This is a genomic window from Bacillus sp. AFS029533, from assembly GCF_002585125.1.
GTDB classification, from domain to species: domain Bacteria; phylum Bacillota; class Bacilli; order Bacillales; family Bacillaceae_G; genus Gottfriedia; species Gottfriedia luciferensis_B.
Map to the genome: position 1 here is coordinate 1 of NZ_NUQC01000008.1, position 57,671 is coordinate 57,671.

Annotated in this window: 51 protein-coding genes and 4 pseudogenes (1 of these 55 running past the window's edge); 43 read left to right on the top strand and 12 right to left on the bottom strand. The window is 33.6% G+C overall.

Going from position 1 to position 57,671, the window contains the following annotated elements; all coding sequences use genetic code 11:
- The first annotated feature begins 297 nt into the window (after positions 1-297).
- Positions 298-1,170 (top strand): patatin-like phospholipase family protein, encoded by an 873-nt coding sequence (locus tag COE53_RS04285; protein WP_069032868.1) that lies wholly within the window; start codon positions 298-300, stop codon positions 1,168-1,170.
- A gap of 172 nt (positions 1,171-1,342) precedes the next feature.
- On the opposite strand, the gene COE53_RS23700 is transcribed toward COE53_RS04285, so the two are convergent.
- Positions 1,343-1,636, bottom strand: a complete 294-nt coding sequence (locus tag COE53_RS23700; RefSeq protein WP_139116344.1) for a hypothetical protein — start codon at positions 1,634-1,636, stop codon at positions 1,343-1,345.
- 136 nt (positions 1,637-1,772) lie between these two features.
- Positions 1,773-3,074: an NCS2 family permease gene (locus tag COE53_RS04290; protein WP_069032869.1), complete on the bottom strand. Its 1,302-nt coding sequence runs from the start codon at positions 3,072-3,074 to the stop codon at positions 1,773-1,775.
- A gap of 187 nt (positions 3,075-3,261) precedes the next feature.
- Between COE53_RS04290 and COE53_RS04295 the strand changes: the two genes are divergently transcribed.
- Positions 3,262-4,128 (top strand): SDR family oxidoreductase, encoded by an 867-nt coding sequence (locus tag COE53_RS04295; RefSeq protein WP_069032870.1) that lies wholly within the window; start codon positions 3,262-3,264, stop codon positions 4,126-4,128.
- A 47-nt stretch (positions 4,129-4,175) separates the two neighbouring features.
- Here COE53_RS04295 and COE53_RS04300 read toward each other — a convergent pair whose 3' ends face one another.
- The gene (locus COE53_RS04300) at positions 4,176-4,388 is read right to left on the bottom strand and encodes a DUF1540 domain-containing protein (RefSeq protein ID WP_056471273.1); all 213 of its coding nucleotides are present in this window, start codon (positions 4,386-4,388) and stop codon (positions 4,176-4,178) included.
- A 172-nt stretch (positions 4,389-4,560) separates the two neighbouring features.
- Between COE53_RS04300 and COE53_RS04305 the strand changes: the two genes are divergently transcribed.
- Positions 4,561-6,285 (top strand): phospho-sugar mutase, encoded by a 1,725-nt coding sequence (locus COE53_RS04305; RefSeq protein ID WP_069032871.1) that lies wholly within the window; start codon positions 4,561-4,563, stop codon positions 6,283-6,285.
- 42 nt (positions 6,286-6,327) lie between these two features.
- Here the strand turns inward: COE53_RS04305 and COE53_RS04310 are convergent, their stop codons facing one another.
- The gene (locus COE53_RS04310; protein ID WP_069032872.1) at positions 6,328-6,585 is read right to left on the bottom strand and encodes a YhdB family protein; all 258 of its coding nucleotides are present in this window, start codon (positions 6,583-6,585) and stop codon (positions 6,328-6,330) included.
- A gap of 752 nt (positions 6,586-7,337) precedes the next feature.
- On the opposite strand from COE53_RS04310, the gene COE53_RS04315 reads away from it, so the two are divergent.
- From COE53_RS04315 to COE53_RS04505, 38 genes and pseudogenes are all read left to right on the top strand, one after another.
- Positions 7,338-8,759, top strand: coding sequence for a SpoVR family protein (locus COE53_RS04315; RefSeq protein WP_069032873.1), 1,422 nt, complete (start codon positions 7,338-7,340; stop codon positions 8,757-8,759).
- 144 nt (positions 8,760-8,903) lie between these two features.
- Positions 8,904-9,989 carry a DUF4236 domain-containing protein gene (locus COE53_RS04320; RefSeq protein WP_091024871.1) on the top strand — a complete coding sequence of 362 codons (1,086 nt, stop codon included), beginning with the start codon at positions 8,904-8,906 and terminating at the stop codon, positions 9,987-9,989.
- Between the two features lie 584 nt (positions 9,990-10,573).
- Complete coding sequence (locus COE53_RS04325) at positions 10,574-11,512, top strand: hypothetical protein (protein WP_142350393.1); 939 nt, start codon at positions 10,574-10,576, stop codon at positions 11,510-11,512.
- Between the two features lie 15 nt (positions 11,513-11,527).
- Positions 11,528-12,160, top strand: a pseudogene (locus COE53_RS04330) (SpoVR family protein); the annotation flags it as partial.
- A 257-nt stretch (positions 12,161-12,417) separates the two neighbouring features.
- A complete protein-coding gene (locus COE53_RS04335; protein ID WP_098947499.1) occupies positions 12,418-15,471 on the top strand; it encodes an Ig-like domain-containing protein in 3,054 nt (1,017 codons plus the stop codon).
- A 191-nt stretch (positions 15,472-15,662) separates the two neighbouring features.
- Positions 15,663-16,295 (top strand): annotated as a pseudogene (locus tag COE53_RS04340) (SpoVR family protein); the annotation flags it as partial.
- A 212-nt stretch (positions 16,296-16,507) separates the two neighbouring features.
- The gene (locus tag COE53_RS04345; protein WP_098947500.1) at positions 16,508-16,978 is read left to right on the top strand and encodes a hypothetical protein; all 471 of its coding nucleotides are present in this window, start codon (positions 16,508-16,510) and stop codon (positions 16,976-16,978) included.
- Positions 16,979-17,071: 93 nt separating this feature from the next.
- Positions 17,072-17,335: a hypothetical protein gene (locus COE53_RS04350; RefSeq protein WP_098947501.1), complete on the top strand. Its 264-nt coding sequence runs from the start codon at positions 17,072-17,074 to the stop codon at positions 17,333-17,335.
- Positions 17,336-17,537: 202 nt separating this feature from the next.
- Positions 17,538-17,879, top strand: coding sequence for a GNAT family N-acetyltransferase (locus COE53_RS04355; protein WP_098947513.1), 342 nt, complete (start codon positions 17,538-17,540; stop codon positions 17,877-17,879).
- A 466-nt stretch (positions 17,880-18,345) separates the two neighbouring features.
- Positions 18,346-18,564 carry a hypothetical protein gene (locus COE53_RS04365; protein ID WP_098947503.1) on the top strand — a complete coding sequence of 73 codons (219 nt, stop codon included), beginning with the start codon at positions 18,346-18,348 and terminating at the stop codon, positions 18,562-18,564.
- A 231-nt stretch (positions 18,565-18,795) separates the two neighbouring features.
- On the top strand, positions 18,796-19,362 hold the full coding sequence (locus tag COE53_RS04370) for a sigma-70 family RNA polymerase sigma factor (protein ID WP_098947504.1): 567 nt from the start codon (positions 18,796-18,798) through the stop codon (positions 19,360-19,362).
- Positions 19,359-20,210: a LolA family protein gene (locus tag COE53_RS04375; protein WP_098947505.1), complete on the top strand. Its 852-nt coding sequence runs from the start codon at positions 19,359-19,361 to the stop codon at positions 20,208-20,210. The genes COE53_RS04370 and COE53_RS04375 overlap by 4 nt, the downstream gene beginning before the upstream one ends.
- Before the next feature lie 292 nt (positions 20,211-20,502).
- The gene (locus COE53_RS04380; RefSeq protein ID WP_098947506.1) at positions 20,503-20,721 is read left to right on the top strand and encodes a hypothetical protein; all 219 of its coding nucleotides are present in this window, start codon (positions 20,503-20,505) and stop codon (positions 20,719-20,721) included.
- A 231-nt stretch (positions 20,722-20,952) separates the two neighbouring features.
- Positions 20,953-21,687, top strand: a complete 735-nt coding sequence (locus COE53_RS04385; RefSeq protein ID WP_098947507.1) for a hypothetical protein — start codon at positions 20,953-20,955, stop codon at positions 21,685-21,687.
- 222 nt (positions 21,688-21,909) lie between these two features.
- Positions 21,910-22,140, top strand: coding sequence for a hypothetical protein (locus COE53_RS04390; RefSeq protein ID WP_098234312.1), 231 nt, complete (start codon positions 21,910-21,912; stop codon positions 22,138-22,140).
- Positions 22,141-22,850: 710 nt separating this feature from the next.
- Entirely contained in the window at positions 22,851-23,132 is a 282-nt protein-coding gene (locus tag COE53_RS04395) for a reverse transcriptase family protein (protein WP_175403457.1), read from the top strand.
- A gap of 433 nt (positions 23,133-23,565) precedes the next feature.
- Complete coding sequence (locus tag COE53_RS04400; protein WP_286143888.1) at positions 23,566-24,558, top strand: LacI family DNA-binding transcriptional regulator; 993 nt, start codon at positions 23,566-23,568, stop codon at positions 24,556-24,558.
- 129 nt (positions 24,559-24,687) lie between these two features.
- Positions 24,688-26,145, top strand: a complete 1,458-nt coding sequence (locus COE53_RS04405; RefSeq protein ID WP_091024859.1) for a sucrose-specific PTS transporter subunit IIBC — start codon at positions 24,688-24,690, stop codon at positions 26,143-26,145.
- A 63-nt stretch (positions 26,146-26,208) separates the two neighbouring features.
- Positions 26,209-27,684: a glycoside hydrolase family 32 protein gene (locus tag COE53_RS04410; protein ID WP_091024857.1), complete on the top strand. Its 1,476-nt coding sequence runs from the start codon at positions 26,209-26,211 to the stop codon at positions 27,682-27,684.
- A 71-nt stretch (positions 27,685-27,755) separates the two neighbouring features.
- Positions 27,756-28,724: a carbohydrate kinase family protein gene (locus tag COE53_RS04415; protein WP_091024855.1), complete on the top strand. Its 969-nt coding sequence runs from the start codon at positions 27,756-27,758 to the stop codon at positions 28,722-28,724.
- Between the two features lie 182 nt (positions 28,725-28,906).
- Positions 28,907-29,182 (top strand): annotated as a pseudogene (locus tag COE53_RS04420) (stage V sporulation protein R); the annotation flags it as partial.
- Between the two features lie 249 nt (positions 29,183-29,431).
- Positions 29,432-29,854 carry a universal stress protein gene (locus tag COE53_RS04425; protein WP_069032882.1) on the top strand — a complete coding sequence of 141 codons (423 nt, stop codon included), beginning with the start codon at positions 29,432-29,434 and terminating at the stop codon, positions 29,852-29,854.
- Positions 29,855-30,163: 309 nt separating this feature from the next.
- Complete coding sequence (locus COE53_RS04430) at positions 30,164-30,601, top strand: universal stress protein (RefSeq protein ID WP_069032883.1); 438 nt, start codon at positions 30,164-30,166, stop codon at positions 30,599-30,601.
- A gap of 88 nt (positions 30,602-30,689) precedes the next feature.
- Entirely contained in the window at positions 30,690-31,283 is a 594-nt protein-coding gene (locus COE53_RS04435; protein ID WP_069032884.1) for a DoxX family membrane protein, read from the top strand.
- Between the two features lie 590 nt (positions 31,284-31,873).
- Positions 31,874-36,097 carry a S8 family serine peptidase gene (locus COE53_RS04440; RefSeq protein ID WP_098947508.1) on the top strand — a complete coding sequence of 1,408 codons (4,224 nt, stop codon included), beginning with the start codon at positions 31,874-31,876 and terminating at the stop codon, positions 36,095-36,097.
- A 300-nt stretch (positions 36,098-36,397) separates the two neighbouring features.
- Entirely contained in the window at positions 36,398-37,300 is a 903-nt protein-coding gene (locus COE53_RS04445) for a LysR family transcriptional regulator (protein ID WP_069032885.1), read from the top strand.
- Positions 37,301-37,382: 82 nt separating this feature from the next.
- Positions 37,383-37,556, top strand: a pseudogene (locus COE53_RS04450) (stage V sporulation protein R); the annotation flags it as partial.
- Positions 37,557-37,573: 17 nt separating this feature from the next.
- Positions 37,574-37,960, top strand: coding sequence for a hypothetical protein (locus COE53_RS04455; RefSeq protein WP_069032887.1), 387 nt, complete (start codon positions 37,574-37,576; stop codon positions 37,958-37,960).
- A gap of 584 nt (positions 37,961-38,544) precedes the next feature.
- The gene (locus tag COE53_RS04460) at positions 38,545-39,777 is read left to right on the top strand and encodes an efflux RND transporter periplasmic adaptor subunit (RefSeq protein WP_069032888.1); all 1,233 of its coding nucleotides are present in this window, start codon (positions 38,545-38,547) and stop codon (positions 39,775-39,777) included.
- Complete coding sequence (locus tag COE53_RS04465) at positions 39,777-40,496, top strand: ABC transporter ATP-binding protein (RefSeq protein WP_069032889.1); 720 nt, start codon at positions 39,777-39,779, stop codon at positions 40,494-40,496. The genes COE53_RS04460 and COE53_RS04465 overlap by 1 nt, the downstream gene beginning before the upstream one ends.
- Positions 40,471-41,625 (top strand): ABC transporter permease, encoded by a 1,155-nt coding sequence (locus tag COE53_RS04470; protein WP_483295421.1) that lies wholly within the window; start codon positions 40,471-40,473, stop codon positions 41,623-41,625. Before COE53_RS04465 ends, COE53_RS04470 begins: the two co-directional genes overlap by 26 nt.
- Before the next feature lie 247 nt (positions 41,626-41,872).
- Positions 41,873-43,174 carry an amidohydrolase gene (locus tag COE53_RS04475; RefSeq protein WP_084006795.1) on the top strand — a complete coding sequence of 434 codons (1,302 nt, stop codon included), beginning with the start codon at positions 41,873-41,875 and terminating at the stop codon, positions 43,172-43,174.
- 25 nt (positions 43,175-43,199) lie between these two features.
- Positions 43,200-44,033 (top strand): DMT family transporter, encoded by an 834-nt coding sequence (locus COE53_RS04480; RefSeq protein WP_069032891.1) that lies wholly within the window; start codon positions 43,200-43,202, stop codon positions 44,031-44,033.
- An 11-nt stretch (positions 44,034-44,044) separates the two neighbouring features.
- A complete protein-coding gene (locus COE53_RS04485) occupies positions 44,045-45,349 on the top strand; it encodes a helix-turn-helix domain-containing protein (protein ID WP_069032892.1) in 1,305 nt (434 codons plus the stop codon).
- Positions 45,350-45,492: 143 nt separating this feature from the next.
- The gene (locus COE53_RS04490) at positions 45,493-46,722 is read left to right on the top strand and encodes a Zn-dependent hydrolase (RefSeq protein ID WP_069032893.1); all 1,230 of its coding nucleotides are present in this window, start codon (positions 45,493-45,495) and stop codon (positions 46,720-46,722) included.
- Positions 46,723-46,736: 14 nt separating this feature from the next.
- A complete protein-coding gene (locus COE53_RS04495) occupies positions 46,737-47,912 on the top strand; it encodes a M20 family metallopeptidase (protein ID WP_069032894.1) in 1,176 nt (391 codons plus the stop codon).
- A gap of 113 nt (positions 47,913-48,025) precedes the next feature.
- The gene (locus COE53_RS04500; protein WP_069032895.1) at positions 48,026-48,220 is read left to right on the top strand and encodes a DUF3311 domain-containing protein; all 195 of its coding nucleotides are present in this window, start codon (positions 48,026-48,028) and stop codon (positions 48,218-48,220) included.
- Position 48,221: 1 nt separating this feature from the next.
- A complete protein-coding gene (locus tag COE53_RS04505) occupies positions 48,222-49,694 on the top strand; it encodes a sodium:solute symporter family protein (protein WP_069032896.1) in 1,473 nt (490 codons plus the stop codon).
- Between the two features lie 92 nt (positions 49,695-49,786).
- On the opposite strand, the gene COE53_RS04510 is transcribed toward COE53_RS04505, so the two are convergent.
- The 3 genes from COE53_RS04510 to COE53_RS23835 all read right to left on the bottom strand — a co-directional run bounded on the left by COE53_RS04510 (position 49,787) and on the right by COE53_RS23835 (position 51,671).
- The gene (locus COE53_RS04510) at positions 49,787-50,254 is read right to left on the bottom strand and encodes a VanZ family protein (protein WP_254664560.1); all 468 of its coding nucleotides are present in this window, start codon (positions 50,252-50,254) and stop codon (positions 49,787-49,789) included.
- A gap of 455 nt (positions 50,255-50,709) precedes the next feature.
- Positions 50,710-51,525 carry an SPFH domain-containing protein gene (locus COE53_RS04515; RefSeq protein ID WP_069032898.1) on the bottom strand — a complete coding sequence of 272 codons (816 nt, stop codon included), beginning with the start codon at positions 51,523-51,525 and terminating at the stop codon, positions 50,710-50,712.
- The gene (locus COE53_RS23835; RefSeq protein ID WP_175403458.1) at positions 51,522-51,671 is read right to left on the bottom strand and encodes a hypothetical protein; all 150 of its coding nucleotides are present in this window, start codon (positions 51,669-51,671) and stop codon (positions 51,522-51,524) included. The genes COE53_RS04515 and COE53_RS23835 overlap by 4 nt, the downstream gene beginning before the upstream one ends.
- Positions 51,672-52,265: 594 nt before the next feature.
- Here COE53_RS23835 and COE53_RS04520 point away from each other — a divergent pair.
- The gene (locus COE53_RS04520; protein ID WP_069032899.1) at positions 52,266-52,571 is read left to right on the top strand and encodes a LysR family transcriptional regulator; all 306 of its coding nucleotides are present in this window, start codon (positions 52,266-52,268) and stop codon (positions 52,569-52,571) included.
- A gap of 120 nt (positions 52,572-52,691) precedes the next feature.
- Here the strand turns inward: COE53_RS04520 and COE53_RS04525 are convergent, their stop codons facing one another.
- Positions 52,692-53,627 carry a substrate-binding domain-containing protein gene (locus COE53_RS04525; protein ID WP_069032900.1) on the bottom strand — a complete coding sequence of 312 codons (936 nt, stop codon included), beginning with the start codon at positions 53,625-53,627 and terminating at the stop codon, positions 52,692-52,694.
- A 157-nt stretch (positions 53,628-53,784) separates the two neighbouring features.
- Here COE53_RS04525 and modA point away from each other — a divergent pair, with 157 nt between their 5' ends.
- Complete coding sequence (modA, locus tag COE53_RS04530) at positions 53,785-54,594, top strand: molybdate ABC transporter substrate-binding protein (protein WP_069032901.1); 810 nt, start codon at positions 53,785-53,787, stop codon at positions 54,592-54,594.
- 283 nt (positions 54,595-54,877) lie between these two features.
- Here the strand turns inward: modA and COE53_RS04535 are convergent, their stop codons facing one another.
- The 4 genes from COE53_RS04535 to COE53_RS04550 form a co-directional block, all read right to left on the bottom strand.
- Positions 54,878-55,342 (bottom strand): hypothetical protein, encoded by a 465-nt coding sequence (locus COE53_RS04535; RefSeq protein WP_069032902.1) that lies wholly within the window; start codon positions 55,340-55,342, stop codon positions 54,878-54,880.
- Between the two features lie 276 nt (positions 55,343-55,618).
- On the bottom strand, positions 55,619-56,050 hold the full coding sequence (locus COE53_RS04540; RefSeq protein WP_139116345.1) for a hypothetical protein: 432 nt from the start codon (positions 56,048-56,050) through the stop codon (positions 55,619-55,621).
- Positions 56,016-57,212 (bottom strand): MFS transporter, encoded by a 1,197-nt coding sequence (locus COE53_RS04545; protein ID WP_069032904.1) that lies wholly within the window; start codon positions 57,210-57,212, stop codon positions 56,016-56,018. The genes COE53_RS04540 and COE53_RS04545 overlap by 35 nt, the downstream gene beginning before the upstream one ends.
- Positions 57,212-57,671, bottom strand: the 3' portion of a protein-coding gene (locus COE53_RS04550) for a dienelactone hydrolase family protein (RefSeq protein WP_069032905.1). It continues 167 nt past the right edge of the window; only the last 460 of its 627 coding nucleotides appear in the window; its start codon lies beyond the right edge, outside the window; it ends in the stop codon at positions 57,212-57,214. Before COE53_RS04550 ends, COE53_RS04545 begins: the two co-directional genes overlap by 1 nt.

The following is a 57,671-nucleotide window of genomic DNA, read 5'->3' on the forward strand; positions in this document are numbered from 1 at the left end:
TGGAATTTAATTGCGATACCGGAAATTTAATTGCGATACCCAAAATTTAATTGCGATACTCAGAATTTAATTGCGATACCCGGAATTTAATTGCGATACCCAGAATTTAATTGAGATACCCAGAATTTAATTGTATTACCCGAAAGCAGCTTCGAGGAATTTCTCACCTTAAAAGTTAAATCAAAATTGTACACCTTGTCTCGTACTCAACTCTAATTTCTTCCCTTTCGACACCTCATATAATAAAATATTTAAATAGATTGTCCTAAACTAATTGAATAAAGGGGGGCTGTGAAAATGAATGGAATGGGGTTAGTTCTCGAAGGTGGAGGAATGAGGGGGATTTATACTGCCGGTGTTCTTGATTATTTTCTTGAACAAAATATAGAAATTCCTTATGTGATAGGTGTTTCTGCGGGTGCTTGTATGGGTACTTCTTATCTATCAAAACAACATGGTCGTAATAAACGAGTAAATACGGAATTTTTACAGCATCCAGATTATATTTCTTTTAAAAATTTAATTCGTAATAAGCAGCTTTTTGGTATGGACTTATTATTTGATATTATTCCTAATGAGTTAGATCCATTTGATTTTAATTCGTTTTATAATGCTGAGCAAAAATTTGTAGTTGGTACGACTGATTGTGTTACAGGAGAACCTGTCTATTTTGATAAAGATCAAATTGTAGAATCAACAGATATGTTAAATATAATTCGGGCATCAAGTTCTTTACCGTTAATGGCTCCAATCATTAAGTTTAATGATCATTTCTTGATGGATGGTGGCATTGCAGATCCGATTCCAATCGGTAAATCTGAAGCAGATGGCAACCGTAAAAATATAGTTGTTTTGACTAGAAATGCTGGTTATCGTAAAAAACCATCAAAAGGAACTTGGTATTTGCAAAGAAAGTATAAGGATTATCCAGGGCTTGTTCAAGCAGTACTAAATAGGTATGAAGTTTATAATAAGCAACTTGAATATATTGAGGAGCAAGAAAAAGCTGGAAATATATTAGTCATTCGTCCTATACAAAAGTTAAAGGTTAGCCGAATCGAACGGAAAAAAGAACGTTTATTAGAGCTTTATAAAGAAGGATATGAAGATGCTAATCGGCTTCGTGAACAAATTTTAGGTTTTATATCGTATGAAAAAACGACCTGTTAATCAGGTCGTTTTAATATGTTGAAAATTAAACTATTTAGACTGATTGAAAACGCTTGTCTTTCAAAGTACGAAGCATATTATAAAAGCGAAACACTAAGAAATCGAGCGTTTGCATCAGTTTGATCAACCTGTTAAATTCAGGTTGTTTTTTTTTGGGGAGGGAGAAGATAGATTAATCCTTATTATTATTATTATTTTTGTTGTTATTATTGTTCATCATGTTTTTCATCATCATTTCAAACATTACCATATCGACACCTAAACACGGATTCATACAGCCACAGTTACTTTTTCTTCTAGTACAACAGCATCGGCATCTGCAGTGACAATCATGGTTATGGCAATCACAACGATCTCGATGGCAATCATCACAGTCGCAACGTCTTCTTCTGCAATCGTCACAATCACAGTCATTACGTCTACATCTACTTGAGTTCATGTTGACTTGATCTTGGTTGTTCCACATCGTAGAACACCTCCTTGAATAATCTACATAAACAAAATATGCATAGATGTCCCATCAAGGAAAGGCTAGTACCTAAAAAAAAAATAAAAAAGCACATTAATCTTTTTAAAGATCATGTGCCTTGAAATATTTAATATTAATGTGGGAAAAAAACCATTTGGATTAAGAATAAAATACCAAATATATAAATAACTGGTTTAACATTTTTTGCTTTCCCTTTAACGACTTTTAATAATGGATAGGTAATAAACCCAAGAGCAATACCTGTAGCAATACTTGATGTAAGTGGCATTGTGATAATAACTAGAAATGCAGGGAATGCTTCTTCAAAGTTATCCCACTCAATATGACGAACGCTACCCATCATTAAGCAACCTACTACGATTAATGACGGTGATGTAATTGCTGCTACATCAGAAATTGAATTAACAAGTGGGCTAAAGAATGCTGCAAAAACGAATAGTAATGCAACAACAAGTGCCGTTAAACCAGTTCTACCTCCAGCTGCAACACCAGCAGTAGACTCGATATAAGCAGTTGTAGGTGAAGTACCAAACATAGCTCCAATTGTTGTACCAAGTGAATCAGAAAGCATCGCACGACCAGTACGTTTTTCATCTTTCTTATTTAATAAACCAGCTTGTGAAGCTACACCCAAAAATGTACCTGTCGTATCAAAAATTGTAACTAATAAAAATGAAAAGACAACTGAATATAATCCATAATGAACGACATCTGAAAATGCAGTTATTGGATTAGCAACAATAATATGCTCAGGTAATTTAGGTAAAGAGAAAATACTTCCTTTAATGTGTAATTTTCCAGCAAAGCCCGCAATGATTGCTGTTGAAACCATTCCGAAGAATAAAGCTCCGTTTACATTTAAGGCAAATAAGATCACTGTAATGGCGATTCCGACTAAAGTAAGAACTACTCCAGGCGAATGAAGATCACCTAATCCTACAAGATTATCTTTGTTAGCAACGATTATACCTGAAAGACGTAAACCTATAAAAGCGATAAATAATCCAATTCCAACACTAATTGCATGTTTTAATGTATTTGGAATTGCTTCTATTAAATGAGTTCTAAATTTAGTTAAAGATAGAATTACGAATAAAATACCTGTAACGAATACAGCTGAGAAAGCCAATTGATATGAAATACCATGTGCTTTTGAAACAACTGAATAAGCAAAATATGCATTCATTCCCATTCCGGGAGCAATTGCAATTGGATAGTTTCCGAACAATGCCATAAATAATGTTCCGACTAAAGTTGCAATGATTGTTGCAGTAAATGCTTGGTCAAATGGGACGCCAGCAGCAGATAAAATTATAGGATTAACAATTATTATATAAGCCATTGTTAAAAAAGTGGTAAAACCAGCTATTACTTCTGTTTTAACTGAAGTGTTAGCTTCTTTTAATTTAAACATAATAGTTCTCCTTGCTAAAAAATACGAATGATATACTCAACAGTTATTAATATTATTCGTTTTATTGTGAAAGTGCAATAGTTTTTGTGAATTTTACAGCTTTTAACAAATTCAACTATGTTTAGTATTCCTAAAAGTACGATTTGGGTATGCTAAATCTGAATTATTTTAAAGGAGGATGTAGTAAATGAATCAGAAACAGTTTCCGACTAAATTTAATCCGCAACATCAAAATAAGCAACCAGGTATCGAAAAGGAAATGACGCCAATACCTATATCAGATGATCCAAACTACACGCCAAGTGGTAAATTAAAGGAAAAAGTAGCCATTATTACTGGGGGAGATAGTGGGATTGGAAGAGCAGTTGCAATACTTTTTGCAAAAGAAGGGGCATCAGTTTTTATTCCGTATTTCGATGAGGATGTTGATGCAGAAGATACAAAAAAATTTATAAATGATTTTGGTGGAAATTGTGAAATAATGAGATGTGACATTCGAACAGAGGAAGTTTGTAAACAAATCGTTCAAAATGCAATTCAAACCTTTGGGAAAATTAACATTTTAGTGAACAATGCTGCTGTTCAATATCCACAAAAGAATTTAGAAGACATTACTGAAGAGCAATTGAAAAGAACATTTGAAACGAATATTTTTTCAATGTTCTTTTTATCAAAAGCTTGCCTTCCACATATGAAGCAAGGAGACTCTATTATAAATACTGCGTCAATAACTGCTTATAAAGGACATGATCAATTATTGGATTACTCTGCGACGAAAGGAGCGATTGTTACATTTACTCGTTCACTTTCTACAAATCTTGCTCAAAAGGGAATTCGTGTTAATGGTGTAGCTCCTGGGCCAATTTGGACACCATTGATCCCAGCAAGTTTTGACGAACAAGAAGTAGCAAAGTTTGGTAGCACAACTCCTATGAAAAGAGCTGGACAACCAGTAGAGCTCGCACCGGCATATCTTTATTTAGCCAGCAATGAATCTTCCTTTATTACAGGACAAATCATTCATGTTAATGGTGGAGTAATTGTGAACGGATAAACTAATAAAATGGTGCCATATACGAAAATGTAAATGGCACCATTTTATTAATATTTAGGTCGAAACGTATGACAGCAAGTTTCACCACTATGTACAGCAGAAGTAGTTATCTCACCGTCTAAGACTGCATTTTGAATCGTTAAATCAAAGTCATTTGAGTATTCGTATGCTTCGGTTTGAACAAGAATTGAGTCTGCTTGGCAAAAGTTTCCCTGCCCCCAAAAATTACAATTTGCAACACTACATCTAATTTCTGGCATGAACTCACCCTCCTTTAGTTTTTATTTTCTACATACTTTTCAATCTCATTCAGATTAAAATAGTGCATTTATAGAAATTTTAGTGAGAATATTGTAAACTTTTGTTATATAGAAGGAGTTCGTAAGACTTTTATCGAATCAAAACTCTGATTAAGTATAGGAGGAGAACAATATGAATTGGGAAACAACTTATGAGAAATGGATTCAATCACCGACATTAGATCAAGAACTAAAAGAACAATTAATTAATCTTGAGAATAATCACCTTATACTTAAGGAAAGCTTTTATCAAAATTTAGAATTTGGAACTGGTGGAATGCGCGGGGAAATCGGGCCTGGAACGAATCGTATGAACATTTATACTATCCGTAAAGCATCTGCTGGTTTTGCAAAATATATTGAAAGCTTTGGAGAAGAAGCAAAAAACCGTGGAGTTGCAATTGCTTTCGATTCTCGTCATAAAAGTCCTGAGTTTGCAATGGAAGCAGCAAAAACACTTGCGACCCATGGTATTAAGGCGTATGTCTTCAATGAATTACGTCCTACACCAGAATTATCATTTGCAGTACGTGAGTTAAACTGCTTCGGTGGAATTGTCATTACGGCTAGTCATAATCCACCTGAATATAACGGATTTAAAGTTTATGGTGATGACGGTGGACAATTACCTCCAGCTGCTGCTGATCAAGTAATTGAATATGTTAATTCATTTGAAAATGAGTTAGAAATTGAAGTATCTTCTGAAAAAGAATTAGTTGATAAAGGCTTAATACATAGATTAGATGCAGAAATGGACAAATTATATGTAGAGCAACTAAAGACTGTTGTTGTTAATAACGAATTAGTTCAAGAACATGGTAAGGATTTAAAAATTGTCTTTACTCCATTACATGGCACAGCATTACTACCTGCAACAATGTCATTAAAAGCAGTTGGCTTTGAAAATGTAACAATTGTTGAAGAACAAGCAAAAGCAGATCCAAATTTTACAACTGTAAAATCACCAAACCCTGAAGAACACGCAGCATTTGAATATGCAATTCGTTACGGTAAAGAGATTGATGCAGATGTATTAATTGCAACTGACCCTGATGCTGACCGTTTAGGAATCGCTACGAAAAATGAAAAAGGCGAATATGTAGTCCTAACTGGAAATCAAACAGGAGCATTAATGCTTCATTATTTATTAAGCCAACAAGATGTACCTTCAAATGCTCTATTACTTAAAACAATCGTTACATCTGAATTTGGTCAAGTAATCGCATCAAAATTTGGTGTTAAAACAATCGATACACTTACTGGATTTAAGTTTATTGGTGAAAAAATTAAAGAATATGAGCAAACGAACGAATACTCATTCTTATTCGGTTATGAAGAAAGCTATGGCTACTTAATTAAACCATTTGTTCGTGATAAAGACGCAATCCAAGCAACAGTACTTGCTGCAGAAATTGCTACTTATTACAAAACAAAAGGTATGACTTTATATGAAGGCCTAAATAGCCTATATGAGCAATATGGCTATTACCTAGAAGGACTAAAATCATTAACATTAAAAGGGATTGAAGGTACAGAAAAAATCCAATCGATTTTAACAAATTACCGTCAAAATCCTCCGGTTGATATAAATGGTCTAAAAGTTGTTACAGTTGAAGACTATAAACTTCAAGAGAAAACGACTTTAGATTCAGGACAAAAAGAGCAAATACTTCTACCTAAATCAAACGTATTAAAGTATCAACTTGAAGACGGTTCATGGGTATGCTTACGCCCATCTGGAACTGAACCAAAAATCAAGTTCTATTTTGGAATTGTTGGACAATCTCGTCAAGATAGCATCCAAAAATTGGATAGTTTACAACAAGCATTTATGGAAAAAATTGAAGTATTAGTCTAAAAAAAGAGCGACTATTTAGTCGCTCTTTTCATTTATTTTTAGTTAAAGCTCTAATGATGAGATAAAAGATTGTTCCTCTGCGCTTTCTTCTCTAGTGGCATGCTCAATATGCTGGAACATACCTTTTAGTTTTTCATCAATGATCGCTAAATCCCTCTCGTATTTAAAGGCATGTAGAAAATGTTCGATACGCTTTGAAAAAAGTTCGTCTTTCGTATTTACCATTAACACGAGAAGCTTATCCCATTGACAACAATAAGTGTAATACAATGCTAAATCATAATCGGATTGTACTTGCATTGTGAACCTCCTTTTTAGAGGGTACACATAGTTTATGGCGAAAAAAATTAATTAGCCATGAGAGAATTTAACAAAAGGTTACGGTAGAGGTTAGGTAAAAAAAGGATGGTTAAGTGCAAGAATGAAAGGGGAAACAGGAAGTAAACAGGAAGTAAAGTGTTATGATTTTTCGTATTTTAGCAATACTTTATTGGTTTTGATCAATTTAAGTTAAATGGAACTCAAAATAGATGAAATTTGCCCAAAATATATTGATTACTGTTATTTTTTGTATTTAGGTTGGAGTTTTAATTGCTATTCCTGGAGTTTATTGCGATTCGAAGAAATTAATTGCGATTTCACGGAATTTAATTGCGATTCGCGGAAATTAATTGCGGTACCCGGAATATAAAAGCTCCTATTGATTTAATCTGAATTCTCCCCTACAGATAAAATCTTTTCCAACACTTAAGTATACTTTTATTTGAAACAGGGATAATAAGATTAAAATAATAAGCAATCTGGAGAAACTATGTACTCCAAACTAATTAGATTTTCTTAATCAAAAAAAAATTCAAAAATGAAGTTATATCAATCACATTGCACAAATAAAATGAACTACCGTATGAATTTTTTTCATACGTTTTTTGTGTTTATGTTTTTTTGAAAAATTTCGAATTAGATAAATGAATATAGTTTGGATATGACTATTTTTACATTAATTCAATTTTTAGTTCATAGAATAATATAAGAAGAGACAGGAGGAGAGTGTGATGAAGGCGAGTGATTATAGAGCGTTGGAATATGCTATTGACGAAATTACAGAGATTGCGAGAGGATTTGGGCTAGACTTTTACCCAATGCGCTATGAAATCTGTCCTGCAGATATCATTTATACATTTGGCGCTTACGGTATGCCTACAAGATTCTCCCACTGGAGCTTTGGAAAACAGTTTTATAAAATGAAGCTTCATTACGATTTGGGACTAAGCAAAATTTATGAATTGGTAATCAACTCTGATCCATGTTATGCGTTTTTATTAGATACAAACTCTCTCGTTCAAAATAAATTAATCGTTGCACACGTTTTAGCACACTGTGACTTCTTTAAAAATAATATTCGTTTCTCAAATACGAAGAGAGATATGGTTGAAAGTATGGCAGCTACTGCTGAACGAATTAAACACTATGAACATATATACGGAAAACAAGAAGTAGAAAATTTCCTAGATGCAGTACTCTCAATTCAAGAGCATATTGATCCTTCATTGATGCGACCAAAACTAGCTTATGATTTAGAAAGTGATTTCCCAATGAAAGAGAAAAAAAGAGTTACACCATATGACGATTTATGGAATATGGATCAAAGTAAAGAAAAGAAAAATGATTCAAACTTGATCCCGATTAAACGTAAACAATTCCCACCACAACCCGAAAAAGATATCTTATTATTTATCGAAGAATATTCTAGAGAACTAGAAGAATGGCAACGTGACATCCTTACTATGTTACGAGAAGAAATGCTTTATTTCTGGCCACAGCTTGAAACGAAAATTATGAATGAAGGCTGGGCAAGTTATTGGCACATCCGCATCATGCGTGAACTAAACCTTGATTCAAACGAAGCAATCGAATACGCAAAACTAAATGCTGGAGTAGTTCAACCGTCAAAAACAAGTATTAATCCATACTACTTAGGACTAAGAATGTTTGAAGATATTGAAGAGCGATATAATAATCCAAGCAAAGAAATGAGAGAGTTAGGTGTAAAACCTGGCAGCGGAAGAGAAAAAATGTTTGAAGTACGAGAATTAGAGTCCGATAGTTCATTTATACGAAACTATTTAACTAAAGATCTTGTCATGCGTGAAGATATGTATCTATTCCAAAGACAAGGTAAGGAGTATAAAGTTACTGATAAGGCATGGGAAAATGTACGAGATCAACTTGTAGTTAGTCGGGTAAATGGAGGATTCCCATATATCGTTGTTCAAGAGGGCGATTACTTAAAAAATGGGGAGCTTTATTTGAAGCATTCCTATGAACATATGGAACTTGATGTGAAGTATGTTGAGAAGGTAATGCCTTATATTCATCAGTTGTGGGGTAGAGGGGTTCATTTGGAGACGAATATTGAGAATAAGTCTGTGTTGTTTAGTTATGATGGGAAAAATATTCATCGGAAGTATATTTAAGACCACCTTTTATGGGTGGTTTTTCTTTTTAAGAGTTAAGGAAAATAATATATTAATTGATTGAGTATTTTTTTTATTCAGACTGAAATAAGTCTTCTTCCTTAAAGTATAATAAAATAAAATCTAAAAATAGGAGTGAAATGCATGGGTTTCGGATTTCGAAAGAGTATCAAAATCGCTCCAGGAGTTCGTTTAAATGTTGGAAGTAAAAGCATTGGGATGAGCGCTGGAGTAAAGGGATTTCGTTATAGTGTGAACAGTCGTACGGGAAGACGGGTTACTGCAAGCATTCCAGGAACAGGGTTATCCTATACTTCCTCATCAAAGGGAAGTAGCCGATCAAGTGCATATCAAAAGCGAAACGAGATTCTTAGAAGACAAAAGGAGCTTGAAAAAGTACAGGAAATTGAGCGAGCAAAGTGGGAAGTAGAAGCATATCAAAATACCATTGATCGTATCCACTCTATTCATATTGAAGCAGACGATGTGATAGATTGGCATGGTATTGCAGACCAAATGGTTCCAGTTGGAATCGGTCAAAATGAAAAAAAGGCAATGGAAAACCGACAAATGTTTAAAGCATCATTCTTTGAAAAACTGTTTAAAAAAGTTGAGAGGAAAGAAGCGGAACTTGATCGATTAATCGAGATTGCTAGACAAGAGGATGAAAAGAGCCGTCAACGAATAATATCCATGAAGCAAACCGCAAAATACATCCTAGCTGGTGATGAAGATGTGTACATACAAGTTTTTGAAGAAATGCAACCATTTGATGATTTGTTAGAATTCGGTAGTCAATTTGAAATAGTAATTGTAAGTCCAACAGTAATCGAAGTCGAATTTGAGGTAAATGGTAAAGAGGTTGTTCCAAAAGAAGAAAAAATGCTGACAAAAACTGGGAAACTAAGTATTAAACCATTAACAAAAACAAAGTACTATGATATTTTACAAGACTATGTATGTAGCACCGCCATACGTGTAGCAAGAGATAGTTTGGCACTGTTACCGATACAAGAAGTATATGTCCATGCTTATGATACGGTATCTAATTCAGTTACAGGGCATACTGAACGTATCTGTATTCTTTCGGTATGCTTTGATCAAGTAACTCTCGATTCATTAAATATGGATGCGATTGATTGTTCAGATAGCATGAACAATTTTGCTCACAAAATGGATTTTAAGAAAACAAAAGGATTTGTGGCAGTAGAACCTTTAATAATAAAGTAGTTCTTGTAATAGTGTTAGAAATGAAAATATGTTAATACATTATTCTTTGAATTGGAAGAAATAAACCCCCACCCGTTAAAGGTGGGATTTTATTTTGTTGTTATGAAAAAATTTAATATTTAAAATATTATGTAATTTGTTATAATTTATCTATTGTAGGAATAAATTCCAGATTTGTTAATTTAAACTAGTTAAATTTTGCTGAAGGCAATTTTAGCTAAGTGATAATTAAAATAAAAATTTTGTGTAAAGTAGGGAAAGTAATGTTAGGTCAGATGATTGAAAAATGTAGTAGAAATATACATAATACAGTACGCCAATTTGATTTCAAATTGATATCAGAAGTAATAAAAAACCTTTTATTCAAGATGTACATATATACAAGCATTTTAATATATTTGTTGTTTGTTAATTTATTAAACTTTAGAAAATGGAATTCGTTTGAATCTCTTGGAATAATAATAGGGTACGTGGTTGTTATACATTTATTTTTGAAATATTTATTTAAGAATGAGAATTTAAATTTCCATTTAAACAACATATTCTTTCACTTAAAATGGTTAATTAAATGGGCTACTTCCCATTTGATAATGGTTTCGGTATATATTTCTTTTACACTTTTTCATATTAGTTCTGCGTCCATCTTTATTATTGCAACTTTTCTAATTTTAATGATTGTACATTTTATAATAAAATATTTACAGGATATGAAGGTAGTAGATAATGATAATCCTTTTTTTGTATTATGGATTGGATTAATTAGTACATTTATAGGGTTTACGCTGTCAACATATACACAGGAGGCTTTTAATGAAAAAGATCAAAATAATAATTTAATAGGCGCATTAGATTTAGCAATAGTCCAAGCAGACAATATTAATGATACTTACAATGATCAAATTAGAAATATTCTACTAAAACTAAAAGAAAAAGATAAAATAACTTTAGAAGATATTACTATAGATTCACTTCCTTCAAATGACGCTTTAGAAGAAATAATTAAAAATGGAGAGCTATACAATAACTTATCTCCAATAGCAATTAATGATATGGGCTTTTTAGATATGGATTTACAAGTGAAGAAATTAAATAATGCATTTGGAGATTCAGATAGTGAGCAACAAAAAGGATTTACAGAGGCGTTCGAACAAGTTAAGAATAAACAAAGTGAAAACGACTTCAAAGATTTCATAAAATTTTATATAGATATATTGTATTACGTTCAGATAAATCAAAAAGAATTAATTTACATAATGGAAAATGAGAAAGCATTTTTATCGAAAACTATAAATCAGCAAGAATATTTGGAGCGTGTAGACGAAGGGAGAGAAGAATTCCAACAATATTCAGAACGCTTAGAAAAAACTACTCTTACAAGTTATTTAGAAAGTATACAAAAGCATGAATATGGAGTTACATACTCGGATCCTGTTTTTGTACATTTCGGTGAAGGAAAAATGTCTACTAAGTTTGATCAACTAATGTTTAAAGTACAATTCTTTTTTAGAAAGTGGGGAAATTAAAATCTTTAGAAGACGGAAGGCTGGGCAAGTTATTGGCATATCCGCATCATGCGTGAACTAAACCTTGATTCAAACGAAGCAATCGAATACGCAAAACTAAATGCTGGAGTAGTTCAACCATCAAAAACAAGTATTAATCCATACTACTTAGGACTAAGAATGTTTGAAGATATTGAAGAGCGATATAATAATCCAAGCAAAGAAATGAGAGAGTTAGGCGTTAAACCTGGCAGCGGAAGAGAAAAAATGTTTGAAGTAAGAGAATTAGAGTCTGATAGTTCATTTATACGAAACTACTTAACGAAAGATCTTGTCATGCGTGAAGATATGTACCTATTCCAACGACAAGGCAAGGAGTATAAAGTTACTGATAAGGCATGGGAAAATGTACGAGATCAACTTGTAGTTAGTCGAGTAAATGGAGGATTCCCTTATATTGTTGTTCAAGAGGGCGATTATTTAAAAAATGGGGAGCTTTATCTGAAGCATTCCTATGAACATATGGAACTTGACGTGAAGTATGTGGAGAAGGTAATGCCTTATATTCATCAATTGTGGGGTAGAGGGGTTCATTTGGAGACAAATATTGAGAATAAGTCTGTTTTGTTTAGTTATGATGGGAAGAATATTCATCGGAAGTATATTTGAGCCACCTTTTATAGGTGGTTTTTTTTATGTTTAGAAGTATAGAATTCTTTTTCGGTAAGATGCCAGCTTGAATACTGATTATATTTTTTTGTTAGGTATTTAAAATTTTAAACTCTCGGTATTTGAGCTACGGCAGTGAAATAGTCGACCAACGCTAGTTTTTGTATATATTCTGGAATTTTAAGTGAATTTATCTTGCAAAAGAACAGGATAGCAATAAAAATTAAGATATAATTAAAAAATTAAGGAGCGAATCAATGAAAAAATACTTCCAACTTTTGATAGTTTTACTTTTGCTTTTTTCTCTTTTTCCAGCCAAAAAATTCGCTGAAACGACAACCGGAACCGAAATTTATGGTGTCATTAGCGAGAACAGAACATTAACAAAAGAGGGATCCCCTTATATTCAAACAGGTATAATTGATATCTATCCGGGAGTCACGCTTACCATAGAACCTGGTGTACAGTTGATTGGAAAAAATGGGTTATGGATCTCTGTTAAAGGTAAATTACAGGCTGTTGGTACGGAACAAGACCGCATTTTATTACAAGATGTTTATGTAAAGGGTACTGATTTTAATAACAGCACGATTCAAATTGAGTATGCCGACCATTTTCATCAAACTACATACAATGGTGGTTTCCTCGTAACCACAATGAAAAAAAATGTTACGCTACGACATAACCAATATCGAAACGGTTCCATTTTTCTTTCGTCCTCTAATTTGGACTCTGTGATCGAGCATAATTTTTTTAGTCAAAAAGCAACGCTAGATGTTAATAATGGAAGTGGTAAAGTGATGATAAAAAATAACACCTTTATCAATCCAATTGATCATTATGCTCCAGATATTAACTTGAATAGTAGAGAACCTGACGGTGGAAATCCAAATATTTTTATTAACGAAAACAATTTCTTCGGTTACCCTCGAATAAAGGTGAAAATCTCTGGATATAATGGGATAATCTTTGATGGGAAAAATAATTATTGGGGTGTGACAGATTCCAGTCAGATTAACCAAGGAATTGTCGATTATCGAGATAAGTTAGACATCTCTTCGAATACATATAAACCATTTGAAAATAGCTACCCAAAAGGAGAATTGGGCGTATTCGTCACAAGCGTGAGCGATCATGACCAATCTATTAATGGCATGACTGATGCGGACAGCCTTGTGGAAATTTACCATAATGATGTGAAGATCGGTGAGGGAAATTCACTGCCGGATGGAAGTTTTCAGGTTCCAATCGAACTCCAACGAGGCGGAACCGTCTTATCGATAATAGTAAGAGATAGTTTCAACAGAACAGGTCCAATGACGAAAGTGACAGTGATGGATAATACGCCACCAGAAGTCCCTAGCGTAAATGAAGTGACTGATACTGAACTAGCAATCACAGGTACAGCCGAGCCATTATCCACCGTAGTGGCGATGGTTGGTAGCGAATTAGTCGGTAAGGATGTAACAGATGAAAATGGTTATTTTTCGATTGCAATTAAAACATTAATGGCTGATTCACAGGTACGTGTAATTGCTATAGACGAGTCCGGAAATAGGAGTGAAGCTAAGACTGTTACGGTGATCCACCGAGCACTCCCAGTCGCACCACAGCTTATAACTACTGAAATGACTGATCAATCGACTAGTATTAGTGGATATGCAGACAAAAACTTGATAATTAAAGTGTTTGCTGGTGAAACACTCATTGGTTCGTCCTATGCTTTAGATGGTATGTTTTCAATACATTTCCAACCACAAGTAGCCGGCACGATAATGAAAGTTTTTGCAGAAGATCAAGATCAAAATAGGAGTGACATCATTCAATTAACAGTGAAGGATGTGACAGCACCTTCGTTAAAACTTTCCTTTGATTTTCCACTAACTGACGCATCAAAGGAAGTCATCGGCAACTCGGAAGCAGGGGCAAAGATCACGATCAGAAATGGGGAAGAAATTGTCTCTGATGGCTATGCAAAGAATGATGGTAGTTTTGCAATACCAATAGCAATGCAAAAAGCAGGTACAGTTCTATACGTGACTGCAAGTGACGCTGCAAATAATGTAAGTCCAAGTGTAACTACCACGGTGATTGATAAAACTTCACCGCCAGAACCAATCGTTAATCCTGTTACCAATAAAGATGGAAAAATCTCAGGAAAAACGGAAGTAGGAGCAACTGTTAAAGCTGTTATAGGTAATAAAACTTACAACGCCATTGCTGATGTAAATGGTATTTTTAACATTATGATCCCGATTCAAAATAGTGGAACAGCGATTTCTGTTACTTCAACCGATCTTGCACAGAACCAAAGTCAGTCCAAAAATGTGGTGGTTACAAGAATTTCTCCAAATATTCCAGTGGTTAATACGATAACAAATAAATCTACCACAGTAACAGGGGTAAGCGAAAAAGGAGCCACGGTTACCGTGAAAGTGGGGACATTATCCTATAGCGGCATTGCTGATTCTTATGGGAAGTTCACAGTCAAGATATCTACTCAAAACAGTGGTGTAAAATTGAGCATTACTGCAAAAGATGCAGCAGGTAATATAAGCTTACCAAAGGAAATGCAGATTACTAGAGTTGCTCCAAATATTCCAGTGGTTAGTACGGTAACAAACAAATCTACTACAGTAACAGGGGTAAGTGAAAAAGGAGCCACGGTTACCGTGAAAGTGGGGACATTATCATATAGTAGCATTTCTGACTCTTACGGGAAGTTCACAGTCCAGATATCTACTCAAAACAGTGGTGTAAAATTGAGCATTACTGCAAAAGATGCAGCAGGTAATATAAGCTTACCAAAAGAAATGCAGGTTACTAGAGTTGCTCCGAATGTCCCGGTGGTTAACACACTCAACAATAAAGCGGCAACTGTTACTGGAAAAACCGAAAAATATGCGGTAGTAACAGTTAAGATTGGTACAAATTCATACACTTCTAAGGCTGATAGTGTAGGGAATTTCAAAGTGTCGATACCGATTCAAAACAGTGGGGTATCATTTAATGTAACTGCAACTGTAGCTGGAAAAGTTAGTAATGCTAACATCTTAAAAGTTACTCGTGTCGCACCGAATATACCGGTGGTGAGTTCAGTTAGGTATTATTCAACAACAGTTACTGGGAAGACGGAAAAGTATGCAATTGCTTCAGTAAAAATCAGTACAAAAGTTTATACTTCGAAAGCAAATAGCTATGGGGAATTTAAGGTGAATATACCAAAGCAAAAGGCCGGTACATATTTATATGTAACCGTAAAGGATGCAAAAGGATTAATTAGTGCAACAAGAACTGTAAAGGTCTATTAAAATCTGCATGAAATATGAAAAGCAGTGGAAACTCAATTCCACTGCTTTTTTGTTCAACCCTAAATATAAAACATCTACTGACAAATTAAGGAAAATCATTTTTTCTGGATTTCAGATTGGTTAAAATCTTTGTTTGCTGGACTAATACTAATAAATTTTTTTGTTGGAAAAAAGAAGATCTTTGAGAGAAACAAGGCTGGGCGAGTTATTGGCACATCCGTATTATGCGCGAACTGAACCTCGACTCAAACGAAGCAATCGAATACGCAAAACTAAACGCAGGTGTTGTACAGCCATCGAAAACAAGCATTAATCCATATTACTTAGGATTACGTATGTTTGAAGACATTGAAGAACGATACAATCATCCAACAAAAGAAATGCGTGAGTTAGGTGTTAAACCTGGCAGCGGAAGAGAAAAAATGTTTGAAGTGCGAGAGTTAGAGTCTGATAGCTCATTCATACGAAACTACTTAACTAAAGAACTAGTAATGCGAGAAGATATGTATTTATTCCAGCGCCAAGGTAAGGAGTATAAGGTTACCGATAAAGCTTGGGAGAATGTAAGAGATCAACTTGTTGTTAGTAGGGTAAATGGCGGATTTCCTTATATTGTTGTTCAAGAGGGCGATTATTTAAAAAATGGTGAGCTTTATTTGAAGCATTCCTATGAAAATATGGAACTTGATGTGAAGTATGTTGAGAAGGTTATGCCGTATATTCATCAGTTGTGGGGTAGAGGGGTTCATTTGGAGACGAATATTGAGAATAAGTCTGTGTTGTTTAGTTATGATGGAAAGAATATTCATCGGAAGTATATTTAGAGCCACCTTTTTTAGGTGGTTTTCTTAATGGATTAGAAAGTATAAAATTCTTTTTTGGTAAGTTAACCTTATTCAACTAAATGGCAGTTTAGTGGAATAAGAATAATTTGAAATTCTATGGAAAAAGGTAAAATTAACCCAAATTACAACTTAAGATTGTATAGTATAATTTAAAGAAAATAATTGGAATTTTTTAGGGGAGTATTGTCTAGATGAATAAAAAATTGAAATGGATCGGCATTATTATTACTATCTTTTTGGCTTATTACATTTTTATTTTTTCTCCAAAGCCACCAGAAGCTAGCATAAAAGTAGAGAAGCAAACTTATGTATTAAAAGCAAAAGATTTTGACTATCCATCCTATGGGAAAAACAGTGTTAAAACTTTGAAGTATCACAACGTAAGAGAACTATATGATTTGCTGGATGACCAACCTGAGGTTACGGTTAAAGTGGGTCAGCATATTATCTATAAAAATGATGCACCTCATACTTATACGCAAGTTTTTTATGACAGTGTCGATCAAAACAAATCGTTGAACCGCATAGAAACTGACATAGAAACTAATAAAGTTTTTCAGATGATAACAACACCTGGTCATTATATTTTGACATACAGTACGGACTTTGGCGGGGAAGGGACATTAGCCAACTATTTTGTAAAAGTTCATATAGTTAAATGATAAATAATTTTTTATTCAAATTCCTTATTGAACTAACTAATGCGTTAGTTCAACATCACGATTAGAGTAAGTGAGAAAAATGAGGTTTATATCATGTATCAATTTACAAACGAAAAAAGAAAAGAAAAAATTTATAAGTTATATTTAATACTATTTATTGTTTCAGCATTAATAAATGAAATTCTAATTTTTGCAGACGGAAATATGATCAGAGGAATAGCAAGTCTTTTATTCTATTTCATTGTCATGTTTTTCGGTTTACAAAGGAAAGCATGGTCTGTAATAATTATAAAATTTATGGTTTGGATACACATTATTATTCTGTTATTAATGATTCTATCGATAACAATTAAGTGACAAAGTTATGCAACTAACGCAGTGCTTTACTTCTATAAAGAAGTAGAGCTTTTTTATTGAATAAAGTGGCAGATTAGTTACATAAGACAGTATGGTATTTTTTATGTAAAATAATGAGAGCGAAACTATATAGAACGGAGAAGATAACTTGAACGTGGATTATTTGAATTACAATGAAAAACAAATTAAAGCAATTGACCTTATGCATCTTTATAAAAATGCAGGTTGGTGGGCAGAAAGAAATGAGGAAGATATTGAACAGATGTTAGAATCAGTAATTTCAATAGGTGCTTGGAAAGATGGTAAACTTATAGGGTTTGCCAGAGCCATTTCTGACGGTCAATTTAGAGCATACATAGAAGATGTTGTTATTCATACATCATTTCAAAATTCAGGCATTGGGAGGATTCTAGTTTCCAAATTATTAGATGAGCTTTCTAATATTGATGTAATTAGCTTATTTTGCGAAGAATATTTAATCCCATTTTACGCAAAAAATCATTTTAAATTCAGTAAATCACAATTTGTAATGCATAGAAAATGAAATTACCTTATGCAACTAACTAATGCTTTAGTTGTACAATGTGTTCGGCTGTAAAGTCGGTCTTTCTTATTCAACAAAATAGCAGGTTAGTTGTATAAGAACGATTAAACTTTCGTAAAAAAAAGCGAAATTCCCCCAAATTACAGTTGTGGATATATCTAGTATAATTATCATTAATGTTATATTAAAAAATTTAATAAAAAAGTTGCTAAAGGGAGAATTTTCTAGATGGACTCAACTATATTTTTTCGTTTATTGACTTATGCCATTAGAGATTTTTTTAAAGTTAGTATATTAGTAGTTATATTTTTTTTCTTTTTACTGAAAATCATTGAGAACCCCATAGTAAAAATGATTTTTAAAGTTATACTTGCTGTTATTTTACTTTATTTTTTGCTTTTTTATATAAATGACTATTTTTGAACAAACGCAGTGTGAGGATAAACAATAAAAAGGGGTCAAGCGAATGGAAAATTTAGCAAATGAAACAATTAAACAAGCACAGAAATTTGGGATGTTAGACTTGCAATTTACAATACTTAAATTAGTAAGTGCAGGTTTTATCATTACACTGTTTGCAATTGTAATAATGTCTATTTATTTTTTTCTTAAAACAAAACACAAGAAACAAGTTATGGAATATGAACACGAATTAAAGGAAAACACTTCAAACATCCTGAAATAGCTTGAATAATTAATATGTAACTAGCATAGCATTCCTCATATTTCTTATTCAACTAACGCAGTGCGTTAGTTCAACAAAAAAGGTCTTTTTAAAGTAAAAATAGAATTAAACATGCATTACTTCGATAACCAAGAAGTAATGCTTTTTTATTTTAAAATTGTGAGAAAAAATTGTTTTTAATACGTTTTATAATATGTAAAATCTTTTACCAAAAAATAAGGGAATGATTAAATGAAGTCTAATGATAAAAATTTTATTCAGCGATTACAGCGACAAAAAGAAGACGCATTAGAATTTATAGTTGATCAATACTTGCCATTAATAAAAGGAGTGGCTTATCAAGTTCTCGCCCCTCTTAAAAATGATGGAATTATAGAAGAATGTATAAATGATATTTTTCTTTCAATATGGAACCATTCGAAAAAGTTCGATGGAAATTCATGTGATTTCAAGAAATGGATTTGTGCGATTGCAAAGTTTAAGTCGATTGATTATTACAGGAGAATGAGTAAAGAAAAAGAGTTCCCTTCAAATTATATGGATTTGAATGCTGAAGAATCAGTTGAAGATGAATTAATTAAATTGGAAGATAAATCTGAGCTAATTAAATTAATCAATCAATTAGATCCACTTGATCGAGATATTTTTATTATGAAGTTCTTACTAGGATTAAAAACGGAGCAGATCTCTACAAAACTCGGTTTGACTAAAGCTTCCATTGATAATCGGATTTATAGAGGAAAAAAGAAACTTTCTAAAAAAGCTACAAATCTTAATCTAGGAGGTAGTATTGTATGAAAGATATTTATGCATTATTAAATGAGATTGACATAGATGTAAATGAATATGAGGAAATGGAAGTAAGTGAATTTGAAAAAGCTAAATTAAAAAGAGCTTTAAAACAAACAATTAATAAGAAAAAATCAATGAAGAGTTGGAAAAAACTAGTTGCAGCTTGTTGTGTAATCATTGTATTGGGTTTCAGTTCAATGACTATTCCACCCGTCAAAGCATCAATTGAAACGGCATTAAATTTGTTACTTAAAGACAAGGTTGAGAAAATGGATAATCTCCCATCTAAGACTAAATTTATGGCAGTTGAAAAGTATATGAATGGTGATACTCTAACTACTTATATTTCTGGAAAAAAGGAAAGAGATGAGTGGCAAAATGGGAACTATTCAATTTCAGATGGAAAAATCATTGCTTCATACGATAAGGAATCAAATATTTTCCTAATCGAAAAAAACGATGGTGAAGGATACTTAGAGGCAAAAAAAATGTTCTTAGAATTAGATTCTTCACAAATAAAAGATCTCGGAACAGACACCTTTTTTAATCGTACAGTTAATAAATATTTAGTTCAACCATCAGATACAGAAAAAATAGAATTATGGTTTGATAAAAAAACAGATTTTTTGGTAAGAGAAATTGAAATCAATCCTGATCATACTCGAATTGAAAGTTCTAAAATAACTAAACTAGATTTTAATGCCGATATTTCTCAAAGTATTTTTGATATCAAAGCACCTAAAGGAGCACATGTTATTGATGCTAGAAATCCTAGAGAAATGACGAAAGACCAGAAAAGAGAATATGAAATATATATGGAAAAATCAGAGCGTAATCCGAAATTTGAGGATTAATAAGTTTCGGTTTTTCAATCAATTCGTTATTCAACTACTATGGGAGAACGATTTAATTTGCCATTCACTGTTGTGAATCTCTGATTCATGGATGGCTAACGCATGCTTTAGTTCAATAACTACTGGGAGCCGATATTCGGCTTCTATTTTATTTTGTTTAGAGGTTCAAAGAATAGGATAACTGTAAAATGGATAATTATGGTAAAATTAAAATAAACTGAGTCGTTGACCGTTTGTTATAATTAAAATATCTGAATTCAACTATGAATTATTAACAAAGGAGTTAGAGCTTTTGAAAAAAATTCTAATTTTATTATTATGTGTTACCAATCTTTTATTAGTGTCTGCTTGTCAAAATGAATACAAAGGTAAATATGTTAGATGGGGTGACACAATAAAAAGTGTCAACGTAAAGAAGCTTAAAGAAAATAATATTCCTTATAAAGTTAAAAATAATAAAGTCTACATTCCAGAGGATGCAGCAAGTGATGCTGTGCTGTGTTGCTCATAAGGTATCCCGCATTACTTAACATTAAAAACAGAGTCTCCTCATAGAAGATTCTGTTTTTTTCTTATTCAACTAACGCATGCATTAGTTGCTTAATATTTATAGCGATAATTGAATATAATTTAGCAGTAAAACTCGGTCGATTCTAACCGAGTTTTTTTATAGTAATTCACCGTCCTTTCGTGCCAAATGTTATAATTAGTAAAATTTAATAAAAGTAAGGAGTACATATTCATGAGTAAGAAATGGGTAGCAATTTTATTTTTAATTTTTTTCTTTCCAGTCGGATTATATCTAATGTGGAGGCACAAACACTTTTCAGTGATTGCTAGATTTATTGTGTCAGGTTTTTTTGGGATTTTTATACTCCTTTCTATTTTTTCAGATGACCCATCTACCGATCAAGTGAAAGATAAAGCTCCAAAGGAAAAGGCTGCTTCGGTTGTAGCAAAGGAAAAAGAAACGGAAAAGAAAGAAAACAAGTCAGTTAAAAAGGAAACATCAAAATCAGAACCAGTTAAAAATTCAAAGACTCAAGAAACGCCTGTTTCACCGCAAATAGGACTAGGAGATACAGTTTCATTATTTAAGACCCATCATGGTAAAAATAAAGGTGATAATGAAATGGGAAGCTTTGAAAATGATTACATACTTCCTATGTTTCTAGACGACAAAGCGTGGAATATTACACTTCAATTTGAAAGCACATCGTCAAAACGAAGAGATTTTAAAGAAGCCGTTACAATATCAAAAGGTTTTATTCCTTCAGATGCAATAAAGGTAAAAGAGTACACTTTAGATGATATGAGAACAGTTATAGAATATAAAAGTAATAAATTAAAAACTGTCTTCCCAACTTTCCCTTCATCGCCTGAAGAAGTAGGAAAATTAATTACGATCATCAAATATGATTCTGGAAATAAAAATAGTGTATTTTCAGTTGTAATAGGTGTTGGGACAAATCCATAAAAGTAAAAAAAAAGACTAGTCAAGGCTAGTCTTTTTCTATTTCTTTATTCAACTAAATCATGCGTTAGTTGAAATTCAAAAGCAGCCAATGGCTGCTTATTTATTTTAGTATAAGTTTGTGAAGTATGGTTATTACAAATGAATCCGAATGGTAATAAAAGGAAAAAAGTAAAACGTTAACGAATATCATTAGTAAAATAATTTTTGTGAGGTCAAGTAAGTATGTATCTAATTTTATTAATGGTTTTATTTACAATAATTGGATATTTCCTATTTTGGTTACCACCAGCTATTGGAGGAGCCATTGCATTTGGAATATTTTTTGGCATTTTGAGTAGAGGCGTATATTTTTTATTCAATATAAACAAGAGAATTACTAAAGCATATCCAACCCACAAAGAATTAGAGCTTGAAGATGTTAAGAAAGAATTAAAAGAAATAAAGAAATTTTAGATTCATCTTATAGAACTAAAGCATGCAATAGTTGAAGATCACAAGCTGCTAATATGCGGCTTTTTGTGCGACGGGCAGTCGCATAGGGTGCTGACTTAGTCAGCGCCCTTCATTTGCTTATCTAGACAGAGACGACACCTCGGTGTGACGACTGAATGAAGGATAAATTAATGACTTCCAGATGGTGAAAATCCATCCTCGAGGAGACTGACCTAGCTCGAGAAGTCTAATCTAGGGCATTATCGTGAGGTATTGTCTGAAGGAGATGCGGTAAATCGAGAGACCCGTAGACGAAAAGATAGACCCTAATGCAAGAAGTGTGAAGCACGGGGGCGGAGTAAGTTAGCGACTTTTCGAAGAGTGAGGAAGCCCACTAAAATGGCATTTTCTTTAGAAGTCAGAACGAGGAAAGGTGGCTTATAACTTGATGGTGCAGGGTATGTCTTGAAGGAAAATGCGATGACCCCGTGAGGTCTCTACCTTACCGAACAGGCAGGGTTCTAATCTATAAGGGAAATCCGAAGTGATGATGAACTGGTAGAGAAGTCAGACATTCTCATAGTACAGAAGTAGTTTGATGACCATAACATCGAATGAACGGAAGGGGAACGACCTATGACTCCAAGTCATGGACAAGATGGAATGTTAACAATCAAGTTACCGAGGTAAAACCGTTTGGATGAACATCAAGGAAAGGCATGGAATACGTAATGAATCAAGAGTGGAAATTTAAATTACACAGTGTTTATGGTCAATTATTATTCGACCGCAAATTAACTCAAAGCTTTGAACAAGTTAAGGCGAATAAAGGAACAGGTGGTATTGATGGTGAATCAATAGAAAGCTATGAATCAAACCTGCATGAAAATATCATGTCTTTACTTGAAAAGTTGAAAGCAAAGACTTACCAAGCACAACCAGTTAAAAGAGTATACATACCAAAGAAGAATGGAAAGAAACGTCCTTTGGGAATCCCGACAATATTACTGTAGAATCTATGAAAATACAAAATACAAATCTAAAATAATATATAAACAGCCATCCAAGATTTGTTTTAATCTAATTAATTGGGCAAAATAACGTTGGTAAGTAAGCTTATTGGTAAAGAATAATGGGGAAGTATGTGTTTTTGGGAATAGCAATAATTAATATTTAACAAGTTAAAACAATTGTAGCACGACAGATTTTTCAATTTTTGCTACTGCTGTATAAATTGTGATAATAGACAAGTTTGTCATATCTCCTAAATTTTCACTTATAATTGGATTGGCTAACGATACTTGATTTTAATTTGTGAGTATTAATTAAGCTTTAAAAAAAGTAGATTATATAATACAATTTTTTTAGCACATACGTTTGTTCTGTATTTACTAATGGTAGGTTAAATGCTTGTGAGAAAAAATTCAACTAATGGGAGTGAAGGAAATGACAATTTCTGATATTGCCAAACTAGCTGGGGTTGCTAAGAGCACTGTATCACGTTATCTTAACGGAGGATCAGTTAGTGAAGAAACAAAAAGAAAGATTGAAAATGTTATTATAAACACTGGGTATATTCCAAATACTTTCGCACAAAGTCTCAAAGCAAAGAGAACAAATATTATAGGCACAGTTATTCCTCGTCTAGATTCATATGCGGCTGCTAAAACATTAATTGGAATTGATGAGGAATTAAGGGCTTTAAATTGTCAAATGCTTATATCAAATACTAGTCAGGATTTAGACCGAGAGCTTGAAAGCATTTATGGCTTTGCAAGACAAAAAGTAGCTGGAATAATCTTGATGGCTACACAGATAACAGATGCGCATTTAGAGGCGTTTAAAAAAATACAAATACCTGTCATCTTAGTTGGTCAACTCCATCACGAAATATATAGTTTAATTCATCAAGATTACGAATCTGGTTACGAGATGGGTAAATATGTTTTGTCAAAGGGACATCGTAACATTGCATTCCTAGGTGTTACAGAAAAAGATATTGCTGTAGGTGTTAGACGTAAAGAAGGATTTAAAAAAGCTTTAGAGGAAGTAGTAGATTGCAATGTAAGATTCCATGAAACAAGTTTTAGCATGATGGAAGCTTTAAAACAGGCCACATTGATAATTGAAAAATATAAACCTTCAATTATAGTGTGCGCAACAGATAATATAGCACTTGGAGTTTTAAAAGCTGCATCTTTAAAAGGGTTAAGGATTCCCGAAGACTTATCAATTACAGGATTTGGTGGATACGATGTTACAGAGGTGATTCATCCAGGATTAACCACTATTAAGTATTTTTATAAAGATGCAGGTCAAGTGGCCGCTAGGAATATAGTTAAATTAGTTAATGGGGAAGATGTCAATAAAGTTACACATTCGAAATTTAAATTAATCGAAAGAGAAAGCGTTGACAATCGAATTGTTAATATTTTATAATCAAGTTGAAACCGGTTCCAAAAAATATGATTTATTTTGAAACCGGTTCCTTTTGAGTATCAAACCAGGTGTTTTGTTTTTTTAATGTATTTCGGAACCGGTTCCAATGAAAAAAAGGAGGTATTTATTATGGATTTTAAAAAGATTGCAGAAGAGACATTCGAAGCAATAGGTGGAAAAGAGAACATAACTGCCGCGGCTCATTGTTCAACACGTCTAAGACTAGTATTAAAAGATGAAGAAATTATTGATCAAAAAAAATTAGATGAACTAGAAGAAGTGAAAGGGACGTTTTCTACGGGTGGACAGTATCAAATAATATTTGGTGCGGGTATAGTAAATGAAGTATATAAAGAGCTTGCAAAGTTAGCTGGCATTTCAGAAATGTCAACTAAAGATGTAAAAGATGCTGGTACAAAGAAAATGAATATACTTCAACGTTTTGTGAAAATGCTTTCAGATATTTTTGTTCCAATTATCCCAGCCATTGTCGCTGGAGGCTTACTAATGGGGATTAACAATGTGTTGACGGCACAGAATTTAATTATTGAGGGTAAGTCATTGGTGGAAGCTAATCCTGCACTTGCAGATTTAGCTTCACTTATTAATACGTTCGCTAATGCAGCATTCGTATTCCTTCCAATATTAATTGGTTTTTCAGCAACGCAACGTTTTGGAGGAAATCCCTATCTAGGTGCGGTACTTGGGATGTTAATGGTTCATCCGGACTTACTAAATGGATACGGTTATGGTGCGGCATTAATAAAAAATGATATTCCGGTATGGAAGATTTTTGGTTTCGAGATTGAAAAGGTAGGGTATCAAGGTAGTATATTACCAGTTCTCGTTTCATCTTTTATTCTTGCTAAAATAGAAATAAACTTGCGAAGAGTAATTCCTTCAGCAATAGACAATCTATTAACTCCATTACTTACTATTTTTATTACAGGTATTATAACTTTCACGGTAGTTGGACCATTTACACGCACAGCAGGTAACTTATTAACGGATGGTTTAATATGGTTATACGATACAACTGGATTTATTGGTGGAGCCATAGTTGGCCTTATCTATGCACCAATAGTTATAACTGGAATGCATCACAGTTTTATTGCAGTAGAAACACAATTATTAGCTGATATTGGTAAAACAGGAGGATCATTCATATTTCCAATTGCAGCAATGTCTAATGTAGCACAGGGTGCAGCAACAATTGCCATTTTTCTTACCACAAGAGATAAAAAAGTTAAAAGTACTGCCTCGGCTAGTGGTATCTCAGCACTTTTAGGAATTACTGAGCCTGCAATGTTTGGAATTAATTTAAAATTAAGGTATCCATTTATAGGTGCAATAATTGGATCGTCTGCTGGTTCTTCATTTGTAACGTTATATAAAGTAAAAGCAGTTGCGCTCGGAGCAGCTGGTATCCCTGGTATTATTTCGATAAAACCTACAAGCATTATTCCGTATATTGTTGGAATGGTGATATCTTTTTCGATAGCATTTATTGTAACACTGGTACTAGCAAAAAGAGATGAAAGAATAACTGCTACTAAAATGTCATCCGAAAAAGCAATTTATTCGTAAGTGCTTCGAAAGAAGAGGGGGAATTTAAATTTTCCCCTCTATTAATTTAAAGGAGTGAAAAAAATGGAGTGGACAAAAGAACTACTTTACCGCCAGTTAGAAGAAGTTAGTAATGAAGAATTGGCTGTACTAAAATCTAAAGTAGATAATTGTCCATGGAGGCAATCTTTTCATATTCAACCAAACACAGGGCTTTTAAATGATCCGAATGGATTCTCGTATTTTAATGAGGAATACCATTTGTTTTATCAGTGGTTTCCACTTGGTGCTGTGCATGGATTAAAATATTGGTATCATGTTAAATCAAAGGACCTTGTACATTGGGAAAACGTTGGAATTGGAGTAAAGCCGAATAACTACTACGATAGTCATGGAGCATACTCAGGGTCTGCAATAGAACATAAGAATAATTTGTATTTATTATATACAGGAAATACACGTGATGAACATTGGGTAAGACATCCTTATCAATGCATTGCTATAATGGGTAAAAAGGGGGGGATTACAAAACTAGATACCCCTGTAATCTCTGACGTACCACATGGATACACAGATCATTTTCGTGATCCAAAAGTATGGAAGGTAGGAGAATTGTTTTATGCAATTATTGGAGCACAAAGAAGTAATAAAACTGGCTGTGTAGTTTTATATAGTTCACCAGATTTGTTTAAATGGACATTTGAAGGGGAAATTAGGACAAAAATGGATTCATTTGGATACATGTGGGAGTGCCCTGATTACTTCGAATTACAAAATCAAGGAGTACTCATTTTTTCACCTCAAGGTATAGAACCAGAAGGAGACAAGTATCAGAATATTTATCAGTCTGGATATGTGCTAGGTAAAAAATTAGATCTACTGCAAAAAGTTATGGAACATGGAGAATTTATAGAGCTTGATCGTGGCTTTGATTTTTATGCACCTCAAACTACAATTGATTCATCTGGACGTCGTATTTTAGTAGGTTGGATGGGTTTACCTGAAATTGTGTATCCTACAGATCAAAATGGATGGGCGCATTGTTTAACAATTCCACGAGAATTGTCAATTCAAAACGGGAAGTTAATTCAACGGCCAGTGAGAGAGCTTGAATCACTTCGTAAACAGGAAGCTAAAACAGTAAACATTATTAATAGCGAATCAAAGACGTTTAACAGCTTCGATGGAACATCATATGAGATGATTTGTGAATTTAAAAATATAGATGCATCTGAATTTGGGATTGAATTTAGGACAAGTAAAAAAGAAAAAACAATTTTGACCTATGATGTTATAGAGAAAAAGGTTATACTCGATCGTACTTTTTCTGGACAAACAATTGATTCTCCTTTTGGAACGATTAGGAAATGTAGTCAGGAATTAAAACAAGATAAAATTAAGATTCATATGTTTGTCGATGTTTCTTCAGTTGAGATTTTCATAAATGATGGTGAAGAAGTAATCACGAGCAGGATTTTCCCTAAAGAAGAAAGCACTGGAATTCGTTTCTTTGCATCACGTGGAAGTGTTAAACTTCAAGCAGTGAAATGGGATTATTAACTTTTTAAAATTTTAACATGTTAAATTTGATGCTGATAAAGTAGAGACTTTAAAAATGATGAGGTGGAAAAGTGGGACAATTATATTCAATCGGTGAAGTATTAATTGATTTTATTCCTTTACAGAAAGGTAGACCTTTAAAGGATGTTACTTCTTTTGAGCGTGCACCTGGTGGCGCACCTGCAAATGTCGCTGCAGCAGTAGCTAAGTACGGTGGCAGCGCGTCCATGATTACAAAAATAGGAGAAGATGCTTTTGGTGACTTTATATGTGATCAATTATCGGCCGTTGGCGTCAAGACAGATAAAGTTTTAAGAACAACTGATGCTAATACTGGCTTAGCTTTTGTTTCCCTTCAGGAAAACGGTGATCGTGACTTTTCATTTTACAGAAATCCTTCTGCCGATCTATTACTAACTGAGGAAGAAGTTAAAGATGAATGGTTTACAAAAAACGATATTCTTCATTTCTGTTCCGTTGATTTAGTTGAAAGTCCGATGAAGCAAGCTCATATAAAAGCAATAAAATCAATTATTTCAAAAGGTGGAATTGTTAGCTTCGATCCAAATGTACGTCTTCCTCTTTGGAAAAACCCCGAGGCATGTAAAAATACTATTTTAGATTTTATTCCTCTGAGTCATATTGTAAAGATTTCTGATGAAGAACTCGAATTCATAACTGATATTACAGATGTAGAAGAAGCAATTTCTACTTTATTTAGGGGTGAGGTAAAGGCTATTATTTATACAAAAGGTTCAAAGGGTGCGGAGCTTTACTTAAATGATAAAAACTTTGAATCAAAAGGATTCAAAGTTGAAGTACAAGATACAACTGGTGCAGGTGATGCTTTTATTGGGGGGATTTTATTCAAATTGCTTGAGAAGAAAGCAACTCAGGTTAATTTAGTGGAATTATTTGAGAAAAACTATCAAGAATTCCTTACATTTGCAAATGCCAGTGGAGCTCTTACAACAACAAGTAAAGGTGCAATTTCTTCCCTTCCAGATCGTGAAACAATTATTCAGTTAATAAATGGATAAAAAATTGTTTAATTAATGCAATTGCTGGTCTATTATTATGCTTATTAACTTTAATATTCACGGAATAATTTAGTTGTATATATGAAATTATTTCTTTTAATATTATAATTGTAATGTTTCAAATCAAATAAATTAAAAAGTCGATTTTCAAATTTATGAAAATCGACTTTTATTTTCCTATAGTTACGGATAAGGCATGGGAAAATGTAAGAAATCAACTTGTTGTTAGTAGGGTTAATAGCGGATTCCCATACATCGTTGTTCAAGAAGGTGATTATTTAAAAAATGGGGAGCTTTATTTGAAGCATTCCTATGAAAATATGGAATTAGATGTTGAGAAGGTAATGCCGTATATTCATCAGTTGTGGGGTAGAGGGGTACATTTGGAGAAGAACATTGAGAATAAGTCTGTGTTGTTTAGTTATGATGGGAAGAATATTCATCGGAAGTATATTTGATTCTTTAATACAAAAAAGGATATATAAGTGCGCTAAATGAATAAAAATCTTTAAGTCTCACTAATAAGATTAATCAAAAGACATCATTCGATTAGAATGGTGTTTTTTATTTTTTTGCTATATTAAAATCTTCAAACAATCTAATGAAATTTTCACTTAATAAAATTATGAAATTCATTCAAATTTATAATTACAAAGTGATATTAAATTCAAAGCAAGAATAAGATTTATTGGAAAGAGGTGAACTATATGTTATCTGTATGCTCGAAAATGATAGTTGCATATGATCATTCTGAATTAGGTAAAAAGGCACTAGAAACGGCAATGAGTATAGCAAAACAGGATAAAAGGATCGAATTGGTTGTTATTATGGTTATTGATATACCATATACCGTTTCTTACTATCGTGTGATGCGTAAGGCAGAACTCTTAGCAGCCAATGAAATACTTATTGAAATTGAGAAAAAGTTAAATTCACTGCCAAACAAGTCAAAAACATATGTATTGGAAGGAAACCCTGCTGAAACGATTGTGGATTTTGTTAAGCAAGAAGGCGGTGATCTTGTTGTGATGGGAAGTCGTGGTTTAAATACATTAAAGGAAATTTTTCTAGGCAGTGTCAGTCATTATGTATTGCAAAAAGCTACTTGCCCAGTATTAATTGTTAGATAATAGAGTGCTATTTTATTTATGTATGTATTTACAAAGATTTTGAAATTACTAGAAAGATCATTCTAATTGAAGCTGATAATTTTTACATATTAGGATTTTTAAACATTTTTGTACTAACTTTTCCCTCAAAAATTATTTCTATATAGGTCAATTTAATACCTATTAAAACTGTTCTTTAGAATTTAAGTATATTAAGAATCGAACTACTTTTACAAATCTAATGTAGTTTTAGTGAATACATCTAAATTATATGATCCTATTGGGACTATATCGAAGTGTTTAGATAATATATTTAGGAGGAAGAAAAGGATGTTAAATGTATGTTCAAGAATAGTAGTTCCATATGATAATTCTGAATTAAGCAAAAAAGCATTGGACAGGGCTATCACATTAGCAAAACAAAATAAAAGTATCGAATTGAATGTCATCACAGTATTTCATGTACCTGTTGATGTTACTAATTACGGTACGTTGAATATAGACGAGATACGCCAAACAGAATATGAGATAGCGAAAATAGCACTTAATGAAGTAAATAAAAAGCTGGAAGAACTTCCTAATCGTACAGAAACATTCGTTTTGGAAGGTATTCCTTCTTGTACGATTGTGGATTTTATTAATAGTAATAATGCTGACCTTGTTGTGATGGGTAGTCGTGGTCTAAGTAATTTAAAAGAGTTGTTTTTAGGCAGTGTCAGTCATTATGTAGTACAAAAGGTGAATTGCCCAGTATTTATCATTAAATAATAATCTTTTTAAATTTGATTAAACTTGATGTGCTTTTTTTCTATGTCTAAATTATAAAATAAGAAAACGCTCAGGAGGGCGAGAAGCAATGAAAAATAAAAATGTTGGAAGCTATGAAGTTGTTGTTTCTGATAATCCTGTTTCTAATTTTTTATTTAACAGTAGTAAATCTGCTTGGATTTGGTTAGTTATACGTATTTACTTAGGGTACGAATGGTTTTCAGCTGGATGGGATAAAATAAATTCAGATGTTTGGACTGGAGCAAAAGCTGGAGCTGTAGTAAAAGGCTTTACTCAAGGTGCTTTAGCTAAAGCTAATTCTAATGTTCCTCATCCAGATGTAACGGGTTGGTATGCAAGTTTTTTAAAGCACACAGTATTACCAAATGCAAAATTCTTTTCATATTTAATAGCTTATGGTGAGGTTCTTGTAGGTTTAGGACTAATTTTAGGTTTACTAACAGGAATTGCTGCTTTTTTTGGTAGTTTAATGAGTGTAAGCTATTTATTTGCTGGAACGCTTAGTACTAACCCCCTTTTGTTTATTCTAGCTACTTGGTTAGTATTAGGATGGAAAGTTGCGGGATGGTATGGATTAGATAGATGGACACTACCGTTTTTAGGAACACCATGGGAAAAAATGGATATAAAAGAAACAAAACAAGTTATTAATAAAGTGTAATTAATGAGATAACAGAAAAGGACTAAAACCACCTGTAATGAACTGCACCCTGATTGTTAGCTGTGTCTAACAATCGGGGTGCAGTTCATTTTTAGGTGGTTTTTATTTTTCCAATTTTAGGAATTTAAAGTGAAACAACGCCTATGTATTCACCAATCGGCGAGTTTTCTGTATAAATAAATAAGTTTTTCATCTGAAATATAAGAAAATCTTATAATTTACCGTTATTATCAAAATTTCTAATTATATTCGAAAATTCTGATAATGTATACTGATAATAGTAAATGGGGAAGGAGCTCGAATGAGGTCGAAATTTGATAGATTATCAGTTCAGTAAATTTCAGCTAGAACACATCTGAACCTGATCAAATTCTATCAAAATATTATATTTTGTTTTCTGGAGGACTGGATAAATGGGAATCGAAAAAGCAATTTTTAATATGGATGTCATTAACCTATCCAGGTATTTATGAAAGATATATCGTTTATACGAACCAAGCTAATCCATCGGAAAGTGTTGGTTCGTAACGAAAGAGTTATAGCAATTAGTCTTCTTACAAAAAAATTAAATAAATGGGGAGAACTGGGGAATGAAGAGAAAGCAAACTAAATTACTAGTTGGCGCGCTAACTACTAGTATCGTATTTTCACAATCACAAATGGTTAACGTATTTGCACAAAGCCCAACAAAATTAGATGAAGCTGTAGCAAAACTTAACACAACCACTAATAGTGACGCTAACACTAACGAAGAAAGCAAATTGAATCTAACTGCAGAACAACGTCAAGCTCTTGAGAATATTGATAAGTTCAATGCACAAGGACTTCAGTTATCTGACGACGTGAATTTAGATAGTTCAAAACCTGTGTCAGTTATCGTAGAGTTCAAAAGCAAACCGAAGAAAGTTGCTTTACTTGAAGCAGCAGCAAACGGACAATCTCTATCTTCTACAACAGCACAAAGTGATGTAGATTCAGATCATGCAACATTTGAAACTGATTTAGACAATGCATTCCAAACAAAGTCAGATGGAACGTACAGAGTCAATCGTACATTCAAAACTGGATTCAATGGTGTATCACTACAAGTTCCTGCAAACAAACTAAAAGAGTTAGTAAAATCAGGAGCAGTTAAAGCAATCTATAGTAACCAAACTATTCAATTAAATGATCCTAAAGTGCCTGATTCACAAATCGCTTCTGGAGCAGATACAAAAACCGCTTCTACTGGAGTAGATACACATGGAATGGCAGCAGAACGTTCTTATCTTAAAATTGACCAATTACACAAAGAAGGTTTCACTGGTGCAGGAATTAAAGTAGGTATTCTTGATACAGGGATTGACTATAACCACCCAGACTTAAAAGACGCTTACAAAGGCGGTTATGATTTCGTTAACAATGATAATGACCCAATGGAAACAACTTATGCTGATTGGGTAAAAGCTGGCAAACCAAGTATCAATGGTGGTGGTGCTGAATCTTACTACACTGAACATGGTACCCACGTAGCTGGTACAATCGGAGGTCGTGGAAAAGCTGACAGTAACTATTCAACGACAGGTGTTGCTCCCGACGCGAGTATTTATTCATATCGTGTACTTGGTCCAGGTGGTTCAGGAACAACGGATGATATCATTGCTGGTATCGATAGAGCTATTACAGATGGAATGGATGTTATCAATCTATCATTAGGTGCACCTTACAATGATCCATTAAGCCCTGAAAGTATCGCACTTAACTATGCAGTACTAAGCGGTGTAACATCTATTGTTGCTGCAGGTAACTCTGGAGATGCAATGTACACTGTAGGAAATCCTGGGAATGCTGCTTTAGCATTATCAGTTGGTGCAAGTGATGTGCCAACAACGATCCCAACAATGAAAGGTAACGACGATACTGCGAGCTATGGAATGCAGTTATTAGCAAAAGGATTTGACGATGATTTAAATAGCTTAAAATCTAAATCATTCCCAATAGTAAACGTGAATTTAGGCCAATCTTGGGATTACTGGGGTGCAAATACTCGAGTAGATGGAAAAGTGGTATTAGTTCAACGTGGTTCAAATACAATTAATGATAAAATTTTACAAGCAAAACTACGTGGCGCTGCTGCAATACTTGTGTACAACAACGTTGATGGTGTAATGCCTTTCTATTTAGCAGAAGGTCAAGACTTCATCCCTTCATTTAACTTAACAATGGCAGATGGCACTGCATTAAAACAACAAATCGCAAGTGGTAAAACAACATTCACTTTTAGCGATTTAAGTTCAATTACAACAAAAGGTGATGAGTTAGCATCATTCAGTTCACGTGGACCATCTCGAGTAACTTATGATATTAAACCAGAAGTCACTGCACCAGGTGTAAGTGTGTTATCAACTGTTCCTGGATATGTTCATAGTCCAACTAATCCGACTGATTATACCCATGCATATGATCATATGTCAGGAACATCAATGGCAACTCCGTTTGTAGCAGGTGTCGCTGCATTATTAAAACAAGAGAACCACAATCTACAACCAGAAGATATCAAAGCTTTACTAATGAATACAGCTGATCCATTAAGTAACACTTACTCTGTTTACGAAGTTGGTGCAGGACGAGTTGACCCGTACCGAGCTTTACATTCTTCTGTAGAAATCAAAGTAAAAGATAAAACTCCAATCGTGATTAACGGAGAAACACAAGATATCAAAGAAACAACAAGTGCATTAAGTTTCGGTAATGTAGCATACACTGGCAAAGATTTAGTGAACACTCGTGCAATGACAATCGAGAACAATAGCCTTACACCAAAAACGTTTGATGTGAAAGTTACGTATCAAACAGATGTAAGAGGTTCAAAAGACGCAGTGAAAAACGGTGTATCAGTTTCCTTAGATCCTTCATTCAAAGTACCTGCATATGGCAAAGTGACTAAGAATGCAATTTTAACAATTCCGAAAGCTGCTGAAAAGGGTATCTATGAAGGTTATGTAACTTACACAAACCATAACGACTCAACTGAAACATATCGTGTTCCATTCGGAGTTCATTTCGTTGAAGAAGGAATTAAAGACTTTACTCTTTCTCGTAACTCACTCACGAATGACCGAAATCAATTAACGAGTCCGATTATGAGTCCATCTTTATCTGCAACAATGACACTGAATTCTCACATGAGATATGTAAAAGTAGTTCTTTCAGATGCAAAAACAGGTGAAGATTTAGGTATTGCAAATACGTTTGATGGAATGGGTTACCAAGAAGGTAAAACATATTTCTTCGTTCCGTTCTCAGGGTTTATCTATCCGTTTGCTGATAAAGAACACAAAACGATCAACAAAGTTGCAACATTACCAAGAGAAGGTCATTACAAACTAAAACTTGTTGGTGTAAATGATGATGGTCAAGAATTTGTGAATGCCCAAGATCTGTTCATTGATAATACTGCTCCTGATAAGTTTGAAATGAAAGTACAAGGGGAAAAAGAAGGAAGTCCTTTCGTTGAATACAAGAAAGGTACAACATCAATTCCTGTTACAGCTTCTATCCATGATCAAATGGTTGATCAAATGAGAGCAGCTGGTATCAACATTAATCAAGGTACAGTAGGTATCCCTTATGCTTGGAACAGCAATTCAATCAATGGAAAACTAACATTAGATGAAAACGGAAACGGGTCAGACAGCGTTGCAGTTCAGACAAACTCACCGATTACACAGGTGCTATTCGTTGGAGGCGACCAAGGAACGAATGCAAATGCTCAAGAAATGTACTACCTTGTTGAAGATACGTATTCATATGTATATGGTATGCCACAAGGTCCTACTAGACATAAACAAATGATTACACATGTTGGAGATACAAGATCAACTACACTAACTGCTTATAATGTAACAAAAGTAAAATCAGCTGTTTATACTTTTTCTGCTAATTCGGTTGATACAAGCATTGAAAGCGTTAAATTAAATCCTGCAGCTGAGGCTTTAGGTGGAGTTTTAACAACAACAAATACTACTGCTAATACTGTTAATGGTCCAGTAGTTACAGTAAAAGCAACAGTTACGTTTGATGGTTCTAAAGAAGTAACAGGTGACATCCCAATGGTTGATGTAGCAGTTAAAATTCAAGATATTCAAAAACCTACTCTAGGTTCAAGTTTACTTCTTAATTCTACAAAAATCACAGACGTTAATGGTGGTGTAACTCAACCTTGGGGAACATTCCCTAGAATCGTGATTTTACCGAAGTTCGCTGCTTTAGGTGGTTATGTATATGCTCAAGGATTATTTAAGAATGGTCAGTTCGATAGTACTACAACTAAAGATTATACAACAGCAGGAATAAAAGCGTACGTTCAAGATAAAGATGGAAAAACGTATAATGGCACAATCGCTAAGAATGGTCAGTTCTATGTAAATGGTTTACCAATTACTCATGATGATATGTCAATTGTGTTTGATGTCCCTGGACACTTTACAACATACACTGATTTCCATGGAATGTACGGAAATTTAGATGGTGAAGAGTATGGTGTATCTGGTTACATTGGTTCAGATGTTTATACAGCTACAGCAGGAGACGTTAATAAAGATAATGTAATCGACATAATGGACGCACTGGCGATCCAAACGTATTGGGGAACAAATAAACGTAGTGCAGATATTAACGGCGACGGAACAGTTGACGTTAATGACTTTGCTTATGTGTACTACAACTACGGACTTGGTAACCCAACAAATCCAAATCCAAATCCAAAAGCTAAGAAAACGTACAAAGGTCAAACGTTAGAAAGCATTATTAAACAATTAGGTCTAGATAATTAATTTAATTGGTAACCTGGATAGCTTCTGCTGTTCAGGTTACTCCATTTTTTAATATTCAGGTTGTAGCACTATCTATAGCAGTTAAAAAGTATAAAGGTGTTAATTTAGAATCAGTTAAAAGTCAATTGAGATTACAAATTAGAAAGCTCTGGAAAAAAATTCAGAATTTGTCTTCACACTGTAAGTCTGTTCTCAATACTTGAGAACAGGCTTTTCATTATATTTAAAATAATTGTAAAAAAAATAATAAAGAAAATATAGTTTGTAGTATACTAATAACGTTGTTAGAAGGAGAAGATTATGAACATCGAAAAATTGGAATATCTAGTCGAAGTCGCCAAAACGGGATCCTTCTCGATTGCTTCACAAAATCTCTTTGTGAGTCAATCCGCTATTAGTCAATCGATTGATAGTATCGAAAAGAAATTAAATGTCAAATTGTTCGAGCGTTCCAGAGGTAGAGGCCATAGTGCCATACTTACGCATGATGGAGAAGAGCTTGTTTCGATTGCGATAGAGGTATTTAGTAAATATCAAGAACTAATTGAAAAAGCACAGTTAATTAATAATAAAGTAAACGATAAATTGAAAATATCTACGACTCCAGGTTTTTTTGCCGTACTTTTAAACCCAATATCAACTATTAGAGATGATTATCCTAAAATTACTATCGAGATTTTTCAAAAGCCTGGTCAAGATATTATTGAAGATATTTTAGAAGATCGAAGTGATATCGGTGTTTTGCCATTTATTAAGCATTTATTAGAAGATGATGATCGCCTAGTTTACCATAATTTATTTGAAGCAAAAATGAAATTAATGGTAAATAAAAACTCTCCATTAGCGGAAAAATCATTTGTTACACCACAACAAATTATAAACGAAACACTAATTACTTATGATGGAGAATTCATTCATTGGTTTAAAAAACTTTTCTATAGGGAGTTTGGCAAAATGAATGAGTTATTTACCACTACGAATACTGATACATTAAAAAAAGCGATCGAAGAAAACTTAGGCGTATCATTTGTTCCAGCCTTCAACGGGGTAAATTACAATTTGAATGATGACATTATAATGTTGGATATTGTAGATTATGATGCTGTAAATCTTCAATATGTATGGATTATGTCTAGTAATAGGGATTGTTCAAGAATGATAAAAGACTATATATCGAGATTGAAGGAAGAACTAAATTCATAATGTAAAGTGGGTGATATGATTCATCCGCTTTTTTGGCATGAGACAAGGACGCCTGTGTCGGTAAGGGATAATGTATTTATTATTTATACGAAACTACTTTACTAAAGAACTCGTAATGCATGAAGAAATGTATCTATTCCAGCGACAAAGTAAGGAATTTAAAGTGACTGATAGGGTATGGAAAAATGTACGAGATCAACTTGTGGTTTCTTATACTTTAGTTCAAGAAGGAGATTATTTAGAGATTAACAGTTTAGAAGGAGAAAAATAAGAATGAATGAATTAATCGTTTTTAGTGAACTTCATAAATATTTAAACGGTTTAGGTCCAATGAAATGTACAATGGCGGCAAAGAGTCTGTCGTTAGGGTATAAACCTATTACCTTTAGTGGCGCGTCTACTAAATTTGCGACTCTAGATGGAGAAAAAAAATACCATTGCTTAATTCTGCATGTAGATCCAGGAAATCCAGAATCTAGTAGAGGGAAGTCTATTCAAAAAGAAGTACAACAAATTTTAAATTTTGAAATTAAAGAAATGAGAAATTTCCTCCTTAAAAAGCATGAAATATATGTTCCATTTGAAGTCATAGATTCAAAAGAGAAGATGGAGCTATTAAAAGCTATTATAAAGAATGTATTTAAAATTTTTTTTAGATAGAAATTAAAATAACATGCTAATTGTTAAAGGATGATAGTATGTGAAAAAGGCGTTGCTCAAGAGCAATGCCTTTTTTGTATATTCTCTTTTTAAAAATTAATCTTTTAAATAAGTAATTAAATTAAAATTATTTTTATTATATTAATATACTTTCTAACCCTCGGTCTAAATCATAAAATAGAGAACTAAAGACAGAATGTGTTCTCTTTCAAAAACATAGAAGGTGGTTATTTATTTATGCGTAAATTAACAGTTTTCATTGCTTTCAATACGACTTATATCCTCTCCCCATTAAAAAGCATTGATTTTTGTTAAGGGAAATTTAAGGTACACAATCCAAAATGAGCTTATCAAAAGAAATTAGGAGGAGTAAAAAAATAGATAAAACAAGCTCTAATGCAAACGACCAATAGTAGAGTAAGTTTGGTGTATAAACGAAAGAAAAGTCCTGATTTTCTTAAAATGGTTACAAGATAGTAGAGGTTCTTAAGGATATGTGAAATTCCGAAAACGTATGTACCTCAATGAAGAATAATCGGGTATATATTCAGATCAATCTCAATGTTGGAGAGGAGAAAAGAAAATTGAAAAAGTGGGTTATTATTTCAGTTATTGTTGTTGCTGTTGGAGGAGGAAGTGGTTGGTTTATATATAGTAAGAGTCAAGCAAATCAAGCCCAAAACGTGATGGCTACAGCACAAACAATTACGGCACAAAAAGGAAAGTTAGAAGTAGCTGTTACTGGATCGGGTTCGGTAACTGCAAATACTGACGAAGATGTTACTGCGGCAAATACAATTCTTGTTGTGGATAGTGTTAGTGTTTCATCTGGAGAATCAGTGGGTAAAGGTGATACACTTGTGACTTTTAAAAATGGTGATGTGGTTACGGCTCCAAAAGATGGAGAAATTACAAAGGTTTATGTAAGTAGCGGTAGCGGAGCATCGCAAGGAAAAGTACTAATTCGTATGGAAGATGAAGATGGAGTTACATTACCAATTACAAGAGAAGATAGTGGCAGTTCCTCAAATAATTCTAGTACGGGAAATACTGGAGGTAGTAGTTTAATAGCGGATACTGTAAATGTGAAGGAAGGTTCAGTTGTAAAAGCAGGTGCAACACTTGTGAAATTTACAGATGGTAGTATTTTACAAGCACCAGTTGCTGGTACGATTACTAGTCTTGCTGTTAATAGTGGAGATTCTGTACAAAGTTCTACGACAGTGGCGCATATAACAAATTACAGTTCTTTGGAAACAACAATCAGTGTTGATGAATTAGATATCACTAAGGTAAAAGTTGGACAATCAGTAAAAATAACAGCAAGTGCTTTTGAAGGTGAAACATTCGATGGGATTGTAACGAAAGTAGCAAATGAAGGTACATCGACAAATGGCGTTTCGACATTTGATGTAACTGTAAAAATTAAAAATCCAAAAGGTTTGAAAATTGGTATGTCAACGGAAGCAAGTATTTTAATACAAAGTAAAGCAGACGCGCTATATGTTCCAGTAGAAGCAGTGTATAAAAATGGAAATGAAAAATATGTACTAGTACCTTCATCTACAGATGATTCTGGACAATCTACAAAGAAAGTTACAGTAAAAACTGGTATTTCAAATGATACGAATGTAGAAATTACAAGTGGATTAAGTGAAGGAGAGTCTATTGAAATTCCGAGCGTTCAATCTAGAAGTAATTCTGGTGGATTTATGATGCAAGGTGGAGGATTCCAAGGTGGTGGCTTCTCTGGCGGTGGTTTCGGAGGAAGAAATTTTGAAAGAAATCAAAATGGTGGCGGACAAGGAGGTAAATGATGACTAACTTTGAGCCGATTATTCAAATTAAAAACATGACGAAAATGTATGAACTTGGCGGAGAAACGGTAATGGCTCTTCAGAGTGTATCTCTTGATATCCAAAAGGGTGATTTTATTTCAGTGATCGGTCCATCAGGTTCGGGGAAGTCAACATTTATGAACATGATCGGATGCTTAGACCGTCCAGATTCTGGGAGATATTTGATTGATAATGAAGATGTAGGGCAAATGAAGAGCTCACAACTAGCGACTATACGGAATGAAAAAATTGGATTTATTTTTCAAAATTTTAATCTTATACCAAAGTTAACTGCAGTAGAAAATGTAGAACTTCCTCTTATTTATAGAGGGATGAAGACGGCTGAAAGAAGAGAAATTGCTCTTTCGGCGTTAAAAAAAGTAGGATTAGTCGATCGAGCGAATCATTTACCTACACAATTATCAGGGGGGCAGCAGCAGCGTGTCGCAATCGCGCGTGCCCTTGCTGGAAGCCCTCCTATTTTACTAGCAGATGAACCGACTGGTGCTCTTGATAGTAAAACAAGTAAGGAAATTTTGGAGATTATGAATTTGTTAAATGAGCAAGGACATACGATTATTCTAATTACACATGATTTAGATGTTGCAAAACAGGCAAATCGTGTTGTTCGAATACATGATGGCCAGCTATACGAGAATGGTGGTGAATGGTTTGCAGACACTGAGAATGGCGCTTAAGAGCATTAAAGGAAATAAAGTAAGAGCGTTCCTAACGATGCTAGGTATTATTATCGGTGTATCCTCCGTTATTGTGATGGTTGCGATTGGACAGGGATCAACGAAAGAAGTGCAAGATCAAATAGGAAGCTTAGGTACAAATGTATTAACAGTAAGTGTGACAGGCTCAGATGTAACATTTAAAGAAGATGATGCTAATCAACTTAAGGACGTTAGTGGTGTAGAAGCAATAGCTCCAACTGTTTCTGGAAGAGTAACTGTAAAAAACGGACAAACGAACGCACAAGTGTCAGTGACAGGAACAACTTCACCTTATTTAAAAGTTCGTGATTTGGAGCTGCAATCAGGGCGATTTATTGCAGATTTGGATAATGATAATCACTCAAAAATAGCAGTACTAGGTTCAAGCACAGCACGAACATTATTCGGTTTTGGAAATCCAGTTGGTCAATACGTTAAAGTAAATGGAACATCATTTAGAGTTGTTGGGGTACTTCAATCAGTTGGTAGTTCATTAGGTTCAAGTGGGGACAGTACGATTTTTGTTCCGCTTAGTACAGCTCAGCGCTTGGCATCTACTACTTCAATTGGATCTGTCTATGTAAAAGTAGAAAATGAAAATATGATTAATTTTACATTACGTAGAATTGAACAAAAGATGTTTACGATTATTGGAGATGAAGATAGCTATAGCGTTTCGAGTCCAGAGGATTTAATGGAAACTGCTTCATCCGTTAATAAAACGATGACATTAATGCTAGGCGGAAGTGCTGCAATCTCACTTATTGTTGGTGGTATTGGTATAATGAATATTATGCTTGTATCGGTTTCTGAACGTACAAAAGAAATCGGTATAAGAAAAGCAATTGGCGCAAAGCGCGGAAGTATTCTACTTCAATTTCTCATTGAATCAATGGTATTAAGTTCACTTGGTGGAATTATAGGCGTTGTAATAGGTGTAATAAGTGCCAAAATATTTACTATAATGACAGGAACAGCAATTGCATATTCTGTTCCGGTTATGTTGTTATCGTTTGTATTTTCTTTATTAGTTGGAATTGTATTTGGTGTTTTTCCAGCAAATAAGGCATCAAAGCTTGATCCTATTCAAGCGCTTAGATATGAATAAAAAGAATAAAGTGGTTGTCCCAAAAGTAAATCTTTTAAGGGGCACCTCTTTTTTGTTTAAAAAAGAAAATCCTTCTTTATGATTATATAAAAAAGATTTTATTAAGTTGATTATCTAATAAAATAGTATTTTAGGTTTCTATTCAAAAATATCAGAATAGTCTATAATTATGGTCGTAACCAAAATTCAACCGTAAATAATGAGAAGCTTGTTGTTTAATTAATAATTCAATGAGGAGGTAAACGACGTGGAAGAATTAATATCAGAATTAGTTGATAATATGAAAGGAAGTTTAATCAATATTAGGCGTGATCTCCACTGTTTTCCTGAGATAGGATGGACAGAATTCCGAACCTCATCTCTCATAGCAGATTTCTTATCTGAATTGGGATTTGAAGTGAAAGTAGGAAGGGAAATAATTGTACCTGAATCGAGAATGGGTGTCCCAGATGGAAAAACGATTCAAGAAGCAAAAGAGCGGGCATTGTCGTTTGGGGCAAATTCATATTGGATTGAGAAAATGGAAGACGGGTTAACTGGTGTAGTTGGCATTTTGGATACAGGGCGTATTGGTCCAATACTTGCCTTCCGATTTGATATCGATGCATTGGAAATATCTGAGGATAAAGGATCAGATCATGTTCCAACGAATCAAAATTTTTGTTCGAAAGTAGAAGGCTATATGCATGCCTGTGGACACGATGGTCATATTGCAATTGGGTTAGGAATGGCACAATTGATTTCAAAAATGAAAGAGAAGCTATCAGGAAAAATCAAACTTATATTTCAACCGGCTGAAGAAGGTGCACGTGGTGCGAGAGCGATGGTTGACGCGGGAGTCTTTGAAGATGTTGATTATTTCTTTAGTGGCCATATTGGAGTTACGGCAACTAAACAGAATCAACTTGTCTGTAGCGTAACAGATTTTTTCGCGTCAACCAAGTTTGATTTAGAACTGGAAGGTGTGCAGGCCCATGCTGCATTAGCACCACATGAAGGTAGAAATGCATTACTTGCGGCATCTACTATTACATTGCAATTGTATGCAATCTCACGGCATGGATTAGGGGATTCAAGAATAAATGTTGGAGTGATTCAAGGTGGAGAAGGTCGAAACATTATTCCAGCACATGCTAAGCTAAAATTTGAAACTAGAGGAACGACCAATGAGGTTGATCAATATATGCAGAATGAATCATTGCGGATCATCCAATCAGTTGCTCAGTTATATGGGATTAAGGAACATACCGAAGTAGTAGGACGTTCGATTATCGCAGACTGTGACGCTGACCTTGCAAATCTTGTATACGATATAGGTTCAAATGTTAAACAAACTAGTGAGATTGTTCTTTCTCAGCCTTTTCTTGCTTCTGAAGATGTAACTTATATGATGAAAGAGGTTCAAAAGAATGGTGGAATGGCTACTTACCTATTATTTGGAACTGAATTGGCAGCGGGTCATCATAATTGTGCATTCGACTTTAATGAAAAAACAATTGCGTATGCAGTTGAAGTTTATGGAAACTTACTTGTACATTTAGCCAGATAATCAACTAGAGAGAGGAGAAAGGAATATGTTTTTTCTTGCATTAATCAGTTCTTTTTTGAATGCAGTAAATGCGTTGTATGCAAAAAAAATTACCATGCAAATGAAGGATAATAATAGCTTTATAGTAACATCATTTCTAGTGGTCACCATTATATTAGGCTGCGTAATGCCTTGGTATTATTCCTTTACTGTTACTCCAGCTACAATCGGTTTATTAATCATTGTGATTATTTTAGATGCATTGTCTAATGTATCATTTTTCTTAGCACTTGGACGAATAGAAGTATCTCAACTAGCAGTGTATACTGCGTTAACTCCATTATTCACGTTTATTCCAAATAGCATTTTGCACGGATTCGATATACATATTTTAATTCCGGTCTTGCTCATTGTCCTTGGTGTATATTTTCTGAACGTACGAGGTAAAAACTTGTTATCTCCATTAGTAGAAATAAAAAAACCTGGGAATTTATTAGGGGTTGCAGCTGCAGTTTCTGCTGGACTCAGCATGGTTCCTACACAACAATTGCTCGTTCATCAATGGATAAATGCCCCTACACTTTATTTTTTCAGAGCGAGTGGGATTGCCCTAATAATCTATTTAATCCATCGTCCGAAAATTTGGTATCCTAAACTGAATATGCACCTTTCGATTCGTGGGGTGCTTGCGATTACCCAATGGATTGCATTGTTTGCAGCCTTAAAGATTGCCAATGGAACGCTAGTTGTAGCTTTAGCCTATACTTCACCAATATTTGCATTGTTTTTAGCAAGAATTTATTATAAAGAAAAAATTACAGCAGCTAAGTTGATTGCCTGTTGCATTACCATTTTAGGAATTTTATTTATTTTAGAGTAGTGGAGGAAACGATGAAAAAAATCCGTTTAGGTTTACTAGGATCTGATGATTCGATTGACGTTATTCAATCTGTAATAAAGGAATACCCTGAATTTGAATGTACCCCTATTATCTATTGGCGAGAAGAGGAAATACCTGATCTTTTAAGTCCTATTGCCAATGATTTTGATATTTGGCTCTTTTCAGGCAAGGTCCCTTATGCCATAGCAAAAAGTTGGGGTGGAATTACCAAACCAATGTTTTTTACGCCACACACTGGACCGAGTCTCTACAAAACGTTGTTACAAATATTCTATCATAACCAGATTGCAATGGAACAAATTAGCTTTGATAACTTCCATTATGATGAACTCAACAGTATTTTAGATGAAGCAGAGATTAAAGCCAATCATTTATATTTGAAATATTATGAAGGAGAAGAAGTTGATGCAAAGGTACTTGCAGGATACCACTATGAGTTATGGAAAAGTGGGAAAACGAAAGCAGCGGTTACATGTCTTCGATCGGCACATATCGAACTTGAGAAAATGGGTGTCCCTGTTTATCGTGTACTTCCTGCTAAGTCGGCTATTGAGTCAGTACTAAATTTAGCACTTCGAACTTATGAGATGTTACATTTTAAAGAAAGCCAAATTGCAGTTCAAATGATTGAGATTGACTCTTATTTTGGTTTGGCGAAGGATACTTTTTCAACTGATGAAATTTACAAAATAGAAATTAAGATGGCAGAGAAACTACTTGTTTACGCTAATAAAGTTCAAGGATCACTTAAATCTGCTGGTCCAGGTAGATATGTCATTTTTACAACCCGAGGGCTTTTACAGGATATAACGAATGAATTTTCTATTATACCGAATTTGGAAGATCTCGAAGAACTAAAGAAAGAAGTCATTACTTGTGGAATTGGAATCGGTAAAACGGCTTATGAAGCAGAAATTCATGCCGGAAGAGCTTTATTTCATGCTAGAGAGTATGGAAAAGGAAGTTGGATGGTTGCTCTTGATAATCAAACGATCGCGGGTCCATTGGGAAGAGAGGAACAAATTACCTATTCTTATGTTTCAAAAGAACTGCAGAAAATAAGTGAACAAACATCTCTAAGTATTTCGACACTTAGTAAGCTAGAATCAATTCTTAAAAAGATTGGAAAGAGTGAAATTGGAGCTCACGAGCTAGCACAGTATATGCAAATCATGCCGAGAAGCGCGCGAAGAATTTTAAAAGAATTAGAGGAACAAGGAATTGCTCAGGTAATAGGAGAGGAAACACCTTATTCACGTGGAAGGCCTAGAAACATTTATAAAATAACCTTGTGACGATAAGTAGATAAACTTATCGTTTTATTATTTTAAATATAATATTCTGAATATTTTCACTTAACAAAATAAATATTTAGTGATATAGTTATGGTCATAGCCATAAATAGACCTAAAATATTAATTTTATAATAGGAGGACAAATGATTAATCAGGATCGATTGTGGAATCGCCTTATGGAATTAGGGTCCATTGGAAAACAAGAGTCTGGGGGAATTACTCGTTTATCTTTTACTGAAAATGAGAGAAAAGCTAAAAAACTGCTTTCTTCCTATATGAATGAAGCAGGATTAAAAGTTTACGAAGATACCGTTGGAAATCTTATTGGACGTAAAGAGGGAATTAATCAGGATGCACCGGTTGTACTGGTAGGCTCACATATAGATTCTGTATATAACGGGGGGAATTTTGACGGACCACTCGGCGTTCTCTCAGGGATTGAAATCCTACAGACGATGAATGAGCAGGGAATCACAACAGTGCATCCAATTGAAGTTATTGTCTTTACAGATGAGGAAGGTGCAAGATTTAGCTTTGGAATGATTGGCAGCCGAGGAATTGCTGGAACTCTCACCTTGGAAGAACTACAAAATAAGGATCAACAAGGGATTACTGTAGCGGAGGCAATGAGCGAAGCAGGTTATGATCCATTATTAATTGAACAGTCAGTCAGAAGTATTGGATCAGTAAAAGCATATGTCGAATTACATATTGAACAAGGTAAGGTACTTGAGAACGATAATTTATCAGTCGGTATCGTTACAGGAATCTCTGGCCCGTTATGGCTTAAATTCATAATTGAAGGTAAAGCAGGGCATGCGGGGGCAACTCCAATGAACGATCGTAACGATGCCTTAGTTGCTGCCTCCCAGATTATACAGCTAATTGAAACTGAATCAGCTAAGACTGGTACAACAGTGGGAACAGTTGGTCAATTGCAGCTGTTTCCTGGAGGAATCAATATAATACCTGGGAAGGTTGAATTTACTTTGGATCTTCGCGATGTAAATGAATCAATTCGTGATGAGGTTGAAAACCGAATAGTAGCAGGGGCAAAAATTTTATGTGAACAGCGTGGTGTAGGATTACAAATTGAAGATTTGCAACGTATTGCACCTACATTATGCTCTAATGAGATTCAAGATTTGGCAAAACTAGCTTGTGAAACGATTGGTGTGGAACCATTTTTTCTCCCAAGTGGAGCTGGGCACGATTGCATGCAGCTTACAAATCTCTGTCCAATAGGGATGCTTTTTATCCGTTCAAAGGATGGAATAAGCCATAATCCAGCAGAATGGAGTTCTAAGGAAGATTGTGCAGATGGTGCAAATGTACTTTATCATACTGTACTTCAGTTATCTAATAATGAATAAAGGGGGATGCAATAATGCAAACAATATCATTAAATAGTTTAGTAGCACAAACAAAAGAAGAAGTAATAAAGTGGAGAAGGCATTTCCATCAGTATCCGGAGTTATCTTTTCATGAAGAAAAAACAGCTCAATATGTGTATGATACACTTCAAACTTTCGGGAATTTAGAGATATCTCGTCCAACAAAGACGAGTGTTATGGCTCGTCTGATTGGTTCTCAGCCTGGCAAAGTGCTAGCAATTCGAGCAGATATGGATGCTTTACCGATCGAAGAAGAAAACACTTTTGAATTTGTCTCTACAAATCCAGGTGTGATGCATGCTTGTGGACACGATGGTCATACTGCAATGCTTTTAGGCACAGCAAAAATACTTACTAGTTTAAAAGACAAAATCAAAGGTGAAGTTCGCTTTTTATTTCAACATGCTGAAGAGTTATATCCTGGTGGTGCCGAGGAAATGGTACAAGCAGGAGTAATGGATGGAGTTGATATGGTAATTGGTGCTCATCTTTGGGCTCCTATGAAACTAGGTACTATAGGTGTAGCTTATGGACCGATGATGGCTGCTCCAGATACTTTCTATCTTACTGTTAAAGGTAAGGGTGGACATGCAGCACTTCCTCATGACACGATTGATTCGATTGCTATAGCTTCCCAAGTTGTAACAAATCTTCAACATATCGTTTCTAGAAATACTGATCCGCTTGATAATCTAGTAGTTTCTGTTACAAAGTTTATTGGAGGTACAACTCATAACGTAATCCCAGGTTCAGTTGAAATCTGTGGAACCGTTCGTAGTTTCAACGCCGACCTTAGGAAATCGGTTCCTGACCTTATGGAACGTATTATAAAAGGAATAACTGAGGCTCATGGGGCACAATACAAATTTGATTATGAGTTCGGATATCGCCCGGTTATCAACGATGAGCAGATTACGAAGGCTATTGAGGAAACTATTCTTGAAGTGTTTGATGAAAAGACTCTCGACCTTATGAAGCCAAACATGGGTGGTGAAGATTTCTCTGCTTTCCAACAAAAGGCACCAGGTACTTTCTTCTATGTGGGAGCAGGAAACGAAGAAAAAGATATTACTTATCCGCATCATCATGCACGTTTTACAATAGACGAGGACGCTTTGGAAATTGGTGTAAACTTATTTGTTCATGCCACATTTAAACTTTTAGATTAATAGAATTATGGTTAAGTAGACCCTTAATTTACAAGGATCTACTTAATCTAAACTTTTATTTTTCTGAATATTAAAACTAATATAAATTTTAAATTGAAAGTGGGGAACAATTTTTGAAAATCTATCATTTATTAGCACTTATTCCATTTATTGCTATTCTGGGCTTTTCATCTTGGGCAAACCACGTTGAGCCATTTGTATTAGGAATGCCTTTTCTCCTTTTTTGGGTTGTACTATGGACAGTTTTTTCAACACCAGTTATGTGGATAATCTTTAAATTAGATTCGGCGAAAAAGGGGGACAGATAAGATGAATAGTGCATTAATTATAATTTTTCTATTTCTTGCAGTATCGATTTTTCTAGGGGTACAAGCTAGGAAAGGAAAAGACATGAATCTTGAGCAATGGAGTGTTGGTGGAAGAGGATTTGGTACTATTTTCGTCTTTCTCTTAATGGCTGGTGAAATCTATACAACATTTACTTTCCTAGGTGGAAGTGGTTGGGCATATGGAAAAGGAGGACCAACCTACTATATCACTGCTTATGGTGCACTTGCTTATATTATGTCTTATTGGTTGCTTCCAAAAATATGGAAATATGCTAAAGAAAATAATTTAATGTCTCAACCGGACTTTTTCGCAAGTAAATACAAAAGTAAAGCCCTTGGCGTTTTAGTTTCACTAGTTGGTGTATCTGCTGTAATTCCCTACTTAGTTCTACAATTAAAAGGATTGGGAAGCATCGTTTCGGAGGCTTCTTATGGATTGATTTCACCAACTTTTGCGATTTGGATTGGTGCAATTTCAGTGACGATTTATGTAATGATCTCTGGTATCCATGGATCTGCATGGACTGCAGCGTTAAAGGATATTATGATTCTTGGTGTTGTTCTTTTTCTAGGAATCTATCTACCTATTCATTATTATGGTGGATTCCAAGCGATGTTTGAAGCAGTTGATAAAGCTAAACCAGGTTTTTTAAATCTCCCAAAAGAGGGATTAAGTGTATCTTGGTTTAATTCTACGGTTCTTCTAACAGCCCTAGGATTTTATATGTGGCCGCATACTTTTGGCTCTGTTTATTCAGCTAAAAGTGAAAACGTATTTCGTAAAAATGCGATTATCATGCCTTTATACCAACTTGTATTGCTTTTTGTGTTTTTCGTTGGATTTGCAGCAATTCTTCAAGTTCCTGGACTACAAGGTCCGGATGCCGATCTGTCCTTATTAAAATTAAGTAAACAATCTTTTAACCCGTGGTTTGTTGGAATCATTGGTGGAGCAGGTGTATTGACTGCAATCGTGCCAGGTTCGATGATTCTAATGGCATCTGCTACTTTAATATCAAAAAATATTTATAAAGTATTTGTACCATCTGCTACAGAAAAGCAGGTTGCAGTTTTAGCTAAATACCTTGTTCCTGTGGTTGCTTTATTCGCAGTATTTTTCACATTTAATGGTGGATCTACATTAGTAACTCTACTTTTAATGGGATACAGTTTAGTTACTCAATTGTTCCCGACACTTGTCTTTAGTTTAATGAAAAAGAACTTTGTAACGAAGCAAGGTGCATTCGCTGGTATTCTTACTGGGGTTGCAACAGTTACTTATGTCACTATAAGTAATACAACAATCGGATCATTATTCCCAGCACTACCTCAATATATTAAAGATTTGAATATCGGTGTTATTGGCTTAGTTGTCAATCTAGTATTTTTAGTTGTTGTTAGCTTACTTACTAAAAATATAGCGGTTCAAAGCAAAAAAGAGATTGTAGCTTAAATATGAATAATTACTCTATAAGGGGTGAAAGGGGGTGATTGCTCTAATCAACCCCTATTTTTTTGTGTAGATATTCTAAAAATTTAGGAGGTTTACGAAGTTAGGTTTTTATCTATGATTTCTTCAAAGTTTTTAAAGTACGTGGAACTTGTTTTATAAATAGCTAGTCCTATAATTGTTCCAATTGTATTTAGTAAAATGTCATCAATATCACATGATCTGTAGTTATAGCCAAGGAACATTCCAATACTAGCTTGAATTAATTCAATTGCAAGACTTAGTGTAAAACCTATTACTATCGTATTTCTGTTTGATATATTAAAAAATAGAATAGGTAATGCAAATCCTAGTGGTATGAATAATAAAACATTACCAGCTACTTGTTTTAGAACAAGTAGAATTGAGCCAGAACTGAAGGTATCTATGATCGATTTAAAGGGAATAAAATTATGAGTATGTCCCAACCGATCTTCTATCATTATTTGAATTAAAAGTTTTTGATAGGGAAAAGGAAAAAAGGTGAAATTAATAAGAGATGTAAAGTAAATACCAAAGATCATCCAATAAAGAAGTTTTAGGATAGTTATTGAACCTTTTAGAAATTGATAGCCAAAATATAGGATAAAAAAAGTAGAAATAATTATGCTAGGATATAAGAAATTTAACAATTAATTGTTCCAGCCTTTCATAGTACCAGACTTAATAAATTAGGGATTCTAAACCTTGAATATTACAACTTACAATATTTAGCTACGTATCCAATTGTTTTTATATCACCTAGAGAATAACATATTTGTATAGTTTTCCTTCATCATTTTTATGTCAAATTTTAGAAACTTATAAATTAGTTCTTATTGAATCTTAAAATAAATAAAAACTCTTCCTAGAAATATAGAAAGAGTTTAAATGCGGAGAGGATTGTTTCTTTATTATTCTATTTTTAAAAAGTTTTGGGAGAAATAAAATTATAAATTAATGTGACCACTTTGAAGAAAGTTTCTAGATTGTTCTTTGTTTATTTTGCTTGAACTAGAGGTGTCCCACCTTGAACAGTAACCCAACCCCATTTTTGGCGTGCATCCATTTCCATTTTCTTTAATAATTCTGGAGTCAGTGAGTCTGATAAAATTTTATTTGATTTAGCATCTGCTTCCGCATTTAGAATTTTTGTTTGATTTTCAATCTTAGCTTTTTCTTGGTCAGCTAATGCCTTTTTTACGTTCAATTCAGAAGTTGCTAATTGTGCCTGTGACTGTGCCATACCTGCGGGAGAACCTACGTGTGTAAATCCAAAAGTTCCGACTTCGATACCTTGTTTTGCAAGTTCCTTATCAAGTGCAGTATTGATTTCTTCAGTAATATCAGCTTGTTTTGAACCTTTAATGTCGTTCCAGCTATATTTGTGCGTAATTTTGTTAACAACATTTTTCATTGTAGGTTTGACGATGTTATTTTTAATGTAACTAATATCTTTTCCACCTACTGATTGATAAAGATTAGCTACGTTTTTAGTTGAAATTTTCCATGTTAAGTTTGTATTAACAGGTAGTTCTTGCTGATCTCCAGTACCTACTGACCATTCTTGATCAGAATTACCACCTTCGTGCTTGTCACTTGATAAAACTAATGATTGTGTATATGTAGGGTATTCTTGTACTGAAACTCCCCAACCAGTCCAATGAAAGCCTTGGGGGACTTCAGTAATTTCACCACTCATATGTTTTTCAATACCAATGCTACCAACACTAATATGGGACATACCGCCTATCGCGTAAATAATACCTCCAACTATAATAACTCCGCCTGCAATCAGACTTCTTAAACCGTTCACTCTTCATCTCTCCCGATTTCTTTTTTAATGTTTTTAATATGATTATTAAATAATCTACCTATTTTGATAAAGACCTTATAAAACAGTAAGAAGAGAACGATTCCAATAATAATAACTAAAATTCCGAATTGATAAAAGAAAACCATTATCATTCCCCCGAATGTGCAAATTAGATTAACTATCTTTCTATCATTTCTTATATGCAATTATAGTTTGATTTAAGCTATATTAATAATTAAATTTTGCTTAGAAATATAGTGGCCTATCAGGCTTCATTGGTAAAATTATTAGCTTTTAACTAAATTACCCCAAATGCTTTTTGATAATTAAAAATATTTCGAGGATAGAGAATTCCTTAGAAAACCACCAGTTAAAGGTGGTTTATCTATTTGAGTAATAATATATTGGCCTATTTAACATACATATCTTCTGAAATTAGCAGGATCAAGCTAGAAAATTCAATAAAATCAAGGCGAAAATAACCCAAGTTTAAATCAAAGGAAAATCAATTTTTATTGTAGAATGTTTCTTTTTATTGGAGTTATAAAATTTGAATTTGGTCTGTTGGTATATAGGAAGGAGATAACATACGCAGCTATAAACGATTTATTCAGTGAAAATCATCATTTAATCAGAAAAACCAATATTGATACTTTTTTTCAAAATTAAAATCACATCAACACTTAATATAATTAAACTAGATCAGGATAAAGAACATCGTAGAGTATGGAGGAAGCTAAATGAAAATTGAACAATTAAGTCATCTTTGTGAAGTGATAGAAAGTGGTTCCTTTACGATTGCAGCAGAGAAATTTTTTATTAATGAAGCTGATATGAAAGAATCAATCATTAGTTTAGAAGTTGAATTTGGCATAAAGCTAATTGAGTGTGACGACGAATCTAAAGTGGTGCCTTCATTTGAATGTTTACAAATTATTTCACATATAAAGGAAATCGTAAGGAATTGTCGAGAAATTGAAGAAGAAATTAAATCCTTACATAAAAAATCTTCTGTTAATACAATGTATGATGTAAGTATGTTTTAACTCTTTCTAATAAAGCATTTTCAATATATAACCAGATCATAATTTATTTGGTCTTTTTAGAATAATTATTACTTTTCATATAAACGTCAAAAAGAAGGCTACAAATTCAGTAGGCTTCTTTTAATTTGTCTCATATATAATTTTCCCTGTTCTAGAAGTATCATAATCTCCTAAGGAATCAACCTCTGATTGAAACTGATTTGAAGATAAAATTTCTGTGACAATTCTGATCAGTCGTTCATTTGCCGGGGTTTTTAAAATAACGAGATCATATTGTTCTGTTATGAGTGGTATAAAATCAATTCCTACAATTTTAGCAGCTTTTTCAATTCCGACTCCAACATCTGCTACCCCAGTGGAGACAGCGGAGGCCACACTTAAATGATTGTTTTCTTCATGTTCATATCCGTTAATATTTTTAGGGGAAATCTTATTGATACGTAACTGTTCATCGAGGAGAATTCGAGCACCTGATCCTTTCTCTCTATTTACAATCTGTATATCTTCACGTTCTAAATCTTTCCAAGAGGTTATCTTTAAAGGGTTACCTTTTTTAACGTATAAACCTGCTTTCCTAGATAGTAAATTGAATAAAATAAATGAATGTCCCACTAAAATTTTCTTAAGATATGGTAGATTATACTCTCCTGTATCTCCGTCAAAAAGGTGAAGGCTAACGATGTCACATTCTCCATTATACATAGAAATAAGACTGTTTAAGCTTCCAGTAAAAGATCTTAAAGATTTATAGGTTGAGTTTTTCTCGATCTGTTTACCGAGCATATCTAAAACTAAATCTTGGCCACTAATAACAACATGGTTTGTTTCTTTTGGATCGCTTCTGCGAGGTTCAAAAACAGAGGCAGGTAATGTGGTTTTTTGATTTGTTTTATTGTTTTTTATGTAATTGTCCAAGTCATTTGCTGCTATTCTCATCTGTCTTCCTACACGGAATACAGGTAATTCACCTTTTTTGACAAGGTCATAAATGGTTAATTTCGATACTTTTAAAAACTGTGATACTTCTTCAATTGTATAGGAAAGTTCCGTCGTCATTTACATCCCTCCATTTTCTATTTTAACCCAATGCCTTTTAAAAAGCATATTCCTAGTAAATTTAATGTAAATATTAAAATTCTATTTCTTATTTAGTTATAACTAAATATAATTAGATATAACTAGATATATTTTATAAATGAAAGGTAGATGAAGGATGAAAAAGATTTATTCTTTAATAGTGTCGATGATGTTATTAGGACTAATTCTATCTGGGTGTTCATCAAATGAACAAGCTAAAAAGTCAACAGCTCAGAAACAAGAAGTTTCTCAAAAAAATGTAGAATTAACTATTTCAGCAGCTGCTAGTTTACAGGATGCACTAAATGATATTAAAGCAAACTTTGAAAAGGCAAATCCTAATGTGAAAATAAACTTTAACTTTGGAGCATCCGGAGCATTACAACAACAAATTTCTCAAGGAGCACCAGTGGATCTTTTCTTCTCGGCTGCAGAGGACAAATTTAATAATTTAGTAAAAGATGGTCTAATTGAAGAGAACCAGGGAAAAGATGTAGTTGGAAATGAACTGGTTTTAGTTGTACCAAAGGATACAAAAAAAGAAATTAACTCTTTTGAAGAACTTACAAAAGCAGATAAAATTTCGATCGGTACGCCAGACGCGGTACCAGCAGGACAATATGGAAAAGAAACTTTGGAAAATTTAAATGTATGGAAAGCAATTGAAGGAAAAGTAGTATATGGTAAGGATGTTAGACAAGTACTTTCTTATGTAGAAACAAATAATGTGGACGCAGGGATTGTATATAAAACAGATGCGTTGACATCGACAAAAGTTAAGATTGTAGCAACAGCAGCTGACAATACACATGATCCAATTATTTATCCGTTAGGCGTAATAAAGGATAGCAAGCAACCTAAAGAAGCTAAAAAATTCTTTGAATATCTTCAAAATGATGAGTCTATGAAGATATTAGAGAAGTATGGGTTTAAGGGACTAAATTAACTTATATTAACTGACATTAGTTTTCGAAATGAGCCGATTAGTTGATTGGTTCATTTTTCTTTTAGTAGGAATGTTAGATTATGAAGTATTAGTTAAAAAATACAAAGATTCAAATGTTCTATATAAAGAACGTTTAAGTAGATTTGTTAAACTTATTTAGAAGGGGAATTTTAGGGGGGAGGGCATTACTTAAAATAGAAAAAGGAATTAGCTAGAAAAATTATATCAAATAAAATCCTTTTATAAGATAAACGAGAAAATATAAAGCCGTATAATTAAAAGGCTAGTGCATGTATTCCTTTATTGTTATATTGAAGAGTTTTCGGTCTCTTTTCCCTTTTTGACCAATTAGCCAGTACCAGCTCTGTCCAATATAAAAAGAGTTTGATACAAGCTGTTCAATATACTTTGATATAATTCCATTGATTTTTTCTTTTTCAATTTTATTTTTTATAGACAAGGCGATGACAAAATAGGATTTATCACTTTCAAATTCAAGTAATTGAAGATGATATTTACCACCTTTTTTTTCATTAAAATCATTTAATACATGATCTATACAGTTTCGGACGTCTATTTTATATTTAGCCGCATCGTTCCAATTTGATATAAGAGAGTCATATAATGAGACTGTTAAGATGTAATATGATGCATAATCTTTAGGATTAAATTTTTGTTTCTCTCCTGTAAATGGATATAAAGGTGGAACAACAAATTTTTCATAATCAGCAAAAAAATCTTCAGTCATGTTTAATACCTACTTTCTAGTTTGAACAAAAGTTTACTATATCGAATCTTAATTTAGTTTTTCCTATTCTTTCCAAAAATAGACACAAGTGAAAGATGATTTGGATTATGGAAAAGGAAGTATAAGATTTTTAGTAAAAAGCAGAGTTGAGAAATTCAACTCTACTTTCACGTTGTTGAAAAACAACCTNNAGGAGTAGAGTGATGTTGATTTGGATCCTCTGCTTTTTTGTTTGTTTAATCCGATAGCCAATGGGATTTTTCAATCTATTTAGCTTTATAATATTTGAAGCGAGAATACTAGTGAGGTAAAATCACCGTTCGCAAAAGCATCATTACAACTGTAGAACATGACATCATTTTCCTTTTTGATTCTCATACCAGACTGAAAATCATGGAATCCCACCATTCGTTCTTCTTCCCATACATTAAAGACATTTAAAAAGCCACTAGAGCATTTTAAGGTCAATTCTGATTGAGTTTCACTTCTCCATATAATGACTGTTTTTTGTTTTTGAGCATCGTTGATTGATATTCCATTTTCTGATATGAATCCGACACCTTGATTTCTAGGAGAATTTGAACTTAAAAATTTCAACTTAATCACTTTTTCTTCATTCATTTGAAATACTTCGGTATGAATTGTTTCATCAGATTTTACAGACTTGTTAGTACTATACACTTTTTCTTTTACTAGTAACATTTTCACTTATCTCTCCTGTTAAGTTATTTTGATCCCCTAATGTTAATTTTAAAAAGTAACATAATCCTAAACAGGGGATACAGACCAATGCCATACCTAAAAAAGCAAAAGATGGAGATATAGAGTAGAGGTAACCACTTACTAATGTTAAAATACCGCTACCTAAACTTAAACCTAGAGCTGCATAAATTCCATGAGCAAAGGGGAAGTACTTATTTTCAATGTTTTCATCTAAGTATTTCACAAAGGCATATTGAGTAAGCCCAAAAGTAATAGAATGTAAAAATTGAGACAATACAAAAACTGAAATACTGTTAAAAGAAAAGATCAATACCCATCTTAATATGGAAGCACTTATACTAAACAGTAATAAAACTTGTACAGATCGTCTTTTAAATAGAGAGTCTGATATATAGAAGAAAGCAATTTCGGAAATTACCGCAATGATTAAGATGAATCCTGTAAAACTTGTTTTTACCCCAATATTTTTCAAAAAAAGGACAGCATAACTATAATATGCTGCATGTGCAGCTTGAAGGGTGACACAGATCGTTAATACGATTAAAAATGTTTTTGATTTAAATAACTTAAAAAATGGCACTTTATTTGAAGCTATTTTTGTTTTTAAAGGTATTGGAGCTTTAATGGATGTAAGGAAAGAAAGTAGAATACATCCAAAAATCAAAAGGTAAATAACTACATTTTCACTTTTTAAAGATATTAGTATTCCAGTTAATGATAGAGTAATAATATAGCCAATCGAACCATATGATCTACTCTTTCCATACTCTATTTTACTTTCCCGAATAAGGATAGATGCCATAGACTCATACATAGCTAAAGGCATTGGATAAACAAGGCTTAGTAAAACTGTAATAAAAGCTACAGCAATTAAACTATTAAACGGTATTAATATGATTAATAACGTAACAGAAATTAAGGAAACTACTTGATTTAATCTTGCTAAATTTAAGTATCTACTTATAAAGGGAAATATAAAAAAGGTTGTAATCGACCTTGTTATTAATCCTAAAGCAATGATAAGTCCAGCTTCATCAGCTGTAAAACCTTTACTTGTTGTTAGCCAAGCAGACCAATAAGGCACGAAGATTCCGAAAGTGAAGAAAAACCCAAAAAACTGTAAAGACATCCATCTTTGATCGGTCATTAGATTCCTCCTGTTTCGGAAAAGCTATTATTTTGTTTCATAATAAAATCACGCATTTTTTGAAAACAATATTCAGTAGCATACTGATCATAATTAGAAGTTGATTGATCGGTAAAACCATGACTTCCTTCTATTTTAATGACTTGGATCCTATCTTTTGTTTTCAATTCACTTATGACAATTTCGGGGTCAAATGATTTTTCTTTCGTTGGGAATATTAGTAAGGTCTCACATTTTGGACGAACCTCTAAGTAGTCCCTAATCCTCGAACCATAAAATCCAATTACTCCATCAAATAACCCGTCATACTTACTGCATAACCATGCAATCGTTGCACCTATACTAAAACCCAAAATATACAAATTAGCACATTTAGTTCGAAGTTCTTTTGCAAGAGTGATAATTTTATTAGTAGCTAACTCAAACCCAATCTCATGAATAAAATGCTTATAAGCTTTG

Coding starts and splice junctions, on each gene's coding strand:
- COE53_RS04285 (WP_069032868.1), top strand. CDS start 298: ATGAATGGAATGGGGTTAGTTCTCGAAGGTGGAGGAATGAGGGGGATT.
- COE53_RS23700 (WP_139116344.1), bottom strand. CDS start 1,636: ATGTGGAACAACCAAGATCAAGTCAACATGAACTCAAGTAGATGTAGA.
- COE53_RS04290 (WP_069032869.1), bottom strand. CDS start 3,074: ATGTTTAAATTAAAAGAAGCTAACACTTCAGTTAAAACAGAAGTAATA.
- COE53_RS04295 (WP_069032870.1), top strand. CDS start 3,262: ATGAATCAGAAACAGTTTCCGACTAAATTTAATCCGCAACATCAAAAT.
- COE53_RS04300 (WP_056471273.1), bottom strand. CDS start 4,388: ATGCCAGAAATTAGATGTAGTGTTGCAAATTGTAATTTTTGGGGGCAG.
- COE53_RS04305 (WP_069032871.1), top strand. CDS start 4,561: ATGAATTGGGAAACAACTTATGAGAAATGGATTCAATCACCGACATTA.
- COE53_RS04310 (WP_069032872.1), bottom strand. CDS start 6,585: ATGCAAGTACAATCCGATTATGATTTAGCATTGTATTACACTTATTGT.
- COE53_RS04315 (WP_069032873.1), top strand. CDS start 7,338: ATGAAGGCGAGTGATTATAGAGCGTTGGAATATGCTATTGACGAAATT.
- COE53_RS04320 (WP_091024871.1), top strand. CDS start 8,904: ATGGGTTTCGGATTTCGAAAGAGTATCAAAATCGCTCCAGGAGTTCGT.
- COE53_RS04335 (WP_098947499.1), top strand. CDS start 12,418: ATGAAAAAATACTTCCAACTTTTGATAGTTTTACTTTTGCTTTTTTCT.
- COE53_RS04345 (WP_098947500.1), top strand. CDS start 16,508: ATGAATAAAAAATTGAAATGGATCGGCATTATTATTACTATCTTTTTG.
- COE53_RS04350 (WP_098947501.1), top strand. CDS start 17,072: ATGTATCAATTTACAAACGAAAAAAGAAAAGAAAAAATTTATAAGTTA.
- COE53_RS04355 (WP_098947513.1), top strand. CDS start 17,538: ATGCATCTTTATAAAAATGCAGGTTGGTGGGCAGAAAGAAATGAGGAA.
- COE53_RS04365 (WP_098947503.1), top strand. CDS start 18,346: ATGGAAAATTTAGCAAATGAAACAATTAAACAAGCACAGAAATTTGGG.
- COE53_RS04370 (WP_098947504.1), top strand. CDS start 18,796: ATGAAGTCTAATGATAAAAATTTTATTCAGCGATTACAGCGACAAAAA.
- COE53_RS04375 (WP_098947505.1), top strand. CDS start 19,359: ATGAAAGATATTTATGCATTATTAAATGAGATTGACATAGATGTAAAT.
- COE53_RS04385 (WP_098947507.1), top strand. CDS start 20,953: ATGAGTAAGAAATGGGTAGCAATTTTATTTTTAATTTTTTTCTTTCCA.
- COE53_RS04390 (WP_098234312.1), top strand. CDS start 21,910: ATGTATCTAATTTTATTAATGGTTTTATTTACAATAATTGGATATTTC.
- COE53_RS04395 (WP_175403457.1), top strand. CDS start 22,851: ATGAATCAAGAGTGGAAATTTAAATTACACAGTGTTTATGGTCAATTA.
- COE53_RS04400 (WP_286143888.1), top strand. CDS start 23,566: ATGACAATTTCTGATATTGCCAAACTAGCTGGGGTTGCTAAGAGCACT.
- COE53_RS04405 (WP_091024859.1), top strand. CDS start 24,688: ATGGATTTTAAAAAGATTGCAGAAGAGACATTCGAAGCAATAGGTGGA.
- COE53_RS04410 (WP_091024857.1), top strand. CDS start 26,209: ATGGAGTGGACAAAAGAACTACTTTACCGCCAGTTAGAAGAAGTTAGT.
- COE53_RS04425 (WP_069032882.1), top strand. CDS start 29,432: ATGTTATCTGTATGCTCGAAAATGATAGTTGCATATGATCATTCTGAA.
- COE53_RS04430 (WP_069032883.1), top strand. CDS start 30,164: ATGTTAAATGTATGTTCAAGAATAGTAGTTCCATATGATAATTCTGAA.
- COE53_RS04435 (WP_069032884.1), top strand. CDS start 30,690: ATGAAAAATAAAAATGTTGGAAGCTATGAAGTTGTTGTTTCTGATAAT.
- COE53_RS04440 (WP_098947508.1), top strand. CDS start 31,874: ATGAAGAGAAAGCAAACTAAATTACTAGTTGGCGCGCTAACTACTAGT.
- COE53_RS04445 (WP_069032885.1), top strand. CDS start 36,398: ATGAACATCGAAAAATTGGAATATCTAGTCGAAGTCGCCAAAACGGGA.
- COE53_RS04455 (WP_069032887.1), top strand. CDS start 37,574: ATGAATGAATTAATCGTTTTTAGTGAACTTCATAAATATTTAAACGGT.
- COE53_RS04465 (WP_069032889.1), top strand. CDS start 39,777: ATGACTAACTTTGAGCCGATTATTCAAATTAAAAACATGACGAAAATG.
- COE53_RS04480 (WP_069032891.1), top strand. CDS start 43,200: ATGTTTTTTCTTGCATTAATCAGTTCTTTTTTGAATGCAGTAAATGCG.
- COE53_RS04485 (WP_069032892.1), top strand. CDS start 44,045: ATGAAAAAAATCCGTTTAGGTTTACTAGGATCTGATGATTCGATTGAC.
- COE53_RS04490 (WP_069032893.1), top strand. CDS start 45,493: ATGATTAATCAGGATCGATTGTGGAATCGCCTTATGGAATTAGGGTCC.
- COE53_RS04495 (WP_069032894.1), top strand. CDS start 46,737: ATGCAAACAATATCATTAAATAGTTTAGTAGCACAAACAAAAGAAGAA.
- COE53_RS04505 (WP_069032896.1), top strand. CDS start 48,222: ATGAATAGTGCATTAATTATAATTTTTCTATTTCTTGCAGTATCGATT.
- COE53_RS04510 (WP_254664560.1), bottom strand. CDS start 50,254: ATGATCTTTGGTATTTACTTTACATCTCTTATTAATTTCACCTTTTTT.
- COE53_RS23835 (WP_175403458.1), bottom strand. CDS start 51,671: ATGGTTTTCTTTTATCAATTCGGAATTTTAGTTATTATTATTGGAATC.
- COE53_RS04520 (WP_069032899.1), top strand. CDS start 52,266: ATGAAAATTGAACAATTAAGTCATCTTTGTGAAGTGATAGAAAGTGGT.
- COE53_RS04525 (WP_069032900.1), bottom strand. CDS start 53,627: ATGACGACGGAACTTTCCTATACAATTGAAGAAGTATCACAGTTTTTA.
- modA (WP_069032901.1), top strand. CDS start 53,785: ATGAAAAAGATTTATTCTTTAATAGTGTCGATGATGTTATTAGGACTA.
- COE53_RS04535 (WP_069032902.1), bottom strand. CDS start 55,342: ATGACTGAAGATTTTTTTGCTGATTATGAAAAATTTGTTGTTCCACCT.
- COE53_RS04545 (WP_069032904.1), bottom strand. CDS start 57,212: ATGACCGATCAAAGATGGATGTCTTTACAGTTTTTTGGGTTTTTCTTC.